Raw genomic sequence first — 57,671 nt, forward strand, 5'->3', positions numbered from 1 at the left:
CGAGGTGCACGTGGTGTCGGCGATGGGCGACCAGGGCTGGCAGTCGGCCCGGCTGGACCTGCTGGCCGAGCTGATGACCGGTCTGCCGGGGGCGTTCTGGCCGCAGCAGTACTCCAACCCGCAGAACCCGGCGGCCTACCGGGGGCTGGCCGAGGAGCTGGTCGCCGACCTCGGCACGGTGGACGTGGTGGTGGGTTCGGTGGGCAGCGGCGGTTCGCTGTGCGGGACGTCCCGGGCGCTGCTGGAACGGTTCCCCGAGCTGACGGTGGTCGGCGTGGACGCCGTCGGCAGCGTGCTGTTCGGCCAGCCCGACGTGCCGACCCGGCGCCAGTCCGGCCTCGGCAACAGCCTCTACCCGGACAACATCGACTACCGGCTGATCGACGAGGTGCACTGGCTCTCCGACGACGAGGCCTTCGCCGCGACCCGGGCGCTGGCCCGGGAGCAGAAGATCTTCGCCGGGAACACCTCCGGCTCGGTCTACCGGGTGCTCACCCATCTGGCGGCGCACGCCGCGCCCGGCACCCGGCTGGTCGGTATCATGCCGGACCGCGGCGACCGCTACGTGGACACCGTGTACGCCGACACCGGGGCGGCCGAGGCCCCCGCGGCGGCCGGGACCCCCGTGGCGACCGAGCCGGCCGCCGTCCGCTACGGCGAGCTGGTCAGCGGCTGGTCGTACGCGCGGATATCCCGGCGGGAGCGGCCGCTGCTGTTCTTCGTGGAGTCCAACACCACCGGCACCGGCATGCTCGCGCTGACCACGGCGGTGCGGCTCGGGCTGGAGCCGGTGCTGTTCGTGGTGGACCCGGCCCGCTACCAGGGCCTGGCGGAGACCGGCGCCCGGGTGGTGGTCTGCGACACCGACGACCCGCAGGCGCTGCGCAAGGCCGCCGAGGTGGCGGCCGGCGACCGCGCGGTGGCGGGCGTGACGACGACCAGCGAGTACTACCTGGTCCAGTCGGCCGCGCTGGCCGAGGCGCTGGGTGTGGCGGCCAACCCGGTGGCGGCGCTGGCGGCCTGCCGGGACAAGTCGGCGACCCGGCGCACGCTGCTCGAGCACGGGGTGCGCCAGCCCCGGTTCGCCGAGGTCCGCGACCCGGACGGGGTCGGGGCGGCGGTCGCGGCGGTGGGCCTGCCGTGCGTGGTGAAGCCGGTCGACGAGTCCGGCTCGCACGAGGTGCTGTGGTGCGCGGACGTCGCCACCGTCACCGAGCAGGTCCGGAAGCTGCTGGCCGTCACCCGCAACGTGCGCGGCCAGGCCAGCGCCCGGACGGTGCTGGTGGAGGAGTTCCTGGACGGGCCGGAGTTCAGCGCCGAGATGTTCCGGGCGGACGGCCGGACGCACTGCGTCGGCATCACCCAGCGCACCGTCAGCGAGCTGCCGTACTTCGTGGAGACCGGGCACCTGTTCCCGGCCGTGCTGCCCGAGGAGACGGCGGCCGCGATGGCCGACACCGCCCGGCGCGCCCTGGAGGCGGTCGGCCTGGAGCGCGGCCCGGCCCACGTCGAACTGCGGCTGACCGCCGACGGCCCGGCCGTGATCGAGATCAACGCCCGGCTGGCCGGCGGCATGATCCCGGAGCTGATCCGGCCCGCGACCGGCATCGACCTGCTGGACCAGCAGATCCGCGCCGCCGCCGGGCTGCCGCTGAACCTGACCCCGGAGCGGTCCCGCTCCGCCGGGATCCGCTTCCTGATCGCCGCCGAGGAGGGCCGGCTGACGGCCGTCGAGGGCGTCGGGCGGGCGGCCGCGGTCGCCGGGGTGGAGCGGGTCGCCGTGACGGCGGCCGCCGGGCGCGCGGTGCGGCCGGTCCGGGAGGCGTACGACCGGCTGGGGCACGTGATCGCGGTGGGGGACGGCCCCGAGCAGGTGGTCGAGGCCCTGGACGCCGCACTGGCCGAGCTGACCGTCGTGGTCGGGACCGACTAGGGCCGGGTGGGGGAGCGCCGGCGGTCCGCGCAGAGCGGTCCGCCGGCGCTCCCGTCCGTCAGGCCCCCGGCGCCGGGCGGCGCCGGCGCACCACGGGCGGCTCCGCGGCGTCCGGCCGGGGCGACCGGTCGATCAGGGCCGCCAGCGCCGCGATCGTCGGGTGCTCGAAGCAGGCGCTCAGCGGCAGTTCGACGCCGAGGCCGTGGTGGATCTCGGCGAGCATCCGGATCGCCGCCAGCGAGTGGCCGCCGAGGACGAAGAAGTCGTCGTCGACCCCGATCCGCTCGGTCTCGAACAGCTGCTGCCAGATCGCGACCAGCGCCCGTTCGGTGGCGGTGCCCGGCGGGGTGCGGAAGCCCGCGGTGCCCTCCTCCGGCGGGATCCGCAGCGCCTTGCGGTCGGTCTTGCCGGACGGCAGCGTCGGCATCGCGCCGAGCACCACGAACCGGGCGGGCGTCATGGCCCGGGGCAGCGAGCGGGTGCAGTGCGCCCGCAGTTCGGCCGGGGTGGGCCGGGCCGCCGGGTCGGCCGGATCCACCGGGGTGACGAAGGCGACCAGGCGCGGTCCGGTCACCGCCGAACGGTCCACCACCACCGCCGAGTCGGCGACCTTGCGGTGCGTCCCGAGGACGGACTCGATCTCGCCGAGCTCGATCCGCACCCCGTGGATCTTCACCTGGCCGTCGATCCGGCCCAGGTACTGCAGCTCGCCGTCGACCGTCCACCGGGCCAGGTCGCCGGTGCGGTACATCGGCTCGCCCGGCGCGCCGTACGGGCACGGCAGGAACCGGTCCGCGGTCAGGTCGGGGCGGCCCAGGTAGCCGCGGGCCAGGCTCGCCCCGGCGAGGTACAGCTCGCCGGTGACGCCCGGCGGGACGGGGCGCAGCTCCTCGTCCAGGACGAACAGCCGGGAGCCGGCGATCGGCTCGCCGAGCGGCGGGCCGGCCTCCGGGCGCAGTGGGCCGGAGAGCGTGCCGAGCACGGTGGTCTCGGTCGGCCCGTAGGCGTTGTGCAGCCGGCGCCCGCGCCCCCACTGGGCCACCAGGTCGGCGCCGATCGCCTCGCCGCCGCTGACGATCGCGCGCAGCGCGGGGTACCCGCGGGCGGGCAGTGCGGCCAGGGCGGTCGGGGTCAGCACGGCGTGGCTGATCCGGCGCTGTTCGAGCAGGACGGCCAGCTCCTCGCCCAGCACCGGGTGGGCGGGCGCCACGACCAGGACGGCCCGGGCCCGGAAGGCCGTCAGGAGTTCCATGACGTACATGTCGAAGGTGGGGGACACCTGCTGGAGCATCCGGGGCTGCTCCCCGCCCTCGGCCGCCAGCACGCTCCGCTGCAACTGCTCGGCCAGCGGGGCGAGTCCGGTGTGGGTGACCACGACGCCCTTGGGCTGCCCGGTGGACCCGGAGGTGTACAGCAGGTACGCGGCGTTCGCCGGGTGCACCGGGGCGGTGACCGGGCGGTCGCCGGAGTGTTCGCCGAGCGCGTCCAGCAGGTCGGGGTCGTCCAGCAGCAGGGTCGGCGGGGCGTCGACGGGCAGGGCGGCGGCGCCGTCCGAGTCGGTGACCACCAGCGCGGCCCGGGCGTCGGCGAGGATGAAGGACAGCCGCTCGACCGGGAACCGGACGTCCAGCGGCAGGAACGCGCCGCCGGCCTTGGCGACGGCCAGGACGGCGAGCACCAGCTCCCCGCTGCGCGGCAGGGCGAGCGCGACGACGCTCTCCGGTCCGACGCCGCGGGCGACCAGCTCGGCGGCCAGCCGGTTGGCCTGCTCGTCCAGTTCGGCGTAGGTCAGGGTGAGGTCGTCGTCCGTCTCCAGGGCCGGGGCGTCCGGCGCGGCGGCCACCGCCTGCTCGAACAGCTCGGCGAAGGTGGCCGCCCCGGGGGCGGGGGCGCCGGTGCTCCAGGTGTCGAGGACCGCCTCGCGCTCGCCCGGGAGCAGCAGCTCCCACTGGGAGATCGGCAGGTCGGGCCGGGAGGTCGCGAGGTCGAGCGCGAGCAGCAGCCGCCGGGCCAGGGCCGCCCCGGCGGCCTCGTCGAAGAGGTCGGCGCTGACCGTCAGCACGCCGCTGATGGTGGCGCGGGCGCGGTCCTCGGTCAGTTCCACGGTGATGTCGAACGGGGTGGCGGGGGTGCCCAGGTCGAACGGCTCGGTGGGCAGTCCGCCGAGCGCGGGCACCGGTTCGGGCTCGCCGTTGAGGCTGGCCATCACCTGGAACAGCGGGTTGCGGCCGGACTGGCGGGGCGGGTTGAGGGCGGTGACGAGCTCGTCGAACGGCAGGTCCAGGTGGTCGTGCGCGGCCAGATTGGTCTCCCGGACCCGGGCGATCAGGGTGCGGAAGCTCGGGTCGCCCGAGGTGTCGGCGCGCAGCACGGCGGTGTTGATGAAGCAGCCGATCAGGTCGTCCAGCGCCTGGTCGGAGCGCCCCGCGGTGGGGGTGCCGAGCGGGATGTCGGGGCCGGCGCCGAGGCGGGTGAGCATCGCGGCGAGCGCGGCCTGCAGCACGATGAACACGCTGGCGCCGTGCTCGTGGGCGGCCGCGGTGATCCGCCGGTACAGCTCGGGGCCGGCCTCGACCCGGCTGGGCAGGCCGCGGAAGGTCGGCGCGGCCGGGCGCGGGCGGGCCCCCGGCAGGGCGAGCTCCTCGGGGAGTCCGGCCAGTGCCTTGGTCCAGAACTCCAGGCTCCGGCCGAACTGGCTGCCCGGATCCTCCGCCCGGCCCAGCTGCTGGGCCTGCCAGAGCGCGAAGTCGGCGTACTGGATGGGAAGTTCGTGCCAGTCGGGGGCCCGCCCGGCGGCCCGGGCGGCGTAGGCGGCGGCCAGGTCGCGGCAGAGCGGGGCCAGTGAGAGGCCGTCGCAGGCGATGTGGTGGACGTCCACCAGCAGCACGTGGGAGCGCGGGCCGGTGCTGAACACGTGCAGCCGCAGCGGGACTTCGGTGGTCAGGTCGAACGGGGTCTCCAGCGCCTCACGCAGCGCCTGCTGGAGGCCGTTCGGGTGGATGGCGCTCGCCCGGACCACCTGGGCCACGGCCTCCGGCGGCTGCACCGACTGGCGCGGCGCGCCCGTGTCGGCGGGGAAGAGCGTCCGCAGGATCTCGTGCCGGCGGCCGAGGTCCGCGGCGGCGGCGGCGAGCACGTCGAGGTCCAGTCCGCCTTCGATCCGCACCGCCAACGGCATGTGGTAGAACGCCTGTTGCTGCCCGAGCCGGTTGACGATCCAGATCCCGCGCTGGGCCATGGACAGTGGCAGGACCTCGGGCCGCCCGGCGGCGGCCGGTATCGCGCTGCGGGCGGGCGCCTCGGCGGGGGCCGCGGCGGTCTCGTCCAGCAGCTTCGCCAGGTCGGCGAGGACGGGGGTCTTGAGGATGTGGCGGACGGACAGCTTGACCGACCACTGGCGGCGGATCCGGGCGACCAGCCGGGTGGCCAGCAGCGAGTCCCCGCCGTCGCGCAGGAAGTCGGTGTCCCGGCCGACCGCCTCGGTGCCCAGCAGCCGGGACCAGATCGCCGCGAGGGCGCGCTCGGTGGGGGTGGCGGGGGCGGCCGGGCCGTCGGCGGCGGGGCGGGAGCGCTCGGTCCGGGACCGCGGCTCGGCGGCGTGCTCGGCGGCGCGCTCGACCCGGCCGTCGGCCAGCACCCGGGCCCGGCGCCCGCTCGGCGCGCCCGCCAGCAGCAGCTCGCCGTACACCCCGGTGGGCGCCCGGTTGCCGTAGCGGTCGCGGACCTCGGCCTCGGCGCCGTCCGCCTCGGCGGGCCCGTGCGCGCCCAGCACCACCGCGCCGACGCTCGCGGTGCCCTCGGCCAGGAAGGCCTCCAGCAGGGCCAGGTAGTCGGCGGCGAGCCGCTCCACGGTCTCCCGCTCGAACAGGTCGGTGGCGTAGTCGAAGGCGAAGCCGACCTCGTCCGCGGTGTAGCTCACCGCGAGCTCCAGGTCGAACTTGGCGGAGTCGTTGCGCATCTCGACGATCTCGACCGCCAGGCCCGGCAGTTCCGGCGGCGGCACCACCTGGTTGACGCTGCACATCACCTGGAACACCGGGTTGCGGGACGGGTCCCGGACCACGCCGAGCGCCTCCACCACCCGGTCGAACGGGACGTTCTGGTGCGACAGCGCCTCCGCCGCCACCGTCCGCACCTGGCCCAGCAGTTGGCGCAGGGTCGGATCACCGGCGAGGTCGACCGGCAGCGCCAGGGTGTTGGCGAAGTAGCCGATCACCGGCTCCCACTCGGCGCGCGGCCGGTTGGCCACCGGCACGCCGACGACCACCCGCTCCTCGCCGTTGTAGCGGTGCAGCAGCGCGGCGAGCACCGTCACCGCGGTGGCGAACAGCGAGGCCTCGTGGCCCGCGCCCCAGGCGGCCAGCCGCCGCTGGAGGTCCGCCGGGACGGGCACCGTGACGGTGGCGCCCGCACCGCTGAGCAGCACCGGCCGGGGCAGGTCGGCCGGGAGCCCGGCCTCCTCCGGCAGCCGGGCCAACTGCTCGCGCCAGAAGGCGAGCTGGCCGCGGTAGAGCTCCACGGTGGCCGGCTCGGCCTCCCATGCCGAGTAGTCGGCGTAGCGCACCGGGAGCGGCGCCAGGTCGGCCGGCGGGCCGCCGACCCGGGCGGTGTAGCAGGCGCCCAGCTCCCGGAAGAACAGCCCCTCCGACCAGCCGTCGGTGATCGCGTGGTGCATGGTGACGGCCAGGTGGTGGACGGGCACCGCCGCCGGTCCCTCGACACCGGCCCGGATCAGCTTCGCCCGGAACAGCGGCCGGCCGGCCAGCGCGAACGGGATCCGGCTCTCCTCGTCGATCAGCGCGATCACCGCCGGCTCGCCGAGCCCGGTCAGGTCCAGCTTCTCCCACGGCAGTTCGTCCGGGTCGAGGAGCAGTTGGAAGACCTCGTCCTCGTCCCCGGCGAAGGTGGTGCGCAGGCCCTCGTGCCGGGCCACCAGGTCGCCGACGGCGAGCCGCAGCGCCTCGGTGTCGAGTTCGCCGGCCAGCCGGAGCCGGAACGGCACGTTGTAGGTGCTGTTGGGGCCGTTCAGCTGCTCCAGGAACCAGAGCCGCTTCTGCGCCAGCGACGCGGGCTCCCGCCCGTCGCCCGGGCGGGCGGCCGGGACGGTGGCGGGCGCGGGGGCGGCGGGGTCCGCCTCCTCCGCCAGTGCGCGGGCGAAGACGGCGTCCAGTGCGGCGCGGCCGACCGCGTCGGTGTCGTTCACGAGACCTTCTGGCCTTCCTGGTTCGTGGGGGGCGTACTGGGGGTGCGGTTCCGGCGGCCCGTCAGATTTGGGCGGTCCGTCAGGTTCCGGCGGTCCGTGAGGTCAGACCGGGGCGACGGCCGGGGCGGGGACTTCGGTGGGGATGCCGGTCGCTTTGCGGACCGGGGACAGGGCCAGCAGGACCGCGGAGACCCCGATGCCGCCGGCGCACACCACGATCGCCCACTGGGTGCCCAGCAGGGAGCCGAGCGCGCCGCCGGCCATCGCGCCGAACGGCGTGCCGGCCATCACGATCATCCGGGTGGAGGCGTTCATCCGGCCCTGCATGGCGTCCGGGGTGATCGCCGACCGGTAGCTGCGGATGTTGACGGCGCTGGCGATCACCAGCACGGCGTAGGCGACCTGGACGAACATCAGCATCGCGAAGGCGACGCCGGTGGGCATCACCGTCGCGGCGGGGATGACCAGCTCGACGCCGGTCATCGCCACCGTCGTCCAGATCACCATCCGGCCGAAGGGCAGCAGCCTGCCCAGCCGGGCCGCGAACAGGGCGCCCATCAGCGAGCCCACGCCGGTGCCGGCCAGCAGCGCGCCGACCAGGATGCCGGGCAGGTCCAGGGTGCGGGTGATGAACACCAGGAACACCGGGTCGATCGCTATGGCGGAGAAGTTGATCAGGAAGGTGACCAGCACGAGGGTGCGCAGGGTCGGGTTGCCGAAGATGAAGCCGAGGCCCTCGCCGATCTCCTTCCACATCGAGGACGGCTCGCCGTCGGCGGGCCGCTCCGGCACCGGCTCCTTCTTGCGGATCCGCAGGGTGCAGGCGGCCGCCAGTCCGAAGGCGAAGACGTTGACCATGATGACCACCGGCCCGGTGAGCAGCTGCACCAGCAGGCCGCCGAAGGTCCGGCCGCCGATGTTGGAGACCGAACTGCTCATCTCCAGCTTGCTGTTGCCCTCGACCAGGTCCTCGCGCTCGACCAGGGCGGGCAGGATGGAGGCGTTGCCGATGTCCGAGACGGTGCTGCAGGCGCCGGTGCCGAACACCACGGCCAGCAGCAGCGGGACGCTCAGCAGGTCCGCCCAGGACAGCAGCGGCACCGAGAGCAGGATCAGCGAGCGGACGGCGTCCGCCGCCACGATGATCATCTTCTTCGGCCGGCGGTCCAGCCAGACCCCGACGAACAGGCTGATCAGCAGGTAGGGCAGGAACTCGGTGGCCAGCAGCAGGCCCATCTGGAACACCGAGGCGCCCAGGCTGACCGAGGCGATCAGCGGGACGGCCACCGCCACCATGTTGGTGCCCAGCATGGAGAGCGTCTGACCGGCCCAGAGCCTGCGGAAGTCCGGGTGGTCCCACAGTCCGGCGAGTTTCATGCCGCCCGCCCTTCCTGTGTCATCGCGCGGCCCATCAGGTCGAGCAGCGGCTGCGGGGCGCCGAGGAAGGCGTGGTGCCCGCCGTCCAACAGGTGCTCGTGGTGGCGGGCCGGCGGCACGTAGCGGCTCCAGCCGCCGAGTTGCTCCGGGCGGATCTCCACGTCCTGGCGCCAGCCGACCGCGTGCACCGCGCAGGCCAGCGGTTCGGGGGAGTCCAGGCGGTAGCGGCGCTGGGCCGCGAGGTCCTCCTCCAGCACGTCCAGCGCCACGTCGAGGAAGTCCGGGTCCATCCTGGTCCCGGCCGCCTCGGCGAGGACGTTCAGCTCGACCGCGAGGTCGTCCCGGCCCAGCCACAGCCAGCGGCCGAACGGGTCCTCGTCGGGGGCGAGCTGGGAGGACATGAAGAGCGCGGTCAGCTCCCGGCCGTGGACCCGCTCCAGTTCGAGCGCGGTGGCGAAGGCGGAGAGCGCGCCGCCGCAGTGCCCGAAGAAGCCGGTCGGGCGGTCCACCAGCGGGGCCAGCGCCGCTGCCGCCGCTGCCGCCAGGTTCTGGTAGGTGACCGGGTGCGGCTCGCGCAGCCGGTTCTCCCGCGCGGGCAGCTGCACCAGGCACACCTCGACCTCGCCGATCCGCTCGGGCCAGGCGCGGTACATCGAGGCGCCGGTGCCCGAGTACGGGAAGAGGAAGATCCGTGCCGGGGCGTCCTCGGATGGTGGGCGGAACAGCCATTTGCCCGCGTCGGTCTGCATGGCGCCGTGAACTCCTTGTTCCCGTCGGGTCGGTGGTGGGCCGGGGTGGGGCGGTGCTGGGGGCGGCCCGGTCGGTGCGGTCGGTGTGGTCGGTGCGGTCGGTCAGCCGTCGAGCGCCGCGGCGCCGAGGACGTCCGCGACGGCCCGTACGTGCGGCTGCCGGACCAGGCCGTAGTGGTCGGTGTCGAACCGGTGCAGCCGGAACGAGCCGGCCACCACCGCCCGCCAGGCCTCGGCGCTGCCCAGCGCCCGGCCGTCCCGGCTCTCCAGGTAGACCACGTCGCCAAGGTGGCGGCGCGGCCGGTAGGCGTGGTGCGCCCGGAGGTTGGTGGCGAAGACCCGGTGGCGCGCCTGCCAGGCCTCGCTGCCGGAGGCGTCCGGCGGGGCGCCGGTGAGGGCCAGGGTGTCCTGGAGGAGCGCCTCGGTGGTCCGGTCGTCGTCCAGGCCGTCGAGCTGTTCCGGCGCGGGGAAGGCGGCGTCGACCATGCCGAGCGTCACCTCCCGTCCGGCCTCGGTCAGCCGGCCGGCGGCCTCGAAGGCCAGCACCGCGCCGAAGGACCAGCCGGCCAGGTGGAGCGGCCCGGCCGGGTGCTCCCGGACGATCCGCGCCACGGCCGCGGCGGCCAGCTCCTCGACGGTGCTTCCGGCCGGTTCGGCGCAGTCCAGCCCGTGCACGGCCAGCCGGGGGTCGAGCGCGCCGGCCAGCGCCAGGTAGCCCAGCGCGCTGCCGCCGACCGGCGGGAACAGCCACAGCGGCGCGCCGTCCGCGGGGCGCAGGGCCAGCACGTCCCAGCCGTTCCCGGCCGCCTCCGGGGCGGGCGCCGCCAGCAGGGCGGCCAGCCGTTCCACCGTGTCGTGGGTGAACAGCTCGGCCACGGTCAGCCGGCGGTCGAAGTCCCGGCGGAGCCGCCCGATCAGCCGGACGGCGGCCAGCGAGTGCCCGCCGACCCGGAAGAAGCCCTCGTCGACGGCGAAGTCCGCGCTGCCCAGCACGTCCGTCCAGGCGGCCGCGACCAGGCGTTCGGCCGTGCCGAGCGCCCGGGCGGGCGCGGTGCGGCGGACGGTGCGGCCGGGGGCCGGCAGCCGCTTGCGGTCGACCTTGCCGCTGACGGTCAGCGGCAGTTCGGCGAGCGGCACCCAGGCGGCGGGCACCAGGTGCCCGGGGAGCAGCCGTTCGGCGTGCCGGCGCAGTTCCCCGGAGGGCAGTGCGGCGCCGGGCCGGGCGGTGTAGTAGCCGATCAGCCGTTCGCCGTCGTGGGTCACGGCGGCCGCGCCGCAGTCCGGGTGCGCGGACAGCACGGCCTCGACCTCGCCGGGCTCGACCCGCATGCCGCGGATCTTCAGCTGGGCGTCGGTCCGCCCCAGGTACTCGATCGCGCCGTCCGGGCGGCGGCGGGCGAGGTCCCCGGTGCGGTAGAGGCGTTCCACCGTGCCGTCCGGCCAGTGGTGTGCGGTGAAGCGCTCGGCGGTGAGGTCCGGCCGGCCGTGGTAGCCCTCGGCCAGGCCGGTGCCGCCGATGTACAGTTCGCCGGCCGTGCCGACCGGGACGGGGTGGCCGGCCGGGTCGAGCAGGTGGATCCGGGTGTTGGCGATCGGCCGGCCGATCGGCACGGTGTCCGCGCCGTCGCGGGCGCAGTGCCAGTACGTGACGTCCACGGCCGCCTCGGTGGGGCCGTACAGGTTGGCCAGGGCGGCCTTGGAGCGGTCCAGGAAGTCCCGGGCGAGGTCGGCCGGCAGCGCCTCGCCGCTGCACACGACCTGGCGCAGCGCGGTGGCCGCGGAGAGGTCGGCGGCGTCCAGGAAGGCCCGCAGCATCGAGGGGACGAAGTGCGCCACGGTGACGGCCTGCCGGGCCAGCACCTGTTCGAGGTAGCCCGGGTCCCAGTGGCCGCCGGGCTCGGCGACCACCAGCACGGCGCCCTCGCGCAGCGGCCAGAAGAACTCCCACACCGAGACGTCGAAGGTGTACGGGGTCTTCTGCAGCACCCGGTCCCCGGCGGTCAGCCGGAACTCCTCCTGCATCCAGTCCAGCCGGTTGGCGATCGCCCGGTGGGAGACGACGACAGCCTTGGGCCGACCGGTGGAGCCGGAGGTGTGGATGACGTACGCCGGGCCGCCCGGTCGGACCTCGACCTGCGGGGGACGGGCGCTCACCGGGAGGTCGTCCGGGACGAACTCGACCTGGATGTCCGGCAGTTCGACGCCCTCGGTGCCGGCGGCGGTCAGCACCGCCCGGCAGCCGGACCCGACGATCAGACCGGCCGTGCGTTGCGCCGGATCGGTCGGGTCCAGCGGGACGTAGGCGCCGCCGGCCTTGAGCACGGCGAGCAGCGAGACCACCAGTTCCGGTGAGCGCTCCTGGACGATCCCGACGTGGTCGCCGGGCCGCACCCCGAGGGCGGCCAGCCGGTGCGCCAAGGTGTTGGCCCGGCCGTCCAGTTCGGCGTAGCTCAGCACCCGGTCGCGGAACAGCACGGCGGGTGCCTCCGGGGCGTCGGAGGCCCGGACGGCGATCGCGGTGTGCAGCAGGTGCGGGCCGGGGTACGCGCGCTCCGTCCGGTTCCACTCCCGCAGTGCGGCCAGTTCGGGGGCGGCCAGCAGCGGGCCGGCGGTGGGGGAGGCGGCCGGATCGGCCAGCATGGCCCGGAGCACGGCCTCGTGGTAGCCGAAGTACCGGTCGGCGTCGGCGGCGGTGACCCGGTCGGCGTCGTAGCGCAGGCCGAGCCCGATCAGGTCGGTCGTGGTGTCGCGGGAGAACTCCGAGCCGAGCAGGAAGTCGGTGGGGGTGCGGCTGTCCTCGTCCAGCACCTCCAACTCGCCGGTGGGGACGTCCGATTCGTTGCGGAAGTGGGTGTAGTTGAAGAAGGTCTCGAAGGCGGCCGCGGCGGCCACCCGGCCGCGCAGCTCCGGCATCGGGAAGCGCCGGTGCGGCTGGATGGCGAGGTCGGTCGCGGCGACCTGCCGGATCAGCGCGGACCAGCTCTCGGCGGCCGTCCGGCAGCGGACCGGGAGGGTGTTCAGGAACAGGCCGACCACCCGGTCCCCGTCCGGCTCGGCGATCCGGCCGTTGTAGACGGCGCCCGAGACCACGTCCTCGCTGCCGGTCAGCAGCGCGATCACCCGCAGGTGCGCGGTGAGCAGCACGATCCGCACCGGGACCTGCGAGCGGGCGGCCAACGCGACCAGCCCGGCGGACAGTTCGGCGGGCAGCGCGCGCGGCACCACTGCCATGTCCGGCACCCCGGTGCCCGGGGCGGCCGGGACGGAGCCGAGCGCCAGGCCGTCGAGCTGGGCCTGCCAGAAGGCGAGCTGCTGCGGGTCGCGCACGGCGGCGCGTTCCAGGGCGACGAAGGAGCGGTAGCGGGCGCGGGGCGGCGGCGCCAGGGCGGCCGGGCCGCCGCCGAGGGCGGCGAGGTAGAGCCGGAGCAGCTCGCCGAACAGGATCCGCTCGCTCCAGCCGTCGATCACGGCATGGTGCACCACCGTCCACAACTGGACCTCGTCCTCGGCCAGTCGGGCGAGGTGGTAGCGGATCAGCGGCGGGCGCTCCCAGTCGAAGAGGTCGCGGGCCTCCCAGTCGGTGCGCTGGTCGATCAGGGCCCGCTGCTCCGGCTCCGGCACGCCGCGCAGGTCCTCGAAGCTGACGGGCGGGTGGGCGATCCGCCGGTGCACCACCTGGAGCGGCTCGGAGAAGCCGCCGGGCGCGAAGGAGGTGCGCAACAGCTCGTGGCGCTCCAGCAGTTGGGACACGGCGGTGCGCCAGGCCTCGGCGGAGAACGCCACCCGCAGCCTGGTCAGCAGCACGTCGTGGTACATCGCGGTGTGCGCCTGCTGGCCGCTGCGGTAGAGCATGCCGGACTGCAGGGCGGTCAGCGGGTAGGCGGCGACGGCGTCGGCGGGCAGGCGCGGCCGGTCCTCGGCCGGGACCAGCTCGAACGGCCCGGTGGGGGCCGGCTCGGCGGCGGGCCCGACGGCCCCGACCAGCGGGGCCAGTTCGCGGACGGTCTGGTTGCGGAGCAGGTCGCGGACCCGGAAGCCGAGGCCGCGGGCGGCGGCCCGGGCGACGATCTGCACGCTGCTGATGGAGTCGCCGCCGAGCTCGAAGAAGTTGTCGTCGATGCCGACGGCGGGGCGGCCCAGCACCTCGGCCCAGACCTCGGCGAGCACCCGCTCGGTGTCGTCGCGCGGGGCGGAGTCGACGGTGGGGCCGGACGCGGTGGCGGGCTCGACCGCGACGGCGCGGAGGGCGAGCGGTGGGGCGTCGGTGGTCGGGAGGTCGGTCAGGAAGTCGGTCAGCGGGCGGTCCGGCCGCTCGGCGGCGAGCTCCAGCACCCGGGCGTAGCGCGCCGCGAAGTCGGCGATCCACGCGGGCGAGAACCGGTCGGCCCGGTACTCGAACTCGGCGACCGGCCCGGCCCCGGTCCGGTTGACCTGGAGGGCGAGCTGGTACTTGGCGGTGACCGACGGGACCTCGACCGGGCGGAACTCCAACTCCCCGGCCCGGACCGGCTCGAAGAAGTCCTCGCCGACGGTGAAGGCGACCTGGAAGACCGGCGGGTGTCCGGGGTGCCGGGGTGGCCGGACCTCCTTGACCACCGTCTCGAAGGGCACGGCCTGGAGGTCCTGGGCCCGCAGGACGGCGGCGCGCACACGCTCCACCAGCTCGCGGAAGGTGCGGGGGCCGGTGAGGTCGGTGCGGACGGCGACCATGTTGACGAAGCAGCCGACCGTCCGCTGGAACTCGGTCCGGCTGCGGTTGAGCGCGGGGGTGCCGACGATGATGTCGCGCAGCCCGGTGCGGTCGGCGAGCAGCAGGTCGTAGGCCGCCAGCAGCACGGTGAACAGGGTGGTTCGTAACTCGCCGGCGAGTGCGGCGAGGTGTTCGACGGCCGGCCCGGGCAGCGGGACGTCGGCGGTGCCACCGGGGGCGGTCGGGTCGGTCGGGTCGGATGGTCGGAGGTCCCCCGGCAGCTCCAGCACCGGCAGCTCCCCGGCGAGCAGCTCGGTCCACTCGCGCCGGGCGCGCCGGCCGGCCGGGCCGGCCAGCCACTCGTCGTGCCAGAGCGAGTAGTCGCCGTACTGGTACTCGACCTCGGGCAGCCCCGGTTCCGTCCCGGTGCTGAACGCCGCGTAGTGGGCCGCGAGTTCGTCGCGCACCAGCTTGGCCGACCAGCCGTCGAAGACCGCGTGGTGGCAGCAGAGCGTGACCACATGGCTGCCGTCGGCGCAGCGCAGCAGGCCCGCCCGTACGAGCGGGCCGCGCTCCAGGTCGAAGGGGGCGCGGGCGGCGCGCGCCATCCGCTCGTCGCGCTCCTCCGCGTCCCGGCAGGTGGCCAGGCGCCATTCCAGCCGGGGTTCCGGATGGACGACCTGGAGGAGCCCTTGTTCGTGAATGCGGAAAGTGGTGCGCAGTGCCTCGTGCCGGGCGAGCACGGCGGTCACGGCATTCCGGAGCGCCGGGATGTCGACCGGCCCGCGGACTTCCCAGAAGCACGGGATGTGAAAGGCGGGTGCGTCGCCCACGGTCTGCTGTGCGAGGAAGAGTTGCTCCTGGACCTTCGACGCCGGGAACGAATCGTCGTCCGTTGCGTCCGATTGTGCGGGGAACTCGATGTCCACGGCTCGTAGACGCCTTTCCTCCTGGGTACGGAGACACCACCGGGTCCCCGGGAACGTCAGCATACAGGCGGGAAATGCCACGGCAAGGGGGGAGATCTTGCCTCGTCCGTAAGGGATTTGACCTCTGTCATGATCGCATCGAGTAGGGTAGTCTCGCGGCGTCTTGCAGTGAAGAGAGCGGGGGATCAACCATGCCCGAGCGTGTCGTTCCGATCTCGCCGCAACAGCGCAGGCTGTGGCTCCTGCACAGTCTGCATCCGCGACTCCCGCTCTACAACGGCCCGGTGGCGCACGAGATCCGGGGGGAACTCGATGTCGCGGCGCTGGAACAGTCGATCCGTGCACTGATATCCCGGCACGCCGCCCTGCGGTCCGGTTTTTCCGTGGTCGACGACCAGCCCGTACAAGTGGTCGTCGACCGGCTGGAGTTCAGCCTTCCCGTGCACGACCTGAGGGGGGATCCCGATTCCCTCCGGGCCCGGGTGCGCGAGGCCGCCGCCGCGCCGTTCGACCTGGAACGCCCCGGGGTCTTCGACTTCCGGCTGTTCCGGTCGGCGGACACGGAGTGGACGCTGCTGCTGAACCTGCATCACATCATCACCGACGGCTGGTCGAACGCGGTGATCGCCGACGAGATCGGCCGGGGCTACACCGAGGCGTCGGCCGGTCGGCCGTCCGCCGCCGAGGAGGCCGCCCAAGGGGAGGCCGGCGACTACGCCGCGTACGGCGCCGCCCTGGCCGAGCGGCTGGCCGGCGGCTTGGCGGAGCGCCAACTGGCCTACTGGACCGAGCACCTGGCGGGCGCCCCCGACCTGCTGCGACTCCCGCTGGACCGGCCCCGCCCGGCCCGGCAGCGGTTCCGCGGCGAGCTGCTGGACTTCGCGCTCGACCCGGACCTGGCCGAGCGGGTGCGTCGGACCGCGGCCCGGCACCGGACCACGGACTACGTGGTGCTGCTGGCCGCCTTCACCCTGCTGATGCACACCTACAGCGGCGAGCGCGACGTGGTGGTGGGCGCGCCCGTCACCAACCGGGACGACTCTGCCCTGGACGAGACCGTCGGATTCTTCGTCAACATCCTGCCGCTGCGCAGCCGGAGCCGCCGCGGAGAGAGCTTCTCGGAGTATCTCCAGCGCTGCCGCGCCACCTTCATCGGGGGATTCCGCAACCAGTCGGTGCCTTTCGACGAAATCGTCAAGGTGACGGACAGTCAGGGTTCGCTCGGCCACTCCCCGTTGGTCCAGGCGGTATTCGGATACCACCAGGAGTCCCCGACCCCCCTCCCGTTGGACGGCCTGCGGACGAGCCGCTGGAACGTGCCGACCGGATTCGTCCAGACGGACCTGGAGTTCGACCTCGCACGGGCCGCGGACGGTTCCGTGGCCGGCGTCATCGCCTATGACAGCGACCTGTTCGACGAAGCGACGATCGCCCGGCTCGGCGCGAATTACCGCGCCTTGCTGGAGGGGGCGTTGGCCGATCCGCAGACACCGCTGGCCCGAATCGAACTGCGTTCCGCGGCGGAAATCCTCATCGACCGCGAGGTGAACGCGACCGAGGCCGAGTTCCCGGCCGACGCCTGTCTGCACGAGCTGTTCGAGGCGCAGGCGGCGCGCACCCCCGACGACGTCGCGGTGGTCTCCGGGACGGCCCGGCTCGGCTACCGCGAACTGGACGAGCGGGCCGAGGCGCTGGCCCGGGAGCTGCGGGCCCGGGGCGTCGGCCCCGAGCGGGCGGTCGGCATCTGCCTGGAACGCTCGGTGGAGCTGGTGGTGGGGCTGCTCGGCATCCTCAAGGCGGGCGGCGCCTACCTGCCGCTGGACCCGGCCAGCCCGCCGGCCCGGATCCGGCAGATCCTGGCCGACGCCGCCGCGCCGGTGCTGCTGGCCGACCGGGCCCTGGCCGAGGAGATCGACGCCGCCTCGGTCGGCGCCCTCGCCGTCGACCTCACGGCCCTCGACCTCACGGCCGCCGGTCCGGCCGGTGCGGGAGAGGCCCCCCGCCCGCACCCCGAGAACCTGGTCTCCGTCTACTACACCTCCGGCTCCACCGGCATGCCCAAGGGCGTGGCGAGCCGGCACCGCGGCTGGGTGAACCGGATGGTCTGGATGCAGCGCCGCCACCGGCTGGCCCGGGGCGAGACGGTGCTGCACAAGACCACGCTGACCTTCGACGACTCCGCCCTGGAGATCTTCTGGCCGCTGTCGGTCGGCGGCCGGGTGGCCGTCCTCGAGCCGGGCCGCCACCGGGACCCGGTCGCGGTGCTGGAGGCCGCCACCCGCTACGAGTCGGTGTACCTCCAGGTCGTCCCGAGCATGCTGAACGCGGTGCTCGACCTGGTGGAGCAGGCACCCGAGCGGGTGCCGCCGCTGCTGCGCAACACCACCTCCAGCGGCGAGGCGCTCACCGCCGCGACCGTCGAGCGCTTCCACCGGCTGATGCCGGGCGCGCTGCACAACACCTGGGGTGCCACCGAGGTGTCGATCGACTCGACCTGCCACACCTGCGGCCCGGCCGACGAGACCGCCGCCGGACCGGTGAACCTGGGCCGCCCGTTCGACAACAACACCGTGCACGTGCTGGACGACGAGCTGCGGCCGGTGCCGGTCGGCGTGGTCGGCGACCTGTACATCGGCGGCCTCGGCCTCGCCCGCGGCTACCTCAACGACCCGGCCCGCACCGCCGGAGCCTTCCTGCCCGACCCGTTCCGCCCCGGCGAGAGGCTCTACCGCACCGGCGACCAGGGCCTGCTGCACCCCGACGGCGGCTTCCGCTTCGTCGGGCGCAGCGACCACCAGGTCAAGATCCGCGGCATGCGGGTCGAGCTCGGCGAGATCGAGACGGCGCTGCACGGCCACCCGCAGGTGCGGGAGGCCGTGGTGGTGATCGCGGCGGAGGGCCCGGCCCAGCGGCTGGTGGCCTTCGTCACCGCCGTCGACCCGGCCGACCCGCCGACCCTCGACGCGGTCCGCGAGCACGCCAAGGAGTGGCTGCCGCAGTACATGATCCCCGCCCAGCTGGTGGTCGAGCGGGCCTTCCCGCTGAACGCCAACGGCAAGGTGGACCGCAAGGCGCTCAAGGTGCCCGCGCCGCCGGCCGGTTCGCAGGCCTCCGGTGGCGAGGCGCCGCGCACGCCCTCCGAGCAGTTCGTGGCCGGGGTGTGGCGGGAGCTGCTCGGCGTCGAGCGGATCGGCGCCGAGGACGGCTTCTTCATGCTCGGCGGGCACTCGCTGATCGCCACCCGGTTCACCGCGCGGGTGCGCCAGCGCCTCGGCGTGGAGTTCCCGCTGGTCACGCTCTACTCGGAGCCGACGGTACGGGCCACGGCGCGGACGCTGGAGGAGCTGGTCGCCGAGAAGCTGGCGGCCGATGCGCGGCCGGCGGTCGCACAGCCTGCCGACCCGCGCCCCGCAGCCGCGCGCCCCGCCGACGCCCAGCCTGCCGACGCCCGGCCGGAGCCCGTCGAGGTCGAGCGGTGACCGGCGGCTGGGACGCCGTGGTGGTGGGCGCCCGGGTCGCGGGCGCCGCCACCGCGCTGCTGCTCGCCCGGGCCGGCCACAAGGTTCTGCTGATCGACCGGGCCGCCTTCCCCTCGGACACCATGTCCACCCTGTTCATCCACCAGCCGGGCGTGGCCAAGCTCTCCGAGTGGGGCGTCCTCCCGGCACTGCTGGACTCCGGCTGCCCCGCGCTGGACACCATCAGCTACGAGGTCGGCGGCGTCCGGCTGGCCGCCCCGGCACCGGTGATGCCGGGCGCCCCGGCCGCCTTCGCCCCGCGCCGCCAGGTGCTGGACCAGCTGCTGGTGGACGCGGCCGTCAAGGCGGGCGCCGAGTTCGTCGACCGGGCCAACCTCCAGGAGCTGGTGCACTCCGACGGCCGGGTCACCGGCGTCCGCTTCCGCACCGCGGCCGGCCTGCGCACCGAGCACGCCCGGCTGGTGGTCGGGGCCGACGGGATGCGCTCCCGGGTGGCCCAGCTCGTGGACGCGCCGGTGGAGGTGGGCGATCCACGGGCCAGCTGTGTCTACTACACCGGCTGGACGGGCATCAGCACCGGCTTCGGCTTCCACGAGAGCCCCGGCAACTGGATCGTCCGGATCCCCACCCACGACGACGTCACCCTGATCTCCACCTACTTTCCGCAGGACCGCTTCGCCGAGATCAAGCAGGACCCGTTCCGCCACCACCTGGCGGCCGTCCGCTCCACCGCGCCCGAGCTGTACCAGCAGGTCGCCGAGGCGGACCAGATCGAGGCGATCGTCGGGACCGGCGACCAGCAGAACTACTTCCGCCGCGGGCACGGCCCCGGCTGGGTGCTGGTCGGCGACGCCGGGCACCACCTGGACACCATCAGTGCCCGCGGCATCACCAACGCTCTGCTCCAGGCCGCCTTCCTGGCCGAGGAGTTGACGGCGGGGACGGCCGGTGCCGCCCAATTGGACGCCGCCCTGGCCCGGTTCACCCGCCGCCGGGACGAGGAGCTGACCGAGCCGTACCAGAGCACCCTGGAGCTGGCCAGGCTCACCGTCACGCCGTCCCGGCTGGAGCTGCTGCGCACCATCGGCGCGTCCCCCGAACTGACCGGCCGCTACTTCGCCGTCGTCGCCGGGATGCTCGGCATCGACGAACTCTTCGACGACGACTTCCTCGACGAGGACTTCGACGAGGACTTCGACGAGGACGACCAGTTCTGACCCCCCTATCTGGAGGAACCCGCATGAGTCCCGCTCCACTCTCGCTCTGGGGCGGCGAGTCCCACCCGCCCTGCCTGCTGGCCGCGTTCGAGGAGCAGGCCCTCGCCACGCCCGGCGCGACCGCCGTGGTCGACGGCGAACTGAGCCTGACCTACGGCGAGCTGCTGGCCCGGGTCAAGGGCATCGCCGACGGCCTGGCCGCGGCCGGGATCGGCCCCGAGGACCGGGTCGCGGTCACCGGGCGGCGCAGCGCCGCGGTGGTGGCCGCGCTGCTCGGCACCATGTGGGCGGGCGCCGCCTACCTCCCGCTGGACCGCGAGTACCCGGCGGCCCGGCTCGCCCACATGCTCAAGGACAGCGGCGCCGGCCTGCTGCTGTACGCGGACGCGCCGCCGGAGTTCGAGGTACCGGTGCCGAGCCTGCCGATCGCCGGCCTGCCGGCCACCGGAACGGCCGCGAAGGTGGACTGCCGCCCCGAGCTGTGGACGTACATCATCTACACCTCCGGCTCCACCGGCCTGCCCAAGGGCGTGTCCGTGCCGCACAGCTGCCTGGACACCATGGCCGCCTGGCAGCGCGACCACTCCGTCCGGCGGGACCTGCGCACCGCCCAGTTCGCCCCGCTCAACTTCGACGTCTCCTTCCAGGAGGTGCTGGGCACCCTGTGCGGCGGCGGCACGCTGGTCGTGGTGCCGGAGGAGCTGCGGCAGGACCCCTTCGAGCTGCTGGAGTGGCTGGGGGAGCACCGGATCGAGCGGCTCTTCCTGCCGTACGTCGCCCTGCAGATGCTCGCCGTGGCGGCCGCTGAGGAGGAGTCGCTGGACCACCTGGCGCTCGCCGAGGTCAACGCGGCCGGCGAGCAGCTGGTCTGCACGCCCGACATCCGCGAGCTGTTCGCGCGGCTGCCGCGGTGCCGGCTGAACAACCACTACGGGCAGAGCGAGTCCGCGATGGTGACGGCTCACACCCTGACCGGTCCCAGCGGCTCCTGGCCCGCGCTGCCGCCGATCGGGGTGCCGCTGCCGGGCTGCGAGCTGCTGATCGACCCGCTGGACGCGGCCGAGCCGAACGTCGGCGAACTGCTGGTGGCCGGGGCGCCGTTGTCGCCCGGCTACCTCAACCAGCCGGAGCTGAACGCCAAGCGCTTCGTCACCGTCGACCCGACCCCGCACGGGCACACCGCGGCCTTCCGCACCGGGGACCTGGTCCGGCTGGAGGACGGCGCGGTGACCTTCCTGGCCCGCCGGGACAAGGACGTGAAGATCCGCGGCTACCGGGTCAACCTGCTGGAGATCGAGGTGCGGCTGCTGGAGCTGCCGACCGTCTCCGCCGCGGTCTGCGTGGCGCTGGACGACGGGCAGGGCTCGCGCTCGCTGCACTGCGCGGTGACCGTGGACGCGGGCGCCGAGCCGCTGGACGGCGCCCGGGCGGCGGAGGAGCTGCGCCGCAACCTGCCGGACCCGTACATCCCGCGCTCCTTCACCACGGTGGCGGCGCTGCCGCGCACCCACAGCGGCAAGGTCGACCGGGACGCGGTGGCCCGGGCGCTCGCCGGGCGCTGACGCCACGCGCGCAGGGCCGGCACCCGCCGACGGGTGCCGGCCCTGCGCGGGTATCCGCGGGTCAGCGCAGCGACGGCCGGGTGCTGGTGCCACGGCGCTCGGTGACGATGGCGGCCACCGCGGCCACGGTGTCCGCGGTGATCAGGTCGGCCACCTTCAGCGCGGTGCCGAAGCGCCGGTTCAGCCGCCCGACGACCTGGATCGCGGCCAGCGAGTTGCCGCCCAGGTCGATGAACGAGGCCGCGGCGCCGGGCACTTCGGCCAGGCCCAGCACCTCGTGCCAGGTCTCGCCGACGGCGGCGCGGACGGCCGGGTCGGCCGGGCGCTCCGCTGCCGCGGGGGCGGCGGAGGCGGCGGCCTCGGCGGCGAGCCGCTCCAGCTCGGGCCGGGCGATCTTGCCGTTCTGGTTCACCGGCAGCTCGGCGACCGCGAACACCCGGGCCGGGACCATGCTCTCCGGCAGCCGCTCGCGCAGGTGGGCGCGCAGGTCCTCGACCGGGGCCGAGGACCCGGTGGCCGGCCCGGTCACCGACACGTAGGCGGCCAGCGACTGGGCGATGCCCGCCGAATCCCGCACCGGCACCACGACGGCGTCCGCCACCGCCGGGTGCTCCCGCAGGCAGGACTGGATCTCGCCGAGCTCGATCCGCACCCCGCCGATCTTCACCTGGTGGTCGACCCGGCCGATCAGCTCCAGCTCGCCGTCCGCCCGCAGCCGGGCCAGGTCGCCGGTGCGGTACAGCCGGGCGCCGGGGGTGGCGGAGAAGGGGTCGGGCAGGAAGCGCTCGGCGGTGAAGGCGGGCCGGTCCTGGTAGCCCCAGCCGACGCCCAGCCCGCCGAGGAACAGCTCGCCGAGCTGGTCCACCGCGGCCGGTGCGCCGAAGGCGTCCAGCACGTAGGCGCTCTGGTTGCTCATCGGCCGCCCGTACGGGACGGAGCGCCAGCGCGGGTCGACGTCGGCCACGTCGTAGTAGGTGCTGTCCACCGAGACCTCGGTGGCGCCGCCCAGGCTGATGAAGCGGGCCTGCGGGAAGGCCTTGCGGACGGCCTCCGGCTGGGCCAGCGGGATCCAGTCCCCGCCCAGCAGGAAGGCCCGCAGCGCGCCGGTGCGGCCGGTGCCCCAGGTGCGCAGGAACTGGGCCAGCGAGGACGGTACGGAGTGCCAGACGGTGATCCCGGCGTGCTCGACCAGCTCGGCCCAGTGCTCGACGTCGTTCTCCCGGCCGCGCTCCGGCAGGACGAGCGTGGCGCCGGTCATCAGCGCGGCGAACATGTCGTAGACCGTCATGTCGAAGCTCGGCGAGGAGACGCCGAGGATCCGGTCGCCGGGGCCGAGGTCGTAGCGGGCGCTGAGGTCCAGGATCATGCTGGTCCGGCCGACGTGGTCGAGCAGCGCGCCCTTCGGCTCGCCGGAGGAGCCGGAGGTGAAGATCACGTAGGCGAGGTCCCGGCCGGTCACCCGGACCTCCGGCAGCGGGGCGGCCGGGGCGCTCGGGGCGGTCGGGGGCGTCGGCAGCTCCCCGGCCGGGCCGAGGGCGATCACCGGCACGTCCGTGGCCGTGTTCTCCGCGCCCAGGGCGTCGGCCACCACCACGTCCACCCGGCCGAGCCGGTGCAGCACCTCGCGGCGGTGGGCGGGCAGCATCGGGTCCAGCGGGACGAAGGCCGCGCCGGTCTTCAGCGCCGCGTACGCCGCCACCACCAGCTCCGCGCTGCGGGTCGCCGCCACGCCGACCCGCCCGCCGACGCCCACCCCGAGCCCGGCGATCCGGGCGGCCAGGGCCTCGGCCCGGGCGTCGAGTTCGCCGTAGGTCAGGCTGAGCCCGCCCTGGACGACGGCGATCCGCTCCGGGGCGGCGGCCGCCTGCCGCTCCACCCGACGGTGCAGGCAGACCGGCTCGGCCAGGGCCGGCCCCGGCCGGTTCACCTCCGCGACCAGCGCGCGTTCGGCGGCGGTGAGGTGCTCGACCAGGTCGATCCGCAGCTCGTCGGGGGCGCCGAGGTAGGCGGCCAGGTGGGCGGCGACCCGGTCCAGCGCCCGCTCGTCGTCCGGCCGGGCGGCGGCCCGCAGGCGCAGCGTCCAGCTGCCGTCGGCGGCCGGGGAGAGGGCGAACACGGCCGGGGAGGAGTCCGGATGGACGGACAGCTCCAGCGCCCGCCGCTGCGGGAGCGCCGGCCGCTGCCGGGCGAGGGCGGCCCGGCAGTCGGCGAGAGTGGGGGTGGAGGATCCGGTTCCGGCCAGTTCGGCGGGCTCGATCCGCCAGGCCGTCCACTCCCGCTGCCCGTCGGCGCGGCCCCACACGGTGACCGGCCGCAGCCCGCCGTAGCGCAGCACCAGCGCGCCCAGCGCGGCGGCGAGGTCCGCCGGGGCGGCCGCCCGCAGGCCGGTCAGCGGCTCGGACTCGACGGCGTCGGTACGGTCGCTCCACAGCACCGGGAGGACGGGATCGGCGTGCTCGGTCAAGAGGAGGCTCCCTGGTCGGGTTCGTGGAGGGTGTGGGCGACCGAGGCCAGCAGCTCGGAGGCGCGGGCCCCGGGGCAGTCCAGAGCCGCCCGGAGCAGCCCGTGCAGCTGCTCGGCGAGGCCGGCCGCCCAGGCCGGGTTGAAGGCCTCGGTCGAGTACTCGATGCTGAGCAGGAACTCCGGGCCGTCCTCGATGAAGGTCACCGTGGCGTCGAAGGCGTGCTGCCCGGGGTACAGGTCGATGTCCTGGCTGGTCACGCCCGGCAGTTCGGGACGGCCCGGGGCGCTGCCGCCGGTGCGCAGTTGCAGGGTGACCTGGGCCAGCGGGTTGCGGCCGGGGCGGCGGGCCGGGGCGAGCCGACGGACCACGGTGCCGAACGGCACCTCGTGGTCGATGGCCGCCAGGCCGGCGGCGTTCAGCCGGGCGGCCAGGGCGGTGACGGCCGGGTCGTCCGCGAGGTCGGCGCGCAGCACCACCATGTTGACGAAGTAGCCGATCAGCGGTTCGAGTTCCGGCTCGCCGCGGCCGGCGAGGAGGGTGGCGAAGGCGGTGTCGGGGCGTCCGGTGCGCTCGGTCAGGGCGAGGGCGAAGGCCGCGCCGAGCAGGGAGAACAGCGACACCCGGGCGGTCCGGGCCAGTTGGGTGAGCGCGCGGTGGAGCCCCGGGTCGAGCCGTACCACCAGTCGGTCGGCGGCGAAGGTCGGCCGCCGGGGGCGGCTGCGCCCGGGCGCCAGGTCGACGGCCGGGAGGTCCTGCAGTTCCTGCGCCCAGTGGCTGAGCAGCTCCTCCAGCTCGGGGCCCTGGAAGCACTCCCGCTGCCACCGGGCGTAGCGCCGGTAGGGCACCGGCAGTTCGGGCAGCACCGTCTCCGGTGCCCGGCCGGCCAGCAGCGCGGCGTACCCGGCGGAGAGTTCGTCGATGAGCACCCGCAACGACCAGCCGTCGGTGGCGATGTGATGCATCACCAGGCTGAGTACGTGCTCCTCGGGTCCGAGCCGGAACAGTCGCAGCCGGAACGGCCGGCCCGCCGCCAGGTCGAAGGGATCGCGGGCCTCCTGGTGCAGCGCGGCCGCGAGTTCGGCCCCGTCGGCGACCTCGTGCAGCGGCAACTCGGCCTCGGTGGGCGGGAGGACCAGCTGGTACGGGTCGCCGTCCTCCTCCCGGAAGGCGGTGCGCAGCACCTCCTGGCGGCGCACCACCAGGGTCAGCGCGGCCCGCAGCAGGTCGGCCCGCAGCGGGCCGCGCAGCCGGAAGGCGAGCGGGACGTGGTACGCGGCGGTGCCGGGGGCCAGCTGCTCGAACATCCACAACGCCTCCTGGCCGGAGGACAGTTCGTACCGCTCGGCCGGGTCGGTCGCGCCGACGGAACCGGGCATCGTGCTCCCATCGCTTCGCTGGAGGGGTCGGGACGTCCGAAGGGGCGGAGGCGTCGGACGGGCTCGGACGTCGGTGCCCGGGAACCCCGGCCCGCGCCGGGAAGGAGTTGCGCCGGCCGGCGGGCGATCACGGTCCAGTCTGTCAGCCGTACGCACTCTGCGGAAGATCCTCCCCGTGGGTGGGCCGGAAAACTCCAGCGGGAAAAGGAGTTGGTTGTCATACATCGGCGGGTGCGGTATCCCTTGATCTCGAACCTGTCCGGTGCATGCTCACTTCCCGGGAGTCGCGAATGACCGGCACACACATGGCCGGCGGCCTCGTCACGACGGCGGCCGTGGGCCTGGTGCGGTTGCCGTGCGATCGGTGGCTCGCCAATCAGACCGTCAATCGGGGCAGTTCGCGTACGCATCCGGTTCCGGAACCGGTCCTGGCCCGATTCCTGCACCTCGCGGAGGAGCCCGACGGCGGGCCGGACGCGGTGCTCGCGGCCGTGCTCGCGGTCCTGCTGCACCACTACGCGGGCCAGCAGGACGTCCAGTTGACGCTGGACGGACCCGAGCCGGTGCGCGTCACCGTCGAGGAGGACGCCGGCCTGCGGCGGATCCGGCAGCAGGTGGGGCGTCAAGTGGCGCGGGGAGAGGGCGGGGTGGCCGAGGCCGAGGCCCCGCTGACGATCCGGCTGCGCCCGGCCGAGGCCGGGCCCGGGGCCCTGCTGGAGGCCGCGTACGACCCGGCGCTGCTGGACGAGCCAACCGCTGCCCGGGTCCTGGAGCACGCCGCCCGGCTGCTGGCCGCGCTGGTCGCCGACCCCGAAGGACCGGCCCGGCGGGCCCGGTTCGGCTCGGCGGAGGAGCGCGAGCGGATCCTCGCGGACTGGAACGGCACCCGGACGCCGTACCCGGACTCGACCGTGGTGGCCGCCTTCGAGGAGCAGGTGCGGGCGACCCCGGCCGCCCCCGCCGTCGAGTTCGAGGGCGAGGTGCTCAGCTACGCCGAACTCGACCGGCGCGCCGGGCTGGTGAGCCGCCGGCTGAACGCGACGGCGGGCTCCGGCTTCGTCGGGATCCACCTGGAGCGCTCGGTCGAGCTGGTGGTGGCGATCCTCGGGGTGCTCAAGGCCGGGCTCGCCTACGTACCGCTCGATCCCGAACTGCCCGCCGACCGGGTGCGGTACATGGTCGAGGACTCCGGCGCCGCCACCGTGCTGTGCCGCCCGGAGGACGCCGAGGCCCTGGCCGGGCTCGGCGTCGCCGCGCTGACCGTCCGCCAGGCCGAGGAGGAGGCCGAGCACGAGGCCGTCGCGGAGGGGGAGCGGAGCCGCCCGGAGATCACCGGCGACACCCCGGTCTACCTGATCTACACCTCCGGCTCCACCGGCCGCCCCAAGGGCGTGCTGAACCGCCACGCGGGCGTGTTCAACACCGTCCACTGGCGGCGGCGGCGCTTCCCGCTCGGCCCGGCCGACCGGGTGCTGCAGAAGACCCCGTTCGGATTCGACGTCTCGGCCTGGGAGTTCCTCTGGCCGCTGGTCTCCGGCGCCTGCCTGGTGGTCGCCCGCCCGGGCGGCCACCGGGACACCCGCTACCTCAAGCGGACCATCCGCGACCGGGGCGTCACCGTCGTCCACTTCGTGCCCTCCATGCTGGACGCCTTCCTGGAGGAGGACGACCTGGCCGGGCACTGCGCCGGCCTGCGGCTGGTCTTCGCCAGCGGCGAGGCGCTCGCCCCGACCACCGTCCGGGCCTTCTTCCGGCAGCTGGACTGCGAACTGCACAACCTCTACGGCCCCACCGAGGCCTCCATCGAGGTCTCGCACTGGCAGGCCGCGCCGGACTTCGCCGGGCGGGACGTGCCGATCGGCCGGCCGATCGCCAACACCGGCCTGTACGTGGTCGACGAGCGGCTGGAGCCGGTGCCGGTCGGGGTGGCGGGCGAGCTGTGCATCGGCGGCGTCCAGGTCGCCCTCGGCTACCACCGGCAGCCGGAGCTGACCCGGGAGCGGTTCGTCGCCGACCCCTTCACCCCGGGCGCCCGGCTGTACCGCACCGGCGACCTCGCCCGGTACCGCACCGACGGGCAGATCGAGTACCTCGGGCGGCTCGACGACCAGGTCAAGATCAGCGGCTTCCGGATCGAGCCGGGCGAGATCGAGACCGTGCTGCGCGGCCTGCCCGGGGTCGGGCAGGCCGCCGTGCTCCCGGTCGGCGAGGACGGCGCCCGGCGGCTGGCCGCCTTCGTGGTGCCCGACCAGCAGGGCGCGTTCGACCCCGGCGCGTTCGACCCGGAGGCCTGCCGGGCCGCGCTGGCCCGCGCGCTGCCCGCCTACATGGTGCCGAAGCAGTTCACGGCCCTTGAGGCGCTGCCCACCTCGACCAACGGCAAGCTCGACCGCCGCGCGCTGGCCGCGCTCGCCCGCCCGGCCGATCCGGCCCGGGCCACCCCCGCCTCCACCTCCACCCCCGCCTCCGTGCCCGCCCCCGCCGACGAAGCCGGGAACGCCGGGAACGCCGAGGACACCGGGCCCGACCTGGAGACGACCCTGCGCGCGCTGTTCGCCCAGTCGCTGGGCGTCGCCGAGGTCGGCCTCCACGAGGACTACTTCGAACTGGGCGGCCACTCGCTGGCCGCCGTGAAGCTGGCGACCCGGATCCGGGCCGCGCTCGGAGTGGACCTTGACGTCTGGACCCTGTTCGACTTCCCCACCGTGGCCGAGTTGGCACGTGAACTCGCCCGGCCGCTCTGACGAAGGACGGTCCCATGTCAGTTTCCCCCGCCCCCGGCCGCGCCCCGGAGGACGCCGAGGACACCGAGGACACCGTGCGCGACCTGCTGGTCGCGGGCGCCGAGCGGCTCGCCGCCGACGACCCGGAGCTGCACCGGGTGCTGGCCCGCGAGCAGGCCCGGCAGAACGCCACCCTGTCGCTGGTGGCCTCCTCCAGCGTGGTCGACCCCTCGGTGCTGGCCGCCCAGGCCTCGACCGCGGTGAACGTGACCGCGGAGGGCTATCCGGGCCGCCGCTACCACGCCGGCTGCGGCGTCATCGACGACATCGAGAGCCTGGCGATCGACCGCGCCAGGAGCGTCTTCGGCGCCCGCTACGCCAACGTCCAGGCGCACTCGGCGACCACCGCCAACTACGCGGTGCTGTCCGCCCTGTTGAACCCCGGGGACACCCTGCTGGGGATGAGCCTGGCCGAGGGCGGCCACCTCACCCACGGCAGCCCGGCCGCGTACGCCGGGCAGTACTTCGACGCCGTCGGGTACGGGCTGGACGCGGACGGGCTGATCGACTACGGCCAGGTGGCCGAGCTGGCCCGGGAGCACCGCCCCCGGGTGATCATCTGCGGGGCCACCGCGTACAGCCGGATCGTCGACTTCGCCCGCTTCCGGGCCATCGCCGACGAGGTCGGCGCCTACCTGCTGGCCGACATCTCGCACGTCGCCGGACTGGTCGCGACCGGTCTGCACCCGAGCCCGGTCGACCACGCCCACATCACCACCGCCTGCACCCACAAGCAGCTGTTCGGCCCGCGCGGCGGCCTGATCCTGGTCGGCCGGGACCACGACGCCCCGGCGCCGAAGGGCAACGGCGACCTCAGCGCCTTCCTGCAGCGCGCGATCTTCCCGTACTACCAGGGCGCCCCGGCGCTCAACAGCATCGCCGCCAAGGCCCGCGCGCTGGCGATCGTGGCGACCCCGGCCTTCGCGGCCACCACCGAGCGGATCGTCTCCTTCTCCCGCGGCATGGCCGCCGAACTCGGCCGGCGCGGCTACCCGATCGTCTCCGGCGGGACGGACAACCACACCGTCCTGGTCGACCTGCGGGCCCGCGGCCTCAGCGGCCTGGTGGCCGAGGAGGCGCTGGAGGAGTGCGGGATCGTGGTCAACAAGAACCGGGTGCCCGGCGACACCACCCCGCCGCTGGTCGGCGGCGGCGTGCGGCTGGGCTCCAACAGCGCGGCGCACCGCGGGATGGCCGGGGCGGAGGCGGCGCGCTGCGGCGAGCTGATCGACACCGTGCTGTCCGCCGTCACCCCGCTCGGGCCGCGCAGCTACCGGCTGTCCGACGACGTCCGCTACGCGGTGTCCTCCCAAGTCGCCGAGCTGGCGGCGAAGTTCCCCCTGCCCGGCTACGCAACCAGCTAGCCGCCCGCCCCTTCCGGAAGGAAACCGCAGATGAGCGAGCTCGACGACGACCGTCGGCACCTGGTGGTCCTCAACGACGAGGAGCAGTACTCCGTCTGGCCGGCCGACCGGGACGTCCCGGCGGGGTGGCGGGCCGAGGGCTTCGAGGGGACCCGCCAGGAGTGCCTGGCCCACGTGTCCGAGGTGTGGACCGACATGCGCCCGCTCAGTCTGCGGCGCGCCATGGACGCGAGCCGGGGCTGACCGGCCCGGCGGGAACGCCGGAAGCCCGGGGCGGTACCACCGCCCCGGGCCCCCGGCCTTCCGGACCTCGGGAACTCAGCGCTCGTCGGCGCCCAACCGCAGGGCCCGCATGGTGTCGGCGACCTCCCGGTGCAGCCCGGAGCCGCTGCCGGCGAAGCGCTCGATCACCCGCTGCTGGACCTCGGGGTCCTTCTCCTGGCTCAGCTTGAACATCACCTCGACCTTGGTCACGGTGAAGTGGATCCCGCCGACCGCGCCGACGATCTGCCGGTGGTACTCCAGCGAGGGGGCGAGCGGCATGCCGTCCCCGAACCGGTCCTCCAGCGTCTGGGCGGTGGTGTGGACGATCGTCAGGGTCTCGTCGTCCTCGGCGAGTCGGATCACGCCCTCCAGGTGGACGGCCACGTAGTTCCAGGTCGGCGCGACCATCGGGGCCGAGTAGAGGGTCGGGGTGACGTAGCCGTTCGGGCCGTGGAAGACCAGCTTCGCCGGGCCGCCGCCGTCCGCGAGGAGCTGCTGCCAGTGCGGGTTCACCCGGGTCATGTGGGTCCACAGCCGCATGCCGGGCAGCGGGGCGCCGGCGGCGTCCGGCGGGGCGATCACCGGGACGTGGGTGGCGTGGGGGGTCGGGTCCCCGTTGCTGGTCAGCACGGCGAGCGGGTGCCGTTCGATGACCCGCAGCGGCCAGTCGTCCCCGTCCACCTGGTAGAGCTTCGGCGTGAACACTCGTTCTCCTCGGTATCGGTGATGCGGCGCTACAGCGCTACGGCGTTGCGGCGCCCGCACGGGTCAGCCGGACAGCGCCTTGACGAGCATGTCGCCGATCTCCCCGGCGCGGACGGCGGAGAGGGACAGCAGGGTCTCGGAGAGGCCGTGGCTGTGCTCGCCGAAGCCCTGGACGTAGATCCCGCACCGCACGCTCTCGTCGGTCACCACCCGGTGCTCCCGGTCGAGCCGCAGCCGGCCCTGGTCGTCGAGCCCGCAGTGCGGCAGCAGGCCGTCCAGGAAGACGGCCGGGTCGGTGCGGGTGTAGCCGGTCGCGCAGACCAGTGCCTGGGCCTCGATGAGGGTGCTGGTGCCGGAGGAGAGCGATTCGACGTCGACCCGCAGGCCGTTCGGAGTTTCCGTCACTTCGCGCACCCGGGAGACGTTGTGGAAATTCAGCCGGGGATTTCCGGCCACCTTTTCCAGATACGCCTGCCGGAACAGCGACTGCAGCAGATCGGCGTCCACCACCGAGTAGTTGGTGCCGGCGTGATAATCGATGAGGCGCTGCCGGACGTCGTCCGGCGCGGTGTGGAAACGGTCCACCGCCTCGGGGTTGAACACCTGGTTGGCGAACGGACTGTCGTCGGCGACGCTGAACCCGTAGCGGGCGTGCACCGAGTGCACCCGCGCCCGCGGGAAGCGCGCGTGCAGGTGCTCGATCACCTCCGCCGCGCTCTGGCCCGAGCCCAGCACCACGAAGGAACGGGGGTCCTGCGGCTCGATCCGCTCGACCTCCGACAGGAACCGGGAGGTGTGCCAGATCCGCGGCGAGTGGGGCAGTTCGGCGGGCAGCCGCGGCTCGATCCCGGCGGCGACCACCAGGTTGCGGGCGCGCTGGACCTGCCGGGTGCCGTCGGGGCCGACGTAGACCAGGTCGAGGAACTCGACCCCCTGTTCGCCGGCGACCGGCTCGACCGCCACCACCCGGGAGCCGTAGGAGACGAGGTCCGCGAAGCTCTCCGCGACCCACTCCAGGTAGTCGTGGAACTCCACCCGCAGCGGGTAGAAGGACTTGGTGTTGATGAAGTCCGCCAGTCGGCCCTTGGCCTGGAGGTAGCACAGGAAGGAGTACGCACTGGTCGGGTTCCGCATGGTCACGAGGTCCTTGAGGTACGAGACCTGCATGGTCGCGCCCTCGATCAGCATGCCCCGGTGCCAGCCGAAACGCGGCTGGGCCTCGAAGAAGCGCGCGGTGACCGGCGCCCCGTCGGCGATCTCCGCAATGGCGGCCGCGAGGGCCAGATTCGAGGGGCCGAAGCCGATTCCGGCCACGTCGACGATGCCGGTTCCGGCGACTACGCCGGAACGTTGCCGCTCTCCCACGGACTTCCCTGCTCTCTCCCTTTTGGGGATGGCCTGTCTGGGTCGACGTCGAGTCCGGTCGACCGATGACGGTGTTCAGGGCAGCACGCTGCCGCGGCTCCTGATCACTCCATGACAGTAGGAGCTGCCCCACCGGCTGTGCAAGCAAAAGGGGAAAATCCCGATCACCGGTGGTGAGTTGGCGTTGTCGTGGCGAAGAGATCCCGCCCACCCTTGACGGCGCATCGTCACGCTGAATAGCATCCGAAGCGTTCGAGGTGGGGGCATAGCCGTACCCCAAGTCATCGACTCGGCAAAAGAGTTCGACACCGGGTATCCGAACTCCATTCACTGACTTCTCGTCAAGAACTGACCAGGGCACTGACAAGGGCAAGGTTTCGCGCGAAGGGATCCGCGACCGCACCATGTTGGAATCACCGGGCATGACCGAGTCGGATCCCCTGTCGGGGTGGACCCTTGCGAGCCGCTTCGCCGCCGTCGCGGCGGCCGCCCCGACCGCGACCGCGGTCCGCAGCGAGGCCGGCGACCTCGACTACGCCGGACTCGACGCCGCCGCGACCGCCCTCGCCGCCCGGCTGCGCCGCCGCGGGGTGCGCCGCGGCGACCGGGTCGGCGTGCTGCTGGAGCGCTCGCCCCGGCTGGTCGTCGCGCTGCTCGGCATCCTCAAGGCGGGCGCCGCGTACGTGGCCGTCGACCCGGGGGACCCGCTCGCCCGGCTGCGGACCATCCTCGGCGACGCCGAGGTGCCGCTGGTGGTCACCGACGAGGAGCAGCAGCCGAAGCTCGACGGTGAGTTCGCGTACCTCGACATCCTCGACGAAGGTGCCGGGCCCGCGCCCGGCGACCAGGGAGCCGACGCCTCCGCGCTCCCGGTCGGGCAGACCCCCGAGGACCTCGCCTACGTCGCCTACACCTCCGGCTCCACCGGCCGCCCCAAGGGCGTCTGCGTGCCGCACCGCGCCGTGCTGCGCCTGGTGCTGGACGCCGGCTACCTCGGCGCCCGCCCCGACGACGTCTTCCTCCAACTCGCCCCGGTCGCCTTCGACGCCTCCACCCTGGAGATCTGGGGCGCGCTGCTGAACGGCGGCTGCCTGGCACTCGCCCCGGCCGGGCGGCTCGGACCGGCCGAGATCGTCAAGGCCGTCCGCGACACCGGCACCACCGTGCTGTTCCTCACCACCGCCCTGTTCCACCAGGCGGTCGAGGCGGGCCTGGGCGAGCTGCCCGCCCTGCGCCTGCTGCTCACCGGCGGCGAGGTGCTCTCCGCCGAACACGTCGGCCGGGCGGCCGCCGCCCTGCCCGGCACCCTCGTCTCGGCGGCCTACGGCCCCACCGAGAACACCACCTTCACCAGCACCCACCCCGTCCGCGGACCGCTCGGCGACCGCGGCGTCCCGATCGGCGGACCGATCGACGGCACCGGCATGGCCGTCCTCGACGAGCGGCTGGACCGGGTGCCCGACGGCACCGTCGGCCGGCTCTTCGTCAACGGCAGCGGCCTCGCCCACGGCTACCTCAAGCAGCCCGGCCTCACCGCCGACCGCTTCCTCCCCGACCCGTACGCGACCGCCCCCGGCACCCGGATGTACGACACCGGCGACCTCGCCCGGCGCGGCCCCGACGGCGCCTACGAGTTCGCCGGGCGCGCCGACGGCCAGCTCAAGGTCAACGGCGTCCGGATCGAGTCCGACGACATCGAGGCCCGGCTGCGCCGCCACCCCGACGTCCAGGACGCCGCCGTCGTCCTCCAGGACCACGGCCCCGGCGACCGCCGGCTGGTCGCCTTCTACAGCGGCCCGTACGCCGTCTCCTCGGTGGAACTGCGCCGGTCCCTGGCCGAGGACCTCCCGGCCACGATGATCCCCTCCGCCCTGGTCTGGGTCGACCGGCTGCCGCTCAAGGCCAACGGCAAGGTCGACCGGGACGCCCTGGCCGCCCGCCGCGGCCGGAGCCGCCCGGACGGCGAGGTGCCCTACCGGGGGCCCGCCGACCAGGTCGAGCGCCGCCTCACCGTGCTCTGGCAGGAGATCCTCGACGTCGAACCGGTCGGCGTCGACGACGACTTCTTCGACCTCGGCGGCCACTCGCTGACCGCCAGCCGGATCACCCGCGAGATCGCCGCCGAGTTCGAGACGGTGATCCGGGCCCGGGCCTTCTACCTCGATCCGACCGTCGCCGGCCTGGCCGAGCAGATCAGGGCCAAGCGGCCGGACCTGGCCTCCGACGCCGGACCGGCTCCGGTCGCCGCGCAGTCGGGCAGCGCGCAGTCGGTCGCCGCGCAGTCGGGCGGCGCGCCCGAGGCCGCGCAGTGAGGATCACCCGCCCCGGCGGCGAGGCGGAGCAGGACCCCGAACGCGTCGACCTGAGCGACCCGCACTTCTACGCCACCGGCGACCCGCACGCGGTCTGGCGGCACTACCGCCACAAGGCCCCGGTCACCCGGCTCACCGTGCCGAGCGGCCGCGGCTACGTCTCCGTCACCGCGCACGCCGAGACGGGCACCGTGCTGCGCGACCACGCGCTCTACACCTCCCGGCGCGGCAACATGCTCTCCGTCCTCGGCGAACAGGACCCGGCGGCCGACCGGATGATGGTCGCCAGCGACCCGCCGGTCCACGGCTACCTGCGCCGCCCCGTCGCCCAGGCGCTCTCCGCCCGCGAACTCGCCGCCCGCCGCCCGGCCATCCGCCGGATGGCCCGGTTGCTGCTGGCACCCCTGGCGAGCGGCGAACCCTGGGACCTGGCGGCCGCGATGACCGCCTTCCCGATGATGTTCACCGGCGCCCTGATGGGCCTGCCGGAGGCCGACTGGCCGGAACTGACCCGGCTCACCACCGTCGCGATCGCCCCCGCGGACCCGTCCTCCCGGGACGACTCCGGCGGCCACCAGCTGGTCTCCGCCCACCACGAACTCTTCGACTACTTCGCCGAGGTGGCCGCCGACCGCACCCCGCGCGAGGACCTGGTCGGCCTGCTCCAGCAGCTCACCGTCGGGGACCGGACGATCCGGCTCGACGAGGTCATCTACAACTGCTACAACGTGCTGCTCGGCGCCAACGTCACCGCGCCGCACGTCATCGCGACCACCGTCAACGCCCTGCTGGAGCACCCGGAGCAGTACCGGAGGCTGCTCGACGGCGGGGCCACCGTCGCGTCCGCCGTCGAGGAGGGCCTGCGCTGGGCCTCCCCGGCCACCCACGCGATGCGCTACGCCACCGAGGACACCACCCTCGGCGGCGAACCGGTGCGGGCCGGCGAGGCGGTGGTCGCCTGGCTGGGCTCGGCCAACCGGGACGAGACGGTCTTCGACGACCCGTACCGCTTCGACCTCGCCCGTACCCCCAACCGGCACCTCGCCTTCGGCTTCGGCCCGCACTACTGCGTCGGCGCCCCGCTGGCCCGGATCGCCCTGGCCGAGTTCTTCACCGAGGTCACCGAGCTGGTGGAGCGGTTCGAACCGGCCGGCCCGGTCGAGCACCTGGCCTCCAACTTCATCGCCGGGATCAAGCACCTTCCGGTGACCGCCCGGCTGCGCCCCGGCGCCGACCGGCAGCTCGCCCGGGACGCGAGCCGCACCACCCCGCACCACCCCGCACCACCCCGGAACGAGAGGACCTTCCTGCCGTGATCGAGATGCGCAGTGACACCTTCACACTGCCGACGCCCGAGATGCTCACCGCGATGACCGAGGCGGAGCTCGGCGACGACGTCTACGGCGAGGACCCGACGGTCAACGAACTGGAGCGCCGCACCGCCGAGCTGACCGGCAAGCAGGCCGCCTGCTTCTTCCCCAGCGGCACCATGGCCAACCTCGCCTCGATCATGGCCCACGCCCCGCGCGGCTCCAAGGCCCTGGTCGGCGCCGAGAGCGACATCTGGCTGTACGAGGCGGGCGGCGCCGCGGTCTGCGGCGGGGTCGTCTACGAGCCGCTGCCGAACCGGCCCGACGGCACCATCGCACTGGCCGACCTGGCCGCCGCCTTCCCGACCGACCCGGACGACCCGCAGTTCGCGCTGCCCGCGCTGATCTGCCTGGAGAACACCCACAACCGCTGCGGCGGCGTGGTGCTGCCGCTCGACTACCTGGCCGAGGTGCGCCGCTTCGCGGACGAGCGCGGCGTCGCGGTGCACCTGGACGGCGCCCGCGTGGTCAACGCGGCGATCGCCGCCGGGGTGGCGGTCGCGGAGATCACCGCGCACGTCGACTCGGTGCAGTTCTGCCTCTCCAAGGGCCTCGGCGCACCGGTCGGCTCGATGGTGGCCGGCAGCGCGGAGTTCGTGGAGAAGGTCCGCCGGCTGCGCAAGATGCTCGGCGGCGGGATGCGCCAGGTCGGGCTGCTGGCGGCGGCCGGCCTGGTCGCGCTGGACACCCGGGCCCGGCTGGCCGAGGACCACGCCAACGCCCGGCGGCTGGCCGAGGGGCTGGCGCTGCTCCCCGGTGTGGAGCTGGACGTCGACACCGTCGAGACCAACATCGTGATCTTCGAGGTCACCGACGAGCGGTTCGACTGGCGCAGCTTCGTCGGCTCGGTGGCGCAACACGGCCTGGCGGTGACCGAGTTCGGCCACGGTCGGATCCGCGCGGTGGTCCACCGCGGGGTGAGCGCCGAGGACGTCACCGCCGCCGTCGCCATCGTGGCCCGGGTGCTCAAGGACGGCCCGACGGCGGGCTGAGAGCCCGGCCCGGCCCCGCCTGGCCCCGCGCACCCGCGGGGCCAGGCGCGCCGCCGCCGGTCAGGCCGTCCGCAGCACCTGGGCCACGAACGCGTCCAGGTTGGCGACCGTGCGTGCGACCTGCTCCTCCAGCGTCAGCGACTCCTCGGGCCGGCTCACCGAGGCCGAGCGGCGCTTGCCGCGCACATACAGCGAACAGCCCAGGTCCGCGCAGATGTAGGTGCCGACGGTGTTCCCCTCGCGCCCGGCGGCGCCGGCCCGCCGGGCGGAGAGCAGGGCCACCCCGCTCCCGCCGTGGATGGTGATGCAGAGCGAGCACACATTGGTCTTGGTCAGGCTGCGCCGGACGTTCGGCGCGCGGAGCGTGACCCCCACCAGCCCCTCGCCGCGGAGGGCGACCAGATAGCCGCGGTCGGGTGCGCCCGGATCCCGCCAGCCTAGGAAGTCCAGGTCGTCCCAAGGGAGTTCGGCCAGGTTGCGGGGAATGCTGAGCCTGCGCGCCTCTCCCTTCGAACAGTTGACGAAGGATTCACGAATTTCGTTCTCGGCAAGTGGACGCATTCATCAGAGCCTAGTTGACTGCCGGGCGGGTGACCCGTCCCCGAAATCCACCAACGCAGAGGAGACCCCTGTGTCCATTGGCGGTACTCAGCCCGAACCGATACGCCCGACGGCCCGAACGGCCGCTCCGCGCCGGCTTCTGATGTGCCGGCCGCAGCATTTCGACGTGACGTACTCCATCAACCCGTGGATGCATCCGGAGAAGCCGGTCGACCGCGAGCTGGCGCTGCTGCAGTGGGAGCGGCTGCGCGAGGTGTACGTCTCGCTCGGCCACACCGTCGAGGTGATCGACCCGGTGCCCGGCCTGCCCGACATGGTGTTCGCCGCCAACGGCGCGACAGTGGTGGACGGCAAGGTCCTCGGGGCCCGGTTCCGGCACGTCGAGCGCACCGCCGAGGGCCCGGCCTACCTCGCCTGGTTCGTCCGGCAGGGCTTCCGGGACGTGCTCTGGCCCGAGTTCATCAACGAGGGCGAGGGCGACTACCTCCCGGTCGGGCGCCGCATCCTGGCCGGTACCGGCTTCCGCACCGACCAGCGCTCGCACTACGAGGCGCAGGAGTTCTTCGGCCTGCCGGTCACCTCGCTGACCCTGGTCAACCCCGACCACTACCACCTGGACACCGCGCTCGGCGTGCTCTCCGACACCGAGGTGATGTACTTCCCGGAGGCCTTCACCCCGGGCAGCCGCTCCGTGCTGGAAGAGCTCTTCCCGGACGCGCTGCGCGCCTGCGCCCAGGACGCCGCGGTGTTCGGCCTCAACGCCTTCTCGGACGGCCGCAACGTGGTGCTGCCGCAGGCCGCGGCGGGCCTGATCGAGCAGCTGCGGGAGCGGGGCTTCAACCCGATCGGCGTGGACACCACCGAACTCCTCAAGGCCGGCGGCGCGGTCAAGTGCTGCACCCTCGAACTGCGGCCCTGACGCCGCGACGTCGACGCTGCCGCCATGACACTCAGCCGGCCGCGGCCCCGCACCCCTCCCCGGAAATCCGGCGAGGGGTGCGGGGCCGCGGTGTTCCCGGGCGGGCTCAGTGCTCGTGCAGCGCCCACTTGCTGCTGTCCACCCGCGCCGTGCCGGGCAGGGCGATCAGCTCGGGCTTGAACAGCGGCGGCGCGCCCATCGCGGGCTCCCAGGTCGCCAGGGACTCGTCCTGGGGGACCTCGATCCGCCGGTCGGCGGCCAGGTCGGCGACCACCTTGAGCAGCAGCCGCACCCCGAGCGGCGCCAGGTGGTCGCGCCACAGGCTCTGCGCGGTCGAGCCCGGGGGCACGAACAGGTGCTCCTGGGCGGCGATCGGGCCGGCGTCGGTGCGCTCGGTCAGGTGGTAGACGCTCCCGCCGGTCACCTTGTCGCCGTCGCGGATCGTCCACCGGATCGCGTCCCGGCCGCGGTGCAGCGGCAGCAGGCTGGGGTGGTAGCCGATGGTGGCGACGGCGGCCCGGGCGCGGGTCTCCCGGCCGAGGAAGGCGTGCGAGTGCGCGGCGAGGATGACGTCCACCCCGTCGGGGACGTGCCGCGCGCGCAGCTCGGCCGAGTCCGTCCAGGGGATGTCCCTGGGGAACGCCCAGGACCGCACGCGGTCCCAGCACATCGCGTCGGCCTCGTCGGACCGCCCCTTGCGCAGCCGGGGCGCGGCCGCGCCGACGATCTTGTGTCCGCTGTCCAGCAGGGCCTCCGCGACCTGCACCGCGAACGCCCCTTGTCCCGATAGGTAGATGTTCATCCGTCCTCCTGCGCTCACTGGTCGGGTCTCGGTGTCGGGGTCAGCTCGTCACTCGGCCCCTTCCAGCCCCGCGAGGTCGGGCGTGAAGCGCACCGGCATGGTGGCGAACCCGGTCAGGAAGTTGGAGCGGATCGGCCGCGGCTCCTCGGTCTGCTCGAACCCGGTGGTGAAGTCCCGCAGCGCCTGGAGCAGTTCGGCGATCTCCACCTTGGCCAGGTAGGACCCCACGCAGAAGTGCGGGCCGTAGCCGAAGGCCAGGTGCCGGTTGGGGGTGCGGCCGAGGTCGAAGACCCCGGGCCGGTCGAAGACCCGCTCGTCCCGGTTTCCGGAGGCGTGCCAGAGCGTGACGATCTCGCCGGGCCGCAGCCGTACGCCGTGCAGTTCGGTCTCCCGGACGACGCTGCGCCCGAAGTGCATGGTGGGCGAGGCCCAGCGCAGCACCTCGTCCACGGCGGTGTCGACCGCGACCTCGCGGCGCTTGAGCCGCTGCCACTGGTCGGGCCGGGCCGCCAGGGTGCGGACGCAGTCGATCATCGTCAGCCGGCTGGTCTCGTCGCCGCCGATGATCAGGCTGTAGCAGTTGAGCACCACGTCCTCGTCGGTCAGCGGCACGCCGTCGACGGAGCTGGCGATCAGCATGCTGATCACGTCCCCGCCGGGTGCCTCGCGGCGCTCCTCGACGACGTCCATGAAGTACATCAGGATCTCGTTGCGGGCCATCTCGGAGTCGACCTCGTCGACGTCCTCGTCGTCCGCCGACAGCGCCGTCCTGGTCAGGCTGAGCAGGTAGTCCTGGTCCTGCTCGGGCACGCCCAGCAGGTTGGCGATGGTGGTCATCGGGATCCGGGCGGCGATCTGCTCGGCGAAGTCGCAGCCGCCGGAGCCGACCGCCTCGCGGATCCACTGCCGGGTGTTGGCCCGCACGGTGGCGGCGACCTCGGCCAGCACCCGCGGGGAGAGCACCCGTTGGAGGATCTTGCGCAGCTCGTGGTGGCGGTGCCCGTCGGTGACGGCCAGCATCCGGCCGGCCCCGGCGTCCCCGCCCTCCAGCAGGGTGACCAGGACGTTGCCGCGCTCGGAGGTGAAGTGGGTGTCGTCCCGGTAGGTGGCCAGGATGTCCTCGTGCCGGGAGAGCACCCAGAACCCGCGGCGGCCGTCGACCGGGGGGTTCCAGTGCAGCGGCGCCTCGTCCCGCAGGGTGCGCCACAGTGCGTCGAGGTCGTGGCCGGCGAAGGTGGCCGGGTCGCCCAGGTCCACGGTGGCCGGGGCCGGCGTGCGCACGGTCACCAGTCCGTGCGCCAGAACCGGCGCGGCTGGAACGGATAGGTGGGCAGCGGCACCCGGTGGCTGGCCTCGCCGCGGTGCAGGGCGGCGAAGTCCACCTGCCGGCCGCCCACCCAGGCGGCGGCCAGCTCGGCCAGCGCCCGGGCGTCCCGGCCGGCCGGCACGATGCCGTCGTCGGTGCGGGCGAAGGCGTCGGGGTCGGACGCCGGGGCGGCGGCGGTCGAGGTGGCGGCGCCGCCGGCGGCCTCCTCGGCGAGCGCCGCGATCAGCTCCTCGCGGCTGCGCACCACGGCCGCCCACCGGCGGGGCAGCACCTTGCGGCCGAGGTTGAGGCTGTAGCAGACGTCGTCCAGCCGCAGCCCCGGGTCGGCCGCCAGCCACTCCCGGAGCCGGGCGCGCTGGCGGGCCAGGGCCTCGTCGTCCAGGGCGGACAGGGTGGCCAGCCGCGGCCGGCCCGCCTCCTCGGGTTCGCGCCGGGCCGGGGCCGGTGCCTCCTCCAGCAGCAGGTGGGCGTTGTAGCCGCCGCCGCCGATCGAGGTGATGCCGGCCCGGCGGATGCCGGACTCCGGCTCCCAGTCCGCCCCTTCGAGCTGGGGCACGAAGGGTGTGCCGGGGAAGTCGAGGTCCGGGTTGACCTCGGTCAGGTTGATCGTCGCCGGGAGCTGCTTGTGGTACAGCGACAGCGCGGCCTTGATCGCCCCGAAGCCGCCGGAGACCACGCCGCCGTGGCCCACGTTGCCCTTGACCCCGCCGATCGAGGTGGTCGCGGTCTGCTTCCCGAACGCCATGCTCGCCGCGTGCACCTCGAGCTCGTCGGTCATCGGCAGGCCGAGCCCGTTGGCCTCGTACATGCCCACCGTGTCGGGGGAGACGCCGCCGACCTCCATGGCGCTCGCGATGCAGGCGCTCAGCCGCTCGGGCTGGGCCAGGCCGTAGGCCATCGCGCTGACGCCGTTGTTGTTCACGGCCGAGCCCTTGACCACGGCGTAGATGTGGTCGCGGTCGGCGACGGCGTGGCCCAGCGGCTTCAGCAGCACGGTGACGACGCCGCTGGACAGCGCGGTGCCGGTGCCGTTGGCGTCGAACGGGCGGCAGTGGCCGTCCTTGGACAGGATGCGGTTCTCCTCCCACAGGTGGCCGCGCGGGTGCGGCAGCCGCACCATCGCGCCGCCGGCGATCGCCAGGTCGGTCTGGCCGAGCAGCAGCGACTGACAGGCCAGGTGCACCGAGTAGTGGAAGCCCGCGCAGACCGCGGCGACGGTGACGGCCTCGCCGGTGAGCCCCATGTAGTACAGGGCGTTGGAGGTCATGGTGTCCGGCGACCAGGCCAGGCTGGCCTCGATCGCCTCCGGGCCGACCGACACCCGGTCCGGCGGGGAGCTGTAGAGCGCGGCGGTCTGCGGGTTGTTGGCGCCGTACATCCCGATCTCGGCGTCGAGCCGGTCCGGGTCGTAGCCGCCGTCCTCCAGCGACTCCCAGGCGCTCTCCAGGAACAGCCGGTTCTCCGGGGTCATCGCGGCGGCCATCCGGTCGCTGATGCCGAACACCGAGGGGTCGAACTTGTCGTAGGTGTCCAGCACGCCGCAGGCCCGGACGTAGAACGGGCTGTGGATCAGGGTCTCGTCGACGTGGATGTCGTCCTTGGCCAGGAAGCTGATGGACTCCCGGCCGTGGACGAGGTTGTCCCAGAACTGCTCCTTGGTGCGGGCGCCGGGGGCTCGTAACGACATGCCGATGACGGCCACGTCGCCCGGGTCGTAGTCCTGCTCGGGGCGGTCGGTCATGGGAAGGCTCCTGCCTCGTGTCGGGTGGGGGAGTGGCTCAGCCGTCGGTTGCCGGGCGGTCGCCGGCCGGGCGGGCGCGCAGCGCGGCGCGCCGGGCGCCGGCCCGGCGGCGGGCCGACTGGACCACCTCGGGGGTGGCGCCCTCGTCCTCGTCGAGCCACCGGGCGAGCGAGGCGATGTCGCGGAAGCTGAACAGGTCGGGGACCCGGACCCGCCGGTCGAAGCGCCGGGTCATCAGCCGGGCCAGCCGGATCAGCAGCAGCGAGTCGCCGCCGAGGTCGTAGAAGGCGGCCTGCACGTCGATGCCCGACGGTTCGAGGTCCAGCAGCTGGCCCCAGATCTCGGACAGGGCGATCTCGGTGGGCGTGCCGGGGGCGGTCAGCGGCCCGCCGGCCTCGGCGGCCGGCGGCTCGGGGAGTGCGTTGCGGTCGAGCTTGCCACCCGGCCCCAGCGGCAGGGCGGGCAGCACCACCAGGGTGGCGGGCACCAGGTAGTCGGGCAGTTCGGCGGCGAGCCGGGCGGTGACGGCGCCCTGCAGCGCCGCGTCCAGCCGGGGGCCGTCCGGGGCCGGGCCGTCGCCGGCCGGCACCACGTAGCCGACCAGCCGGTTGCCCCGGACGGCGGCGGCGGCCTCCCGGACCTCGGGGCAGCCGGTCAGCCGGGCCTCGACCTCCTCCAGCTCGATCCGGTAGCCGCGCAGCTTGACCTGGTGGTCGGTGCGGCCGAGGAAGCGCAGTTCGCCGCCCTCGGTGAACTCGACCACGTCGCCGGTGCGGTACATCCGCCCGCCCGGGTGGAACGGGTCGGCGAGGAAGCGCTCGGCGGTGGCCTCCGGACGGTTGAGGTAGCCGTGCGCGACACCGGCGCCGCCGAGGTACAGCTCCCCGGGGGTGCCGGTCGGGACCGGCCGCCGCTGCTCGTCCAGGACGTACACCAGGGCGCCCTCGGTCGGCGGGCCGATCGTCGGCTCCTCGGCCGAGTCCTCGGGGACCAGCCCGAAGGAGCAGAACACGGTGCCCTCGGTGGGGCCGTAGGCGTTGAACACCCGGGTGACGCCGGTCTCCCGGTACGTCCGGTCGACCAGCTTGCGGCGCAGTGCCTCGCCGCCGAACACCACGGTGCGCAGATTGGGCGGCAGCGCCCCGGCGTCCAGCAGGCCGTTCATCACCGAGGGGACGACGTTGAGGTGGGTGATCCGGTCGGCGTACCGGCTCTCCGGCAGGTGCACGGCGCTCTCGACCAGCACGACCGCGCCGCCGCGGCACAGCGCGTTGAAGATCTCCATCACGGACATGTCGAAGCAGACCGAGGCGGCCGCCGCGACCCCGCTCAGGTCGCAGCCCTCCAGGACGCGGTCCATCGCGGCGAGCATCGCCACGCAGCCGCTGTGCCGCACCGCGACGCCCTTGGGCCGGCCGGTGGAGCCGGAGGTGTAGATGACGTACGCGGTGTCCTCGGGCACGACCGGGACGGGCTCGGCGCCCGGCTCGGTGCTCACCGCGTCGCCGTCCAGCACCAGGACGGTCGGGCCGGGCGGGCAACCGGCCCGGGAGGCGGGGGTGGTGAGCAGCAGCCGGGTGCCGCTGTCCTCGACCATGAAGGTCAGCCGGTCGGCCGGGTAGTTCGGGTCCAGCGGCAGGTAGCAGGCGCCGCTGCGCAGGGCGGCCAGGATGCCGACCAGCAGGTCCGGGGTGCGTTCGACGCAGATCCCGACCGGGACGCCCGGGCCGGCCCCGGCGGCGGTCAGCTCCTCGGCCAGCTCCCGGGAGCGACGGTCGAGTTCGCCGTAGCTGAGGAGGCCGGACTCGGAGTGGACGGCGGTCGCGTCCGGGCTCTTGGCGGCCAGTTCGACGAACGCGGAGTGCAGGGTCTCGGTCACCGGTCGGTCCCCTCGGGCAGGCCGGCCGGTGCGACGGCGCCGAGGGCGAGGTCGGGCCGGGCGATCGAGTCGAAGAGCACGGTGCGGTACAGCGCGAGCAGTGCGGTCACGGTGTGCCTTTCCAGGTAGCTCGGTTTGAACTGGACGTGGCCGGCCACTTCGCCGTCGATGTCCGCCATCGAGATCTCCAGGTCGAACTTGGCGAGGTGCCGGCGCACCTGGAGCGGTTCGAGCGGCAGGGCCCCGTCCGGGGTGAGGGTGTCGCCGACGCCGTGGAAGAGCTTGACGGAGCGGGGGAAGGCGTCCGAGGACAGCCAGTTCACCACCACGTCGGACCACGGGGAGCGGCCCTCGACCCGCGGCGGCTTGAGCTGGGAGGCCAGCCGGTCGAGGGGGTAGTTCATGTGCTCCAGGAGGCCGAGCGAGAAGTCGTGGACCTCGCGGAGCAGGTCGCGGAAGCTGCGGTCGGCGGCCGGGTTCGCCCGGACCAGCACGGTGTTGAGGTAGTAGCCGATGGCGGACTCCCAGCCCGCCTCGGCCCGTTGGGCGATCGCGGTGGCCAGCACGGCGTCCTCGGTGCCGACCGCGCGGTTGAGGGTGGCGAAGAACCCGGCGAGCACCACGGTGCTGATCGACACGCCCTCGCGCACCGCGAACTCCCGCAGCAGGCGGGTCTCCTCGGCGCTCCAGCGGAACGCCAGGTCGCGGCCCTCGTAGGTGACGCCCGGCGGCCGCTCCCGGTCGGACAGGTCGAGGTGGGCGGGCGGGTCGGCCAGCTTGGCCGACCACCAGTCCAGGGCCGCGTCCGCGGCCGGCCCGGCCAGCCACTGCCGCTCCCAGGCGACGAACTCGGTGTACGGGGCGACCGGCGCGTCGGCGGCGGGGTCGGCGCCCTGGTAGTAGGCCTGGAGTTCGCGGATCATCACATCGGCGGAGGCCGCGTCCGAGGCGATGTGGTGGACCAGCACCAGCAGGTAGTGGTCGGCCGGCCCGCGGTTCATCAGGACGACCCGCACCAGCGGCCCGTTGTCCAGGTCGAGCGGCCGGTGCCCGTGCCGGGCCAGCTCCTCGCGGGCCTGCTCGTCGTCCAGCCCGCTGCTGTCCACCACCAGGAACTCGTACACCGGCTCGTCCAGGACGACCTGGTACGGCCGCCCGCCCGCCTCCACGAAGAGGGTGCGCAGCGCCGGGTGGCGGGCCACCACGGCCCGGACGGCCCGCTCCAGGGCCTTCTCGTCGACGGCGGTGCGGATCCGGGCGGTGACCATGAAGTTGTAGGGCACGGCGTCCGGCGCGACCATCTGCATGAACCAGAGCGAGGCCTGGCCGTGCGAGGCGGGGGCCAGTTCGAGGCCGAGGCCGTCGGCACGCAGCTGCTCCATGGCGGGGGCGTCGGTGGCGTCCAGGAGTCCGCGGGCGTCCAGTTCGTCCAGCAGTTCCTCGGCGTCCAGTTCGGACAGCTCGTCGAGGAAGTCGTGGAAGTCGAGGAAGGCGTGGTCGGGCCCGGCCTTCGGCGGGGGAGCGGGCGTGGGGGCGGGAGCGGGGGCCGGAGCGGCCGCCGGGGAGCCGGCGGTGAGCTCGACGAAGTGGCCGACCACCTCGGAGATCGGGCGGCCGTCCAGGAACACCACCGGCGACACCCGGTGCCCGAACAGCGCCTGCATCCGGTTGACCAGCCGGATGCCCACCATCGAGTCGAGGCCGAAGTCCCGCAGGCAGGCGTCGGTGTCGAAGCCGCTCACCGGCACGCCCAGCGCGTCGGCGAGTTCGGCGAGGACGACCTCCGCCACCGGCCGGTCAGCGGGCCCGGCCTCGGCCTCGGCCTCGGCCCGGAGGACGGGCGCGGCCGCGGGCGCGGTGGCGACCGCCGGGGCCGCTGAGGCCGTCGGGGCCGCGGCGCGGGCGGGCTGCGGCTCGGTGTCGATCCAGTAGCGCTCCTTCTGCCACTGCACCAGCGGGGTCTCCACCAGCTCGACGTCGTCGCCGAACAGCGGGTCGAAGGTCAGCGGCAGGCCCCGGACGTACAGCGAGGCGGCCGCGCCCAGCAGGCAGCGCAGGTCGCTCTCCTCGCGCCGCAGCGAGTTGATCGCGTGCACCCGCGCCCCGCGGGTCAGGGCGATCTCCTCGACCGCGCCGCGCAGCGTCTCGTGCGGGCCGATCTCGATGAAGGTGCCGACGCCCCGGTCGACCAGCGCCCCGATGGTCTCGGCGAAGCGGACCTGGTCGCGCAGGTTGTGCACCCAGTAGTCGACGTCGGTGGCCGGGTTCACGGTGTCGGCCAGCGCGGTGGAGTGGAAGTCGACGGTGGGCGGCAGCGCGGTGATGCCGTCGATGCCCTCGCGCAGCGGCTGGAGCAGCGGATCCATGCCGGGGCTGTGCACCGGCCGTTCGACCCGGATCCGGCGGACCGAGATCCCCTCCCGCCGGAGGTCCGCCTCCAGGGCGTCGACGGCCTCGGGCGAGCCGGAGACCGCCGCGCTGGTGGGGCTGTTGACCACGGCGACGGCCGCGTGGGCGGCGTACGGGGCGAGCCGGGGCAGCAGCTCCGCCTCCGGCAGGTCGACCGAGATCATCGCGCCCGCGGCGGCCTTCCGCTCCAGCAGGTGCGAGCGGGTGACCACGACCCGGGCGGCGTCCTCCAGCGACAGTGCCCCGGCCACGCAGGCGGCCGCGACCTCGCCCAGGCTGTGCCCGACCACGGCGGTCGGCTCGACGCCGAGGCCGAGCCAGACCTTCGCCAGCGACACCTGGAGGGCGAACAGCACAGGCTGCTGGAAGTCCATCTCCTCGTACCGGGCCCGCTCGGCCGGGGCGGCCAGCTGCTCCAGCACCGAGCAGCCGCCGGCCGCCCGCACGGCGGCGTCGCAGGCGGTCATCCAGGTCCGGAACCCGGCGTGGGAGCGCAGCAGTTCACGGCCCATGCCGACCCACTGGGTGCCGCCGCCGGAGAACACCAGGGCCACCCGGCGGTCGACGGTGCCGGAGAAGGTGCCGGTGACCACCTCGGGGTGCGGGCGGCCGGCCGCGACCCGGGCCAGCCCGTCCAGCACGTCCTGCCGGTTGCGGGCGAGCAGCGCGACCCGGTGGTTGTGGTGGGTGCGCCGGGTGGCCAGGGTGTAGGCGAGGTCGCAGACCCGCAGGCCCGGGTCGCGTTCGACGTGGTTGGACAGCTCGCGGCAGGTGTCGGCCAGCGCGCCCGCCGTACGGGCCGTGACGGGCACCAGGTGCAGCGGCCCGTCGGCGGCGGGGTCGGCGGGGGCGGGGGCGACGTGCCGGCCCCGGTCGCCGGCCAGGAACGGGTGGGCCGGGACGGGCAGTCCGGCGGTGTACAGCGCGCCGAGCGAGCCGAGCAGGGTGGCCGCCTCGTCCTCGCCGCGCCGCAGCGAGGGCAGGGTGGCGGCGGGGAGGAGCTCCGACACGGACTTGAGCAGCAGCGGGTGCGGGCTGAGCTCGATCACCGCGTCGACCTCGTGCTCGCGCAGCCCCTTCAGGGCGTCGACCACCCGGATCTCCCGGCGCAGGTTCTCCGCCCAGTACTCCGGCCCGAGTTCGGCGCCGTCGACGGCCGCGCCGGTGACCGTGGAGATCATCGGGATCCGGGCGGTGCGGGGCCGGATGCCCGCCAGCTCGGCCTTCAGCGGGGCGAGCACGTGGTCGACCAGCGGGGAGTGCGGGGCGTGGCCCATCCGCACCCGGTGGTTGGTGACGCCCGCGTCGGTGAGCCGCCGGACCAGGTCGTCGATCTCCTGCGGCGTGCCGGTGACCAGCGTGGAGCGCAGGCCGTTGCGGCCGGACAGGGTGAGCCCGCCGGTCAGGTACGGCTCGACCTCGTCCGCGGCGGTCATCACCACGATGCCCTCGCCGCGCCCGACGGCCAGCTGCTGGAGCAGCCGGCCGTGGTGGGCGGCCAGCCGGGAGGCGTCGTCGAATTCGAGCGCGCCGGCCACGTGGGCGGCGGCGAACTCGCCGACGCTCTGGCCGACCACGACGTCCGGCTCCACCCCCAGTGAGCGCCAGGCCTCGGCCAGCGCGACCTGGAGCGAGAACAGCAGTGGCTGGAAGACGTCCATGTCGTCGAGCCGGCCGTCCGGGGCGAGCAGCTGGTCGACCAGGGAGAAGCCGAGCAGCTCCCGCATCCGCCGGTCGGAGCGCATCATCGAGCGGCGGAACACCGGCAGCCCGGCGAGCAGTTGGCGGCCCATGCCGACCCACTGGGAGCCGTTGCCGGAGAACAGGAAGGCCACCCGCGGGCGGCGCCCGGTCGCCTCCCCGACGCTCAGCCCGGGGGCCGGCTCGCCGTTGCCGAAGGCGTCCAGCTGGGTGCGGAGTTCGGCCATGTCACGGGCCGCTGCCGCGAGCCGGAAGGCGCCCGCGCCGGGCGCGCGGCCGCACGGCTCGCGCAGGTCGGTGGCGTCGCGCAGCGCCCGGGCCCGTTCGGCCAGCGCCTCCCGGGAGTCCGCGGCCAGCAGCAGCAAGGAGCTCTCGGGACGCGGCAGTTCCTCGACGGCGACGTGGCAGATCGCGCCGCCGAAGCCGAAGGAGCTGACGCCGCCCCGGCGGGCGTCGGAGCGCCGCGGCCACGGCGTCAGCCGGTCCTGGACGGTGAGCCGGTACTCGTCGAAGAGGATCTGCGGGTTCGGCGTGCTGTAGTGCAGGCTCGGCGGGAGCACGCCGTTGCGCATCGACATCGCGAGCTTGACCAGGCCGACGATGCCCGCGGCGGCCTCCAGGTGGCCGACGTTGGACTTGACGGAGCCGAGCCGCAGCGGCTCGGTGCGGTCGCCGCCGAGGACCGCGCCGATCGCATTGGCCTCGATCGGGTCGCCGAGCGGCGTCGCGGAGCCGTGGCACTCGATGTAGTCCACCAGGTCCGGTGCGATGCCGGCCCGCCGGTACGCGGTGCGCAGCATCTTCTCCTGGGCCTGCGGGTTGGGCGCCGTCATGCCGTTGCTCAGGCCGTCGTTGTTGGAGGAGCTGCCCTTGATCAGGCAGTACACCGGCAGGTCGCGCTCCAGGGCGACGCTGAGCGGGGCCAGCACGACCACGCCGGCGCCCTCGCCGCGGACGTAGCCGTTCGCCCGGGCGTCGAAGGACTTGCAGCGGCCGTCCGGGGCGAGCGCGCCCATCGCGTCCATGGCGGTGTAGTAGTCGGAGACGAAGCTCAGGTTGACGCCGCCGGCCAGCACCAGGTCGCTCTCGCCGAGTTGGATCGACTGGCAGCCGACGTGCACCGAGACCAGGGAACCGGCGCAGGCGGCGTCGATGGCCATGCTCGGGCCCTGGAGGCCGAGCAGGTAGGAGACCCGGTTGGCGATGATGCCGTCGTGCATGCCGGTCGCGGTGTGCGGGGTGATCTGGGCGTCGGGGCCGCGGTAGTGCGCCAGGGCGGCGTAGTCGCCCCAACAGGAGGCCATGAACACGCCGGTGTCGCTGCCGAGCAGGGTGTGCGGGGCGATGCCCGCGTCCTCCAGCGCCTCCCAGCACAGCTCCAGGACCAGCCGCTGCTGGGGGTCCATCTGGACGGCCTCGCGGGGCGAGATGCCGAAGAACAGCGGGTCGAAGCGGTCGATGCCGTCGATGAACCCGCCCCAGCGGACCGCGTCGTTCATCAGCTCGCGGCGCGCGGCCGGCACCGGCCCGACGGCGTCGCGGCCCTCGACCAGCAGCCGCCAGAACGAGGACGGGTCCGGCCCGCCGGGGAAGCGGCAGCCGATGCCGACGATGGCCACCGGCTCCTGCGCGGACGGGCGGCGCTCCGCGCCCCGGACGGGCTCCGCCTCGCGCGGCCCCTCGACCAGGGCCCGGGCCAGCTCGCCGACGGTCGGGTACTGCCAGATCCAGGTGGCCGGGACGGCCCGGCCGAGGAATTCGGACAGCGCGGCGGCGAGCGCCACCGACTTCGCGGAGTCCAGTCCGTAGCGGTGCAACGGGGCCCGGGGATCCAGGGTGTTCGCGGACACGTCCAACAGTTCGGATACGCGGGAGAGCAGGAAATCCGTGACGGCGGACAAGTCCGGCACCGCTCGTTCTTGGGGCATGGCGACTCCCTGGGCAGGGCGGATGGAATGGGCGGGGGGAATGGGAGGGCGGGGCTGCCCGACGGGCCGGTCGGGGCTCGGTCCGGAGCCCCGACCGCCGGGCCGCGGCAGCCGAATTCAGCCGCGTCCGGACGTGCTGGTCAGGCGTGCGGAACGGATGTGCGGAACAGGCGTGCGCAGCAGATGTGCGGATCAGCGGCTTCGAAGCAGCTCGGGTGAGCGCGGATCAGCGGCCCACTGTGAAGTTCTCGCCGCAGCGCGCGGCGCCCGCCGACCGGCGCGTCGGCACGTCCGCGGTGGGGGTTCCGCGGTGCTGCTGTCTCGGTCCGCCCTGGGCGCGGAGGTCGAATCGGGTGGCGCAACGAGTATGCGAATAATGCGAATCGATGTGCAGCGGATCACCAGGTATTTACCGACCAGCGGGTACGAGAGTGCCACCTGGCGATTGGTGAGACAAGCGCCGTCGGCGGGCCGGTCGGGGCAGTGGCGGGAACCGATCGGCAAAGTGTCCGATTCGACCTGCTCGACCGAACGTCTCCGGTCGAATGAAACAACGGCGGATGAACCGGTGCACAGCAGGCGTACGTTCGCGTGCGATATAGGCAACCTGCCTGGCAGGCAAGGAAGTTGTGCGTGACAGGAAGTGCCCCGTGATCGGGGCGGGGTGGACAGCGGAGGATCGACCCGGGCAAGCTGACCTCCATGCCAGTTGCGAGTCTTGAGACAGCGTCAGTCGGTGCCGACCGCTCCTCGGTCCGGTCCTCGGCCAGACAGCGCTCCGCCGGTGCACCTCTCGGTGCACCGCGGCCCGGCGACCGCACCGGCCGCGACCGCACCGGCCGTGACCGCTTCGGAGGGCCGGCATGACCGACATCGCGGTGCAGCCGCTGGCCCGGCCGGGACTGGCGCTCGGCGTGCTGGCCGGGGCGCTCGCCCTGGACGTCAGCGGCCTCGGGGTGCTCAACGCCGCCCTGCCCTCGGTCGGCAGCCGCTTCGACCTGGCCGACACCACCCTCCAGTGGGTGATGACCGCCTACGCCGTCACCTTCGCCGGCTTCCTGCTGGTCGGCGGCCGCCTGGCCGATGTGCTCGGCCGGCGGCGGGTGTTCGAGGTCGGCGTCGCCGTGTTCACCGTGTCCGCGCTGGTCGGGGCGATGGCGCCGAACATCGGGGTGCTGCTGGGGGCGCGCGCCGTCCAGGGCATCGGCGCCGCGCTGTCGGGGCCCGCCGCGCTGGCCCTGCTGTCGGAGGCGTTCCCGGCCGGTCCGGCCCGCAACCGGGCGTTCAGCGTCTACGCGGCGGTCGGCGCCGCGAGCTTCAGCGGCGGGGTGATGCTGGGCGGCGTGCTGACCCAACTCCTCGGCTGGCGTTCGGTGCTGTGGTTCTCGGTGCTGCTGGGCGTCGCCGTGCTCGCCGTGACCCGCATCGGCCTGCCCGACGGCACCGGGCACAGTGGCCGGCTGGACCTGCCCGGCGCGGTGGCCGGCACCCTCGGTCTCACCCTGCTCGTGGTCGGGGTGAGCAGCTCCGGCGCGACGGCCTGGACCGTACTGGCCGCCGCGGCGCTCTGCCTGGTGCTGTTCGTGGTCCGCGAGCACCGCACGGCCGACCCGGTCCTCCCGCTCGGCCTGTTCCGGCTCGGCTCCGTCCGGGCGGCCAGCCTGGCGGCGTTCCTCCAGTACATGGGCTCGGTCGGGATGCTGTTCTTCGCGCCGCTGTACCTCCAGGGAATGCTGGGCTACTCCCCGTTCGAGTCCGGCCTGGCGCTGGTGCCGATGTCCGCCGCGGTCTTCCTCACCGCCAACTTCGCCACCGGCCGGCTGCTGGCCCGGTACAGCCCGCGCACCCTGATGGCCGTCGGCCTGGTCCTGATCGGCGTCGGCACCGGACTGTGGCTGGCCACCCCGCACGACGGCTCCTACCTGGTGTACGTGCTGCCCGGCCTGGTGCTCAGCGGCATCGGCCAGGGGCTGAACTTCCCCTCGATGACCACCGCCGGGCTGGCCGGCGTCCCGGCGGAACAGCAGGGCGTCGCCGGGGCGGTCAACGTGGTGACCCAGCAGATCGGCGCGAGCGTCGGCGTGGCACTGATGGTCCTGGTCGCCGGGACCAGCACGGACCAGCTCGACGGCTACCACCTCGCCTACATCACCGCCGCCGCCGCGTGCCTGCTCGGCGCTGCCGCCATCGCCGCCGGTCGGCGTACCTGAGGGGAGCCAGGCCCGGGGAGGCGTCGGCAGGCGGTCCGCGGCCGATGCGTCGGTGCGGGGGCTCCGTTCCGTACGGATCTCCGAGGAGGTATGAAGGGGGGGCATCCAGGTCGGGGACGCGTGCCCGCTCGCGCGGGGACGGCCGATCCGACCGGAGCCCGCCCCGCCACACCGTTCCGCACCGTGAAAGGCGCCGCCCCATGACGTCCCTGCTGCTCTCCCGCCGTGACCTCGACTTCCTGCTGTACGAATGGCTGGACGTCACCGCGCTCACCGGGCGGGCGCGGTACGCCGACCACTCGCGGGAGACCTTCGACGCGGCCCTGGACCTCAGTGAGCAGGTCGCCACCCGGCACTTCGCGCCACACAACAAGCGGAACGACGCCGAGGAGCCGCGGTTCGACGGCGAGCGGGTGCACATCATCCCGGAGGTCAAGGAGGCGCTGGGCGTCTTCGCCGGCACCGGGCTGCTCGGCAGCGCCATGGACTACGAGGTCGGCGGCGGGCAGCTGCCCTCGGTGGTGGCCAGCGCCTGCTTCGCATGGTTCCAGGCCGCCAACCCGGGGACGTCCGGGTACCCGTTCCTCACCGCGGGCAACGCCAACCTGCTGCTGGCGCACGGCAGTCGCGACCAGATCGACACCTACGTCCGGCCGATGGTGGAGGGGCGGTTCTTCGGCACCATGTGCCTCTCCGAGCCGCAGGCCGGCTCCTCGCTGGCCGACGTCCGGACCCGGGCGGAGCCGCGCGCGGACGGCACGTACCGGCTGTTCGGCAACAAGATGTGGATCTCCGGCGGCGAGCACGAACTGTCCGAGAACATCGTCCACCTGGTGCTGGCCAGGATCCCCGGCGCACCGGCCGGAGTGAAGGGCCTGTCCCTGTTCATCGTGCCCAAGGTGCTGGTCGGCGCCGACGGCTCGCTCGGCGAGCGCAACGACGTCGTGCTGGCCGGGCTCAACCACAAGATGGGCTTCCGGGGGACGACCAACACCCTGCTCAACTTCGGCGAGGGCGTGCACCGGCCGGGCGGCGAGCCCGGCGCAGTCGGGCACCTGGTCGGTGAGCCGCACCGCGGGCTCGCGTACATGTTCCACATGATGAACGAGGCCCGGATCGGCGTCGGACTCGGCGCCGCCGCGCTCGGCTGCACGGGCTACCTGCACGCCCTGGACTACGCCCGCACCCGCCCCCAGGGCCGCCCGGCCGGGGCCAAGGACCCGGCCTCCCCGCAGGTGCCGATCATCGCCCACGCCGATGTGCGCCGCATGCTGCTGGCCCAGAAGGCCTATACGGAGGGCGCGTTGGCCCTGGTGCTGTACGCCGGCCGGCTCCTCGACGAGGAGCGCACCGGCGCGACCCCCGACGCCAGGGCCCGCGCCCACCTGCTGCTGGACGTCCTGACGCCCGTGGTCAAGAGCTGGCCCTCCCAGTGGTGCCTGGAGGCCAACAGCCTGGCCATCCAGGTGCACGGCGGCTACGGCTACACCCGCGAGTACGACGTCGAGCAATTCTACCGCGACAACCGGCTCAACCCGATCCACGAGGGCACCCACGGCATCCACGGCCTCGACCTGCTCGGCCGCAAGGTCGTCATGGACGACGGCGCGGGGCTGCGCCTGCTCGTCGAGACGATCTCGGCGACGACCGCCCGCGCCGAGGGCCTCGGCGGCGACGCCGCCGGGTACGCGGCGCAGCTGGACGAGGCCGTCCGGCGCATCGCCGCGGTCACCCGGCGGCTGTGGGCGACCGGTGACCCGGAGACGGCCCTGGCCAACGCGACCGTCTACCTGGAGGCGGTCGGCCACACCGTCGTCGCCTGGCTGTGGCTGGAGCAGTACCTCGCCGCCGCGGGCGGCACCGAGCCGGTCCACGCGGGCAAGCGGCACGCCTGCCGGTTCTTCTTCCGGCACGAACTGCCCAGGACCGAAGCGCAGTTCCGGCTCCTGGAGAGCCTGGACCGGACCGCCGTCGAGATCCCCGACGACGCGTTCTGAGTGCGGAAGTCCCCCGCACCGGACGGTGCGGGGGACGAACCCCGGGCGGAGGCGGGCGCCAGGGCCTGTCCGGCCCTAGACGGCGGCCAGGCGGGCGTGCCGGCGGGCGGTCGCCTCGGTCGGGTCGAGGGCCGGGACGGCGGCCAACAGGTCCTTGGTGTAAGGGTGTTGCGGGGAGTCGTAGACCGTGTCGGCGTCGCCCTGCTCCACGAACCGGCCGGCCCGCATCACCGCGACCCGGTCGCTCACCTGGCGGACCACGGCGAGGTCGTGCGCGATGAAGACCAGGGCGAGCCCGAGGTCGCGCTGCAACTCACCGAGCAGGTCGACCACTTGGGCCTGGGTGGTGACGTCCAGCGCGGAGACCGGCTCGTCGCAGACGATCAGCCGCGGCTCGGGCGCCAGGGCTCGGGCGATGCCGACCCGCTGGCGCTGGCCGCCGGAGAACTCGTGCGGGTAGCGGTGGTACCAGTCGGCGTTGAGCCCGACGCGTTCGAGCAGCTCGCCGACCCGGGTGCGGATGCGGCGCTCATCGCTCTCCCCGGCCACCCGCAGCGGGTCGGCGACGGACTCCCCGATGGTGCGGCGCGGGTTGAGCGAGGAGGCCGGGTCTTGGAAGACCATCTGCAACTCCCGGCGGAGCGACCGCAGTTCCCGCTCCCCGAGGGCCCCGATGTCCCGGCCGCGGTAGTGCAGCCGGCCGGCCGTCGGCTCCAGCAGCCGGACGAGCATCCGGCCGAGCGTGGTCTTGCCGGAGCCGGACTCGCCGACGATGCCCAGCGTCTCGCCGGCCCGCACGGTGAGCGAGACGCCGTCCACCGCGGCCACCGGGGCGGAGCGCCGGGTGAGGCCGCCGCGGGTGGCGAACTCCCGGCGCAGCTCGGTGGCTTCGAGCAGCAGCTCACCTCGGGGCGGGTCGGCGGGCCCGACCGGCGCCTGCGGGGCGTCGACCCGGGGCACCGCCGCCAGCAGCGCCCGGGTGTACGGCTCGCGCGGGGCGCCGAGGACCTCGGCGACCGGGCCGTGCTCCACCGCCCGGCCGTCCTTCATCACCAGCACCCGGTCGACGCTCCCGGCGACCACGCCCAGGTCGTGGGTGACCAGGACCAGCCCGGCCCCGGTCTCGGCGCGCAACTCGTGCAGCAGGTCGAGGATCTGGGCCTGGACGGTGACGTCCAGCGCGGTGGTCGGCTCGTCGGCGACCAGCAGTCGGGGCTCGCAGGCCAGGGCCATCGCGATCAGCACCCGCTGGCGCATCCCGCCGCTGAACTCGTGCGGGCGCGAGCGTGAGCGCCGCGCCGCGTCGGCGATGCCGACCCGGTCGAGCACCTGGACGGCCCGGGCCCGGGCGTCCCGGCGGGAGACCGTCCGGTGGACCCGGACGACCTCGGCGATCTGGTCCCCGACCGCGTAGTACGGGTCGAGGGCGGACAGCGGGTCCTGGAACACCATGGCCGCCAACCCGCCGCGCAGCCGCCGGAGGTCCGCACCCTGGGCGGTGGCGGCGTCGACCCCGGCGACCCGGACCGAGCCGCCGGTGCGGGCGCCCGTGCCCTGGTGCAGGCCGAGCAGGGCGGCGGCGACGGTGCTCTTGCCGGAGCCGGACTCGCCGACGATGCCGAGCGCCTGCCCGGCCGCCAGGGTGAAGGTCACGCCGTCGACGGCGCGGAGGTGGCCACCGTCGGAAGGGGCGGCAGCCGGGGCGCCGACCGGGAACTCGACGACCAAGTCCCGCACGTCCACGAGCAGTTCGTCGCTCATCCCAGCACCACCCTTCGGTCGGTCACCGCGTACAGCAGGTCGGCGACGATGTTGGCGAGGACCACGCAGAACCCGGTGACGAGGACGAGGCCGACGACGGTCGGCAGGTCGATCAGGCTCACCGAGCTGACCAGCAGCTTTCCGAGCCCCGGGAGGCCGAACAGCGACTCGGTCAGCACGGCGGACCCGAACAGCGTCCCGAGGTCCATGGCGGTGAGCGCGATCACCGGGGTGAGCGCGCCGCGCAGTGCGTGCCGGGTCACCAGGTGCCGTTCGCTGACGCCGTACGCCCGGAAGGTCCGGATGTGGTCCTCGGCGAGCGTCTCCAGCATGGCCGAGCGGGTCAGCCGGGCGTACTTGGCGGACTCGATCAGTGCGAGCGAGAACCAGGGCAGCAGCAGGCCCCAGAACCACTGCTGCGGGTCCTCGGTCAGCGGGACGTAGCTGGGGAACGGCAGCCACTGGAGCTGGGCGCAGAGGACGATCAGCAGCACCAGGCCGATGACGAACACCGGGACGGCGGTGCCGGTCAGGGTCAGCGCGGTCAGCAGGCGCTCGCTGAGCCGGCCCCGGCGCAGCGCGGAGAGCAGCCCGGTGCCGACCCCGAGGACCAGCCAGATCACCATCGCGCCGAAGGCCAGCGAGGCCGTCACCGGGAGCCGGGCGGCGATCATGTCGCTGACCTGCTCGCCGCTGCGGTAGGAGACGCCCAGGCAGGGGGCCGGGCAGTGCAGCAGCCCGGTGCCGGCGCTGAAGTCGCGTCCGGCGACCAGGCCCTGGAGGAAGCGGGCGTACTGGAGGTGGACCGGCGCGTCGAGGCCCAGCCGTTCGCGGACCTGGAGGACCTGGGCGGGGCTGCACTTCTCGCCGCAGGCCAGCTGGGCGGGGTCGCCGGGGGCGAGGTAGAAGGCCGCGTAGACGACCAGGGTGAGGGCGAACAGGACGCCGATCATGCCGACGGCCTTGCGGAGCAGGAAGCGGGTCATGCGGTGGCCTCCTCATCGGCCGGGAGGCCGACCGGGAGGCCGACCGAGGGGCCGGTCGGGGGGCCGGTCGGGGACGCAGCCGCCTGCCGCGCCGCGCCGACCCGCAGCCGGGAGGCCGCCCGCGGGTCGAGCTCGGTGCGGACGGCGTCGCCGAGCACGGTGAAGGCGAGCACCGTGGCGAACAGCACCGCGGACGGCAGCAGCACGTACATCGGGTCCGCGCGGAACCAGGTGGTGGCGCCGGAGAGCATCTGGCCCCAGGAGGAGGTCGGCGGCTTGACGCCCACGCCGAGGAAGGACAGCCCCGCCTCGGAGACCACGTTGGACGGCAGCAGGATCGCCGCGTAGGTGATCACCGGCGCGGCCAGGGCCGGCAGCAGCTCCCGGCGGGCGATCCGCCACCGGCCGGCGCCGGCCAGCCGGGCCGCGGCCACGTAGTCGAGCTGCCGGAGGCTGAGCGTCTGCGCCCGGACCAGCCGGGAGGTGCCGGCCCAGCCCAGCAGCCCGATGACCAGGGTGAGCAGCAGCGGGCGGGGGAAGTCGGCGGGCACGACCGCCATCAGCGAGATGGCGAAGACCAGCGAGGGCAGCGCGAGCATCACCTCGGTGGTGTTGCCGATCAGCTGGTCGAGCAGCCGGCTGCCCAGGCCCGCGGCGAGGCCGAGCAGGACGCCGATGGTGACCTGGACGACGGTGGCGCCGACGGCGACGAGCAGCGAGAGCCGGGCGCCGTGGACCAGTCGGGCGAACACGTCCCGCCCGGTGCCCGGTTCGACGCCGAGCCAGTGGTCGGCGCTGACGCCGCCGAGGGAGCCGGTGGGCACCCCGCCGGCCGCCGAGTCCAGCAGGTCGTTGTGGTAGCTGGTGGGGTCCTGCCCCTCGATCGCGCTGAGCAGCGGCGCCGCCACCGCGATCAGCAGGAGCAGGGCGATGACGAGCCCGGCGGCGCGGGCGGTGCGCCGCGCGAGCAGCCGCCGCCACACCTGCCGCCGCCCGGCGGCCGGGGCGGCCGCGCGGGCCTCCCCGGCCGTGGGTTCCTGTGGAGCCATGGTTGTTCGACCGATCCGATCCGTTCCTGTCCGTTCCCGTCCGCTACTTCACCGCGACCTGGGAGATGTCCAGTACGCCGGTCCAGTCGCTGATCACGATGTTGCGGACGTCCTTGCCGGAGAGCCGCTTGTAGACGGGGTGGAACAGCGGGACGGTGAGGGCCTGCTGGCCGATCCGCTGGTCCAGGGCACCCCAGCGCTTGGCCGCCTCGGCGTGGTCGGTGATGGTGTTGATCCGGTCGATCTCCTCGTTCACCGAAGGGTCGT

The 57,671-nt window shown here is 74.2% G+C and carries 31 protein-coding genes (2 of these 31 cut by a window edge); 13 read left to right on the forward strand and 18 right to left on the reverse strand.

Annotated features, from left to right (window positions below):
- Positions 1-1,933: the 3' portion of a pyridoxal-phosphate dependent enzyme gene (locus ABTY61_RS03075; RefSeq protein WP_350503158.1), read on the forward strand. The gene continues 323 nt to the left of window position 1, outside the view; only the last 1,933 of its 2,256 coding nucleotides appear in the window; the start codon falls outside the window, past its left edge; its stop codon occupies positions 1,931-1,933.
- A gap of 58 nt (positions 1,934-1,991) precedes the next feature.
- Here ABTY61_RS03075 and ABTY61_RS03080 read toward each other — a convergent pair whose 3' ends face one another.
- From ABTY61_RS03080 to ABTY61_RS03095, 4 genes are all read right to left on the reverse strand, one after another.
- Positions 1,992-7,136, reverse strand: a complete 5,145-nt coding sequence (locus ABTY61_RS03080) for a non-ribosomal peptide synthetase (protein ID WP_350503159.1) — start codon at positions 7,134-7,136, stop codon at positions 1,992-1,994.
- 102 nt (positions 7,137-7,238) lie between these two features.
- Entirely contained in the window at positions 7,239-8,513 is a 1,275-nt protein-coding gene (locus tag ABTY61_RS03085) for an MFS transporter (RefSeq protein WP_350503160.1), read from the reverse strand.
- Positions 8,510-9,262 (reverse strand): thioesterase II family protein, encoded by a 753-nt coding sequence (locus tag ABTY61_RS03090; RefSeq protein ID WP_350503161.1) that lies wholly within the window; start codon positions 9,260-9,262, stop codon positions 8,510-8,512. Before ABTY61_RS03090 ends, ABTY61_RS03085 begins: the two co-directional genes overlap by 4 nt.
- Before the next feature lie 102 nt (positions 9,263-9,364).
- Positions 9,365-14,881 carry a non-ribosomal peptide synthetase gene (locus ABTY61_RS03095; protein WP_350503162.1) on the reverse strand — a complete coding sequence of 1,839 codons (5,517 nt, stop codon included), beginning with the start codon at positions 14,879-14,881 and terminating at the stop codon, positions 9,365-9,367.
- Between the two features lie 191 nt (positions 14,882-15,072).
- Between ABTY61_RS03095 and ABTY61_RS03100 the strand changes: the two genes are divergently transcribed.
- The 3 genes from ABTY61_RS03100 to ABTY61_RS03110 are packed head-to-tail and all read left to right on the forward strand — an operon-like array spanning position 15,073 to position 21,139.
- Complete coding sequence (locus ABTY61_RS03100; protein ID WP_350503163.1) at positions 15,073-18,360, forward strand: non-ribosomal peptide synthetase; 3,288 nt, start codon at positions 15,073-15,075, stop codon at positions 18,358-18,360.
- Entirely contained in the window at positions 18,357-19,577 is a 1,221-nt protein-coding gene (locus tag ABTY61_RS03105) for an NAD(P)/FAD-dependent oxidoreductase (protein ID WP_350503164.1), read from the forward strand. Before ABTY61_RS03100 ends, ABTY61_RS03105 begins: the two co-directional genes overlap by 4 nt.
- A 23-nt stretch (positions 19,578-19,600) precedes the next feature.
- Entirely contained in the window at positions 19,601-21,139 is a 1,539-nt protein-coding gene (locus tag ABTY61_RS03110; RefSeq protein ID WP_350503165.1) for an AMP-binding protein, read from the forward strand.
- Positions 21,140-21,200: 61 nt separating this feature from the next.
- On the opposite strand, the gene ABTY61_RS03115 is transcribed toward ABTY61_RS03110, so the two are convergent.
- Both ABTY61_RS03115 and ABTY61_RS03120 read right to left on the reverse strand, forming a co-directional pair.
- The gene (locus ABTY61_RS03115) at positions 21,201-23,603 is read right to left on the reverse strand and encodes a non-ribosomal peptide synthetase (RefSeq protein ID WP_350503166.1); all 2,403 of its coding nucleotides are present in this window, start codon (positions 23,601-23,603) and stop codon (positions 21,201-21,203) included.
- On the reverse strand, positions 23,600-24,979 hold the full coding sequence (locus tag ABTY61_RS03120; RefSeq protein WP_350503167.1) for a condensation domain-containing protein: 1,380 nt from the start codon (positions 24,977-24,979) through the stop codon (positions 23,600-23,602). Before ABTY61_RS03120 ends, ABTY61_RS03115 begins: the two co-directional genes overlap by 4 nt.
- 290 nt (positions 24,980-25,269) lie before the next feature.
- Between ABTY61_RS03120 and ABTY61_RS03125 the strand changes: the two genes are divergently transcribed.
- Genes ABTY61_RS03125 through ABTY61_RS03135 form a run of 3 tightly spaced genes read left to right on the forward strand, consistent with a single transcriptional unit; the run spans position 25,270 to position 29,369 of the window.
- On the forward strand, positions 25,270-27,723 hold the full coding sequence (locus ABTY61_RS03125; protein WP_350503168.1) for a non-ribosomal peptide synthetase: 2,454 nt from the start codon (positions 25,270-25,272) through the stop codon (positions 27,721-27,723).
- Positions 27,724-27,737: 14 nt separating this feature from the next.
- Positions 27,738-29,126, forward strand: coding sequence for a serine hydroxymethyltransferase (gene glyA, locus ABTY61_RS03130; RefSeq protein ID WP_350503169.1), 1,389 nt, complete (start codon positions 27,738-27,740; stop codon positions 29,124-29,126).
- 30 nt (positions 29,127-29,156) lie between these two features.
- Entirely contained in the window at positions 29,157-29,369 is a 213-nt protein-coding gene (locus ABTY61_RS03135) for an MbtH family protein (protein ID WP_350503170.1), read from the forward strand.
- Between the two features lie 75 nt (positions 29,370-29,444).
- On the opposite strand, the gene ABTY61_RS03140 is transcribed toward ABTY61_RS03135, so the two are convergent.
- Positions 29,445-30,095 carry an FMN-binding negative transcriptional regulator gene (locus tag ABTY61_RS03140; RefSeq protein WP_350503171.1) on the reverse strand — a complete coding sequence of 217 codons (651 nt, stop codon included), beginning with the start codon at positions 30,093-30,095 and terminating at the stop codon, positions 29,445-29,447.
- A gap of 63 nt (positions 30,096-30,158) precedes the next feature.
- Positions 30,159-31,460 (reverse strand): lysine N(6)-hydroxylase/L-ornithine N(5)-oxygenase family protein, encoded by a 1,302-nt coding sequence (locus tag ABTY61_RS03145; RefSeq protein WP_350503172.1) that lies wholly within the window; start codon positions 31,458-31,460, stop codon positions 30,159-30,161.
- Between the two features lie 422 nt (positions 31,461-31,882).
- Here ABTY61_RS03145 and ABTY61_RS03150 point away from each other — a divergent pair, with 422 nt between their 5' ends.
- The 3 genes from ABTY61_RS03150 to ABTY61_RS03160 are packed head-to-tail and all read left to right on the forward strand — an operon-like array spanning position 31,883 to position 36,134.
- A complete protein-coding gene (locus ABTY61_RS03150) occupies positions 31,883-33,772 on the forward strand; it encodes a non-ribosomal peptide synthetase (protein ID WP_350503173.1) in 1,890 nt (629 codons plus the stop codon).
- Positions 33,769-35,088, forward strand: coding sequence for a cytochrome P450 (locus ABTY61_RS03155; RefSeq protein WP_350503174.1), 1,320 nt, complete (start codon positions 33,769-33,771; stop codon positions 35,086-35,088). The genes ABTY61_RS03150 and ABTY61_RS03155 overlap by 4 nt, the downstream gene beginning before the upstream one ends.
- 5 nt (positions 35,089-35,093) lie before the next feature.
- On the forward strand, positions 35,094-36,134 hold the full coding sequence (locus tag ABTY61_RS03160; RefSeq protein ID WP_350503175.1) for a GntG family PLP-dependent aldolase: 1,041 nt from the start codon (positions 35,094-35,096) through the stop codon (positions 36,132-36,134).
- A gap of 60 nt (positions 36,135-36,194) precedes the next feature.
- Here the strand turns inward: ABTY61_RS03160 and ABTY61_RS03165 are convergent, their stop codons facing one another.
- A complete protein-coding gene (locus ABTY61_RS03165; protein ID WP_350503176.1) occupies positions 36,195-36,695 on the reverse strand; it encodes an FBP domain-containing protein in 501 nt (166 codons plus the stop codon).
- Between the two features lie 70 nt (positions 36,696-36,765).
- Here ABTY61_RS03165 and ddaH point away from each other — a divergent pair, with 70 nt between their 5' ends.
- Positions 36,766-37,614: a dimethylargininase gene (gene ddaH, locus ABTY61_RS03170; protein WP_502895200.1), complete on the forward strand. Its 849-nt coding sequence runs from the start codon at positions 36,766-36,768 to the stop codon at positions 37,612-37,614.
- 106 nt (positions 37,615-37,720) lie between these two features.
- On the opposite strand, the gene ABTY61_RS03175 is transcribed toward ddaH, so the two are convergent.
- Genes ABTY61_RS03175 through ABTY61_RS03195 form a run of 5 tightly spaced genes read right to left on the reverse strand, consistent with a single transcriptional unit; the run spans position 37,721 to position 49,401 of the window.
- Positions 37,721-38,416: a formyltransferase family protein gene (locus ABTY61_RS03175; RefSeq protein WP_350503177.1), complete on the reverse strand. Its 696-nt coding sequence runs from the start codon at positions 38,414-38,416 to the stop codon at positions 37,721-37,723.
- A 48-nt stretch (positions 38,417-38,464) separates the two neighbouring features.
- Positions 38,465-39,703, reverse strand: a complete 1,239-nt coding sequence (locus ABTY61_RS03180; RefSeq protein ID WP_350503178.1) for a cytochrome P450 — start codon at positions 39,701-39,703, stop codon at positions 38,465-38,467.
- Positions 39,700-41,484 carry a beta-ketoacyl synthase N-terminal-like domain-containing protein gene (locus ABTY61_RS03185; RefSeq protein ID WP_350503179.1) on the reverse strand — a complete coding sequence of 595 codons (1,785 nt, stop codon included), beginning with the start codon at positions 41,482-41,484 and terminating at the stop codon, positions 39,700-39,702. Before ABTY61_RS03185 ends, ABTY61_RS03180 begins: the two co-directional genes overlap by 4 nt.
- Before the next feature lie 37 nt (positions 41,485-41,521).
- Positions 41,522-43,363 carry a non-ribosomal peptide synthetase gene (locus ABTY61_RS03190; RefSeq protein WP_350503180.1) on the reverse strand — a complete coding sequence of 614 codons (1,842 nt, stop codon included), beginning with the start codon at positions 43,361-43,363 and terminating at the stop codon, positions 41,522-41,524.
- Complete coding sequence (locus ABTY61_RS03195; protein WP_350503181.1) at positions 43,360-49,401, reverse strand: acyltransferase domain-containing protein; 6,042 nt, start codon at positions 49,399-49,401, stop codon at positions 43,360-43,362. The genes ABTY61_RS03190 and ABTY61_RS03195 overlap by 4 nt, the downstream gene beginning before the upstream one ends.
- A gap of 863 nt (positions 49,402-50,264) precedes the next feature.
- Here ABTY61_RS03195 and ABTY61_RS03200 point away from each other — a divergent pair.
- A complete protein-coding gene (locus tag ABTY61_RS03200) occupies positions 50,265-51,611 on the forward strand; it encodes an MFS transporter (protein ID WP_350503182.1) in 1,347 nt (448 codons plus the stop codon).
- A 200-nt stretch (positions 51,612-51,811) separates the two neighbouring features.
- Complete coding sequence (locus ABTY61_RS03205; protein WP_350503183.1) at positions 51,812-53,608, forward strand: acyl-CoA dehydrogenase; 1,797 nt, start codon at positions 51,812-51,814, stop codon at positions 53,606-53,608.
- Between the two features lie 75 nt (positions 53,609-53,683).
- Here ABTY61_RS03205 and ABTY61_RS03210 read toward each other — a convergent pair whose 3' ends face one another.
- The 4 genes in view from ABTY61_RS03210 to ABTY61_RS03225 are tightly spaced (at most 43 nt apart) and all read right to left on the reverse strand, a layout consistent with a single transcriptional unit that may run on beyond the window.
- Entirely contained in the window at positions 53,684-55,369 is a 1,686-nt protein-coding gene (locus ABTY61_RS03210; protein WP_350503184.1) for an ABC transporter ATP-binding protein, read from the reverse strand.
- Positions 55,366-56,355 carry an ABC transporter permease gene (locus ABTY61_RS03215; RefSeq protein ID WP_350503185.1) on the reverse strand — a complete coding sequence of 330 codons (990 nt, stop codon included), beginning with the start codon at positions 56,353-56,355 and terminating at the stop codon, positions 55,366-55,368. The genes ABTY61_RS03210 and ABTY61_RS03215 overlap by 4 nt, the downstream gene beginning before the upstream one ends.
- The gene (locus tag ABTY61_RS03220) at positions 56,352-57,404 is read right to left on the reverse strand and encodes an ABC transporter permease (RefSeq protein WP_350503186.1); all 1,053 of its coding nucleotides are present in this window, start codon (positions 57,402-57,404) and stop codon (positions 56,352-56,354) included. Before ABTY61_RS03220 ends, ABTY61_RS03215 begins: the two co-directional genes overlap by 4 nt.
- 43 nt (positions 57,405-57,447) lie before the next feature.
- Positions 57,448-57,671: the 3' portion of an ABC transporter substrate-binding protein gene (locus ABTY61_RS03225; RefSeq protein ID WP_350503187.1), read on the reverse strand. The gene runs 1,495 nt beyond the window's last position; 224 of the gene's 1,719 nt are visible here — the last part of the coding sequence; the start codon falls outside the window, past its right edge; it ends in the stop codon at positions 57,448-57,450.

This window comes from Kitasatospora sp. NPDC096128, from assembly GCF_040303105.1.
GTDB lineage: Bacteria > Actinomycetota > Actinomycetes > Streptomycetales > Streptomycetaceae > Kitasatospora.

Excerpts from the sequence above, each read along its gene's own strand:
- ABTY61_RS03085 (WP_350503160.1), bottom strand. The coding sequence starts at position 8,513 with ATGAAACTCGCCGGACTGTGGGACCACCCGGACTTCCGCAGGCTCTGG.
- ABTY61_RS03090 (WP_350503161.1), bottom strand. The coding sequence starts at position 9,262 with ATGCAGACCGACGCGGGCAAATGGCTGTTCCGCCCACCATCCGAGGAC.
- ABTY61_RS03100 (WP_350503163.1), top strand. The coding sequence starts at position 15,073 with ATGCCCGAGCGTGTCGTTCCGATCTCGCCGCAACAGCGCAGGCTGTGG.
- ABTY61_RS03110 (WP_350503165.1), top strand. The coding sequence starts at position 19,601 with ATGAGTCCCGCTCCACTCTCGCTCTGGGGCGGCGAGTCCCACCCGCCC.
- ABTY61_RS03120 (WP_350503167.1), bottom strand. The coding sequence starts at position 24,979 with ATGCCCGGTTCCGTCGGCGCGACCGACCCGGCCGAGCGGTACGAACTG.
- ABTY61_RS03125 (WP_350503168.1), top strand. The coding sequence starts at position 25,270 with ATGACCGGCACACACATGGCCGGCGGCCTCGTCACGACGGCGGCCGTG.
- glyA (WP_350503169.1), top strand. The coding sequence starts at position 27,738 with ATGTCAGTTTCCCCCGCCCCCGGCCGCGCCCCGGAGGACGCCGAGGAC.
- ABTY61_RS03135 (WP_350503170.1), top strand. The coding sequence starts at position 29,157 with ATGAGCGAGCTCGACGACGACCGTCGGCACCTGGTGGTCCTCAACGAC.
- ABTY61_RS03150 (WP_350503173.1), top strand. The coding sequence starts at position 31,883 with ATGACCGAGTCGGATCCCCTGTCGGGGTGGACCCTTGCGAGCCGCTTC.
- ABTY61_RS03160 (WP_350503175.1), top strand. The coding sequence starts at position 35,094 with ATGCGCAGTGACACCTTCACACTGCCGACGCCCGAGATGCTCACCGCG.
- ABTY61_RS03165 (WP_350503176.1), bottom strand. The coding sequence starts at position 36,695 with ATGCGTCCACTTGCCGAGAACGAAATTCGTGAATCCTTCGTCAACTGT.
- ABTY61_RS03175 (WP_350503177.1), bottom strand. The coding sequence starts at position 38,416 with ATGAACATCTACCTATCGGGACAAGGGGCGTTCGCGGTGCAGGTCGCG.
- ABTY61_RS03185 (WP_350503179.1), bottom strand. The coding sequence starts at position 41,484 with ATGACCGACCGCCCCGAGCAGGACTACGACCCGGGCGACGTGGCCGTC.
- ABTY61_RS03195 (WP_350503181.1), bottom strand. The coding sequence starts at position 49,401 with ATGCCCCAAGAACGAGCGGTGCCGGACTTGTCCGCCGTCACGGATTTC.
- ABTY61_RS03200 (WP_350503182.1), top strand. The coding sequence starts at position 50,265 with ATGACCGACATCGCGGTGCAGCCGCTGGCCCGGCCGGGACTGGCGCTC.
- ABTY61_RS03205 (WP_350503183.1), top strand. The coding sequence starts at position 51,812 with ATGACGTCCCTGCTGCTCTCCCGCCGTGACCTCGACTTCCTGCTGTAC.
- ABTY61_RS03210 (WP_350503184.1), bottom strand. The coding sequence starts at position 55,369 with ATGAGCGACGAACTGCTCGTGGACGTGCGGGACTTGGTCGTCGAGTTC.
- ABTY61_RS03215 (WP_350503185.1), bottom strand. The coding sequence starts at position 56,355 with ATGACCCGCTTCCTGCTCCGCAAGGCCGTCGGCATGATCGGCGTCCTG.
- ABTY61_RS03220 (WP_350503186.1), bottom strand. The coding sequence starts at position 57,404 with ATGGCTCCACAGGAACCCACGGCCGGGGAGGCCCGCGCGGCCGCCCCG.